The following is a 55,447-nucleotide window of genomic DNA, read 5'->3' as shown; positions in this document are numbered from 1 at the left end:
GCAAGGCCAGGCTCGCGGCCATCGCCGACGCGCTGTGGCAGGACCCGACGCACCGCGAAACGGTCGAGACGAAGCTCGCGGCGCCCTTGCGCGCGGCGCTCGATGCGGCGCGCGAGACAAAACGCGTCGAAACGGCGGCCACGGAAGTGGATTTCTTCACCATGGTGCGCGGAGAGGACTGATGGATATCGCCACGCAATCGATCGACGGCGGCTTTGCCGAGCCGGTCTTCAACGCCCAGACCGTGTTCCGCGCCATCATGGACGCGATGGCCCACCCTGGCACGGTCCAGCCGCTGCCGCAACTCGCCCGCCCGCCCGCGCCGCTGTCGGCGACGGCCGGCGCCGTGGCGCTCTCGCTCTGCGACAACGACACGCCGGTCTGGCTCGATCCGCCGCTGCAGGCGGAAACCTCGGTCAAGGCCTGGCTTGGCTTCCACACCGGCGCGCCCCTGGCCAACACCCCCGCCGACGCACATTTCGCCTTGATCGCCAATCCGAAGGAGGTGGCCGCACTCGACGGTTTTGCGCAAGGCACGCAGGAATATCCCGACCGCTCGACGACGCTGATCCTCCTGGTCGACGACCTTGCTTCTGGCCCGTCGCTGCTGCTCGAAGGTCCGGGGATCGAAACGACGGCGATGATCGCGCCTCCAGGGATGCCGCGCCATTTCGTCGAGCAGTGGAAGCAGAACAACCAGCGTTTCCCGCGCGGCGTCGACATCATCCTGGCGGCGCCAGGCCACCTCGCCTGCCTGCCGCGCACCACCCGCATCAAGACGATGGAGGCGTGACATGTATGTCGCGGTGAAAGGCGGCGAGGCCGCCATTGCCAATGCGCACCGCCTGCTTGCCGATCGCCGCCGCGGCGACCGCTCGGTGCCGGCGCTGCGCCTCGACCAGATCGTCGAGCAGCTGGCGCTCGGCGTCGACCGCGTGATGAGCGAGGGCTCGCTGTATGATCGCGAGCTTGCGGCTCTGGCCGTCGTCCAGGCGCGCGGCGACATGATCGAGGCGATCTTCCTGGTGCGCGCCTACCGCACAACGCTGCCGCGCTTCGGCTACACCAATCCGGTCGACACCGGCGCGATGCAGGTCGAGCGGCGCGTGTCGGCCACCTACAAGGACCTGCCCGGCGGGCAGGTGCTCGGCCCGACCTTCGACTACACGCACCGCCTGCTCGATCCGGAGCTTGCCGCCGGCGCCGAGGTCGAGACGCCGGCGCAGCGCCCGGTCGAGCCGGAGGCCATGCCGCGCGTTTCCGCGATCCTTGCCCATGAAGGTCTGATCGAGGCCGACGGCGACATGCCGCTTGACCATGTGCCTGGCGACATCACGCGCGAGCCGCTGCAGTTCCCGATGGCACGCGACATCCGCCTGCAGGCGCTGTCGCGTGGCGACGAAGGTTTCCTGCTGGCGCTCGGCTATTCCACGCAACGCGGCTACGCCCGCAATCACCCCTTTGTCGGCGAGGTGCGCATCGGCGAGGTCGAGCTGGAGCTGGACGTGCCGGAGCTGCCTTTTGCCGTGCCGCTCGGCTCGATCCGCGTCACCGAATGCCAGATGGTCAACCAGTTCAAGGGTTCGGCCAAGGCGCCGCCGCAATTCACCCGCGGCTATGGCCTGGTCTTCGGCCAGAGCGAGCGCAAGGCGATGGCCATGGCGCTGTGCGACCGGGCGCTGCGCGCGAGCGAGCTCGGCGAGGATGTCGTCGCCGCTGCGCAGGACGAGGAGTTCGTCATCTCGCATTCCGACAATGTGCAGGCGACCGGCTTCGTCGAGCATCTGAAGCTGCCGCATTATGTCGACTTCCAGGCCGAGCTCGGCCTCGTCCGCCGCATGCGCGCCGAATACGAAGCGCGGCAAAACGAGAACAAGGTCGCCGAGGAAAAGCGGGAGGCAGCGGAATGAACTTAGTGTCCGCTACCGGAATGTCCGCCGCCGATAAAGCCTCCACTTCCACCGTAGGTGGCGCCGCCAACTGTCTCGCCGCGAGGGGACTCTTTCGGCGTCGGAAGAACCATTTTGCGCAAAGCAAAAGCGGAGATGCCGACAAACACCAGCAACAGCACCCCAAGATGCATCCATCCGGTGAAAGTCATATGGCCGGGCTCCTGCGTTCTGAACATCGAATATGTAGCAAAGAGCGGACGTGATCACCATGACCGACATCGCCACCTACAACTTCGCCTATCTCGACGAGCAGACCAAGCGGATGATCCGCCGCGCCATCCTGAAGGGCATCGCCATCCCCGGCTACCAAGTGCCTTTCGCCTCGCGCGAGATGCCGATGCCCTATGGCTGGGGCACCGGCGGCGTGCAGGTCACCGCCTCGATCATCGGTCCGGACGATGTGCTGAAGGTCATCGACCAAGGCGCCGACGACACGACCAACGCCGTCTCGATCCGTGCCTTCTTCAAGAAGGTCGCCCAGGTCGCCGTCACCACGGAGACCGCGAAGGCGACGATCATCCAGACGCGCCACCGCATCCCGGAGCAGCCGCTGACCGCCGGCCAGGTGCTGGTCTTCCAGGTGCCGATCCCCGAGCCGCTGCGTTTCCTAGAGCCGCGCGAGACCGAAACGCGCAAGATGCATGCGCTGGAGGAATATGGCCTCATGCATGTGAAGCTCTACGAGGACATCGCCAGGCACGGCCGCATCGCCACCACCTATGCTTATCCGGTCAAGGTCGAGGGCCGCTATGTGATGGATCCTTCGCCGACGCCGAAATTCGACAATCCGAAGATGCACCGCTCGCCGGCCTTGCAATTGTTCGGCGCCGGCCGCGAGAAGCGCATCTATGCGGTGCCGCCTTTCACCGACGTCGTCAGCCTCGATTTCGAGGATCATCCCTTCGAGGTGCAGACATTCGACCAGCCTTGCGCGCTCTGCGGCGCCGAGAATGTCTACCTCGACGAGGTCATCCTCGACGACCATGGCGGCCACATGTTCGTCTGCTCGGATACCGACCATTGCGAGAAGCGGCGAGCCGATCCTACCTCCCCCTCGTGGGGAGGTCGCGCCGAAGGCGCGGGTGGGGGTCTTGACCAATCCACATCTCACTCAACCCCCACCCCGGCGCCGCGCGCCGACCCTCCCCACAATGGCGAGGAGTAAGGAGGCCGAATGACCGACGAACCGCTGCTGCGCGTTTCCGCGCTGTCCAAATTCTACGGCTCGCGCGTCGGCTGCGAGAACGTCACCTTCGACCTCTGGCCGGGCGAGGTCCTGGCGGTGGTCGGCGAGTCCGGTTCCGGCAAGACGACGCTGCTCAACTGCCTGTCGACCAGGCTGCTACCTTCCTCCGGCACCGCGAGCTACCGCATGCGTGACGGCCAATGGCGCGAGCTCTATCGCATGAGCGAGGCCGAGCGCCGCTTCCTGATGCGCACCGACTGGGGCTTCGTCCATCAGAACCCCGCGGACGGCTTGCGCATGACGGTGTCAGCCGGCGCCAATGTTGGCGAGCGGCTGATGGCGGTCGGCGACCGCCACTACGGCAAGATCCGCGCCACCGCCGTCGACTGGCTGTCGCGCGTCGAGATCGACGAGGACCGCATCGACGACGAGCCGCGCGCCTTTTCCGGCGGCATGCGCCAGCGCCTGCAGATCGCCCGCAACCTCGTGACCGGCCCGCGGCTCGTCTTTATGGACGAGCCCACCGGCGGCCTCGACGTCTCGGTGCAGGCCCGCCTGCTCGACCTGCTGCGCGGGCTGGTCACCGATCTCGGCCTGGCGGCGATCGTCGTCACCCACGACCTCGCCGTGGCGCGGCTTCTGTCGCAGCGCATGATGGTGATGAAGGACGGCCGCGTCGTCGAAAGCGGCCTGACCGACCGCGTGCTCGACGATCCGCGTGCGCCCTACACCCAGCTTCTCGTTTCTTCCATTTTGCAGGTCTAGCCGCATGGTCCCGAAAAGTGGAAACCGGTTTTCGGACCAGACCATGCGGCACAACAAAGGGCTCTGATGATGGCTACGCCGCTTGTCGTTTCCGATGTCGCCAAAAGCTTCACCATGCATCTGCGCGACGGCGTCACGCTGCCGGTGGTGACGGGTGTTTCCTTCTCGATCCGCGCCGGCGAATGCGCCGTGCTCGGCGGTCCGTCTGGCGCCGGAAAAAGCTCGATCCTCAAGATGCTCTACGGCAACTATGCCGTCGATGAAGGCCAGATCATCGTCCAGCATGGCGGCGGGTTGATTGACCTCGCTTCCGCCAGCCCGCGCACCGTGCTTGCCGTGCGCCGCCATACTATCGGCTATGTCAGCCAGTTCCTGCGCACCGTGCCGCGTGTTCCCGCGCTCGACGTCGTCGCCGAGCCGCTGGTCGAGCGCGGCGAGGATCGCGAGATTGCGCGGGCGAAGGCTCGCTCCTTGCTTGCGCAGCTCAACCTGCCGGAAAAACTCTGGGCCTTGCCGCCCGCGACCTTCTCGGGCGGCGAGCAGCAGCGCGTCAACATCGCGCGCGGCTTCATCACCGAGCATCCGATCCTTTTGCTCGACGAGCCGACCGCCTCGCTTGACGCGAAGAACCGCGATGTCGTGGTCGAGCTCATCGCCGCCAAGAAGGCGGCGGGGGTTGCCCTGCTCGGCATCTTCCACGATCTCGATGTACGTGAGGCTGTCGCCGATCGCGTCATCGACGTCACCGCCTTTGCCGCCGGAAAGATCGCCGCATGAAGAAGCTTTCGGAGACGCCGCTGATCCATCCGACGGCGCAGGTCGAAAACTCGACGCTCGGCCGCTGGACCGAGATCGCCGAGCGCAGCCGCGTCGCCGAATGCGAGCTGGGCGACTATTCCTACATGATGCAGGACTGCGTCGTCTGGTGCGCGACCATCGGCAAGTTCTCAAACATCGCCGCTGCGGTGCGCCTCAACGCCACCAACCACCCGACCTGGCGGCCGACACTGCACCACTTCACCTATCGCGCCTCCGACTATTGGGACGACGCCGAGCATGAAAGCGCGTTCTTCGCCGAGCGCCGCGCCAAGCGCGTCATCATCGGCCACGACACCTGGCTCGGCCACGGCTCGACCATCCTGCCCGGCGTGACCGTCGGCGACGGCGCGGCCGTCGGCGCCGGCGCAGTGGTGTCGAAGGATGTCGCGCCCTACACCATCGTCGGCGGCGTTCCGGCGAAACCGATCCGCGAGCGCTTCGACCGCCGCACCGCCGAGCGCTACCAGGCTTTGGCCTGGTGGGACTGGGATCATGCAAGGCTACGCGCCGCCCTCGACGATTTCCGCGAATTGGAGGCCGAGGCGTTCCTGGAAAAATATGGCGGCTAACGGTTGTGAATGCTGAATGGTCAATGGTGAATGGTGCTGACGAATAAGGATCAGGGGAGCCTTCTTCACCATTCACCATTCACATCCCTGACATAGGACTCGGACAGGAGACGATTTCCCGCAAGGAGATCGCCATGATCGAAACCGTCAGACCCTCGCTCACTGGATTTTCGAAGGCACCAACCCAGCGCCGCCCACGCATCTCGGCACTCGTTACGACGCGTCGGGCAACTTCCTCCTCGAACCGGGCAACACGGTCGTCTGCCATCTGGTCGAGGGCTCGGCTTCCCAAGCGGCGATCATCAGGGTACGCGAGCGCATGCTCGCCATGCCGGATGCCGATCGGCTCGCCTTCACGCCGATCTGCAGCCTGCATATGACGCTCTTCCAGGGCATCATCGAATACCGGCGCCGCCTCCCTACTGGCCCGCCCGCGTGCCGCTCGACGCCGGTATCGACGCCATGACCCGCCTCTATCTCGATCGCCTGCAAGGCTTCGAGGGACACAGCCCCTTCAAGGTCAAGACTGTCGAAGTTGTGCCGACCGGCCTCACCGTCGCCGGCGCCACCGAGGAAGACCGCCGGATCCTGAAAACGTGGCGCGATGCCCTTTCAGTGCCGTTCGGCTATCGCCACCCGGACCACGACACCTATGTCTTCCACATCACCTTCGCCTACCAGCTCCGTCGTCTCGCCGACGAGCGTGCCTTCGCCTGGCAGGATCTGTTCGACGAGAGCCTGTTCTTCCTCGAGCGGGAAGCCCCGGTGGTCGAGCTCAAGCCGCCGGCCTTCTGCAGCTTCAAGGACATGAAGCATTTCGAGGAATTGCTGGTGCTTGGTTGAATCTCCAAGCCTGTGACTCGTAACAAAACTGACATCAATCCGACACCCCAGCTTCATCGGCCTGCGCTAGCGAAGGTTAACAGACCTGCAAAACCGCGACGGACTGGAGCTTTGGTATGTCGGCATCATCGGCCACGCTGGAAATTCGCGGCGTAACCCGACGATTTGGCAAGAACGTCGCTGTCAGCGACATCAACATCTCGATCCCGCGCGGTCAGATGGTCGGCATCATCGGCCGCTCCGGCGCCGGCAAGTCGACGCTGCTGCGCATGATCAATCGCCTCATCGATCCCAGCCAGGGATCGATTTTTTTTGACGGCGCCGAGGTCTCCAGCCTGCAGGGCTCGCCGCTGCGGCGCTGGCAGCGCGACTGCGCCATGATCTTCCAGCAGTTCAACCTCGTGCCGCGCCTTGACGTGCTCACCAACGTGCTGCTCGGCCGCCTCAACCATCGTTCGACCGTTTCCAACCTGCTCGGCATGTTCACGCGCACCGAATGCGCGGAGGCGGTGGCCGCGCTGGAGCGCCTCGACATCGCCCGTACCGCGCTGCAGCCGGCCGGCACGCTGTCCGGCGGCCAGCAGCAGCGTGTGGCGATCGCCCGCGCCATGATGCAGCAGCCGAAAGTACTTCTGGCCGACGAGCCGATCGCCTCGCTCGATCCGCTCAACGCCAAGGTGGTGATGGATTCGCTGCGCGACATCAATCTGCGCGAAGGCATCACCGTCGTCACCAATCTGCACACGCTGGACACCGCGCGCGCCTATTGCAACCGCATCATCGGCATGGCCGCCGGCAAGGTCGTCTTCGACGGCGCCCCCGAAGACCTCGATCGCGAAGCCGTGCGCACCGTCTATGGCGCCGATGCCAGCGGCGCCGAGATCTCCGAGGCCATCACGTCGACCAGCGTGACCATCAGGCCGAAGATTATCGCATCCGCCGGACCGCTCGAACCAGCCTTCCCTGGCTACTGACTCCGCGCCCCGGCCCCAACAGGTCCGGGCAAATCGTGGATTTCAGCCGAGCAACCCGGATCGCCCGCCAGCGTCAACGGCAAGACTTGAAAAATCAGAACGCCGCCGGCGCGCAGCCGGAACAACAGGAGAGAGATCACAATGTTCAGAAAGATGGTTTTTGCGGGCGTTTCACTGCTCGCCATGGCGGCAAGCGCCGCGCACGCCGCCGACATCAAGGAATTCCGCGTCGGCATCCTCGGCGGCGAGAACGAGACCGACCGTCTGCGCAACTACCAGTGCCTCGCCGATCATCTGAAGGCCGAATTCGGCTTCGAGAAGGTGTCGCTGTTCCCGGCCGCCGACTATGACGGTGTCATCCAGGGCCTGCTCGGCGGCACGCTCGACTTCGCCGAGCTCGGCGCGTCCGGCTACGCCAGCGTCTATCTGAAGGACCCGAAGGCCGTCACCCCGATCCTCACCACCAAGCAGACCGACGGCTCGACCGGCTATTATTCGATCGGCCTGGCGCTGAAGTCCTCCGGCATCACCGACATCAAGTCGGCCAAGGGCAAGAAGCTCGGCTACGCCGATCCGGACTCGACCTCGGGCTATCTGATCCCGCTGACCCAGATTCCGAAGGACACCGGCGCTTCCAACGAAACCTACTTCGCCTCGACCCAGTTCAACGGCGGCCATGAGAACAACATCCTGGCCGTCCGCGACGGCAAGGTCGACGTGGCGGTGGACGATTCTTCCGGCATCGGCGACTTCAAGAACGGCTACACCTCCGGCACCTTCCACAAGGAAGTCGCCAAGGGCGCCGTCGACCCGAACGACTTCGTCGAAGTGTGGCGCTCGGGCCTGATCCCGAATGGCCCGCTGGTCGTGCGCACCGCGCTCGGCGACGACATGACCGCCAAGCTCGCCGCTTTCTTCACCGCCCTGCCGGCCAAGGACAAGGCCTGCTTCGAAGGCGTCGAGGGTGGCGACTTCACCGGCTACGTCCCGGTGAAGCCGGACTTCTACAACGTCATCATTGAAGCCCGCAAAGCCGCTATCGGCGGTTGAGGCATCAGGAAAAGGGCGGCGCTCACCAAAGCGACGTGCGTCCACTTGGACGCACAAAGTACGCTTTGGCACTTTGGATTGCCGCATCGGACTTTCCGAAAATCGGATTTCGATTTTCGGGCCGATGCGGCGGCGCCGCCCTTTTTGCATTCTCGATCATGACCCTTTCGACAACAATCCATTCCGACGCGACCCGCCAGCAGGCCGATGCCTGGCGGCGCCAGACCTCGCTGCGCCGCTTCTACACCGCGCTTGGCGTCGCCCTGCTGCTTGTCGCCATGGGCGCGACCATGTGGTTCGCCGACGAGGCCAATGCCGGCCACTTCTTCGACCGGCTGCCGCACATCCTCGATTTCCTGAGCTGGCTGGTTCCGAAGGACTGGAACGACGTCTGGCGGGCGCTGTTTGACATCGCTTCGCCCAACGACAAGGGCACGCAGGAGTTCAATTTCCCGCTCGGCCGCGTCTATATCTGGGGCGGCTTCTACATCCCCGAATATTTCGAGTTGATGCTGACCACGGTGAACGTGGCGCTGGTCTCGACCTTCATCGGCTTCGTCTTCGCCGTTCCTTCTCCTTCATCGCCGCGCGCAACCTGACGCCGAGCCCGATCCTGCGTCTCATCGTCAAGCGCTTCATGGAACTGCTGCGCGCCTTTCCAGAGATCGTGATTGCAGGCCTGTTCGCGGCCATCGTCTCGATCGGCCCCGTGGCAGCCATCATCGCCATCGGCCTGCATTCGATCGGCGCGCTGGGCAAGCTGTTCTACGAGATTAACGAGAATATCGACATGCGCCCCGAGGAGGGCCTGCGCGCCGTCGGCGCCAACTGGTTCGAGCGCGTGCGCTTCGCCGACCTGCCGCAGGTGTTGCCCAATTTCATGTCCTACACGCTGCTCCGGATCGAGATCAACGTGCGCATCTCGACCATCATGGGCGCAGTCGGCGGCGGCGGCATCGGCGAGGAACTGAAGCTCGCCATTTCGCGCGGCTTCGGCGCCAAGACGCTGGCGTTGGTGCTCCTGCTCTTCATCACCATCTTCCTCGTCGACCAGTTCTCCGCCTGGCTGCGCCGCAAGCTCGTAGGCGAGCAGGCTTTCCTGATGAGCGCGTGATATGGCTGCCATGACCGCCGACGAACTAAGCGCGATCGAGCACCGCCACCCGCAGATATTCCGGCGGCCGGCCTACAAGCGCTTCTGGCCGCTGCTGCTGATCGTAGGCACAGCGCTCTATCTTGCCTATGCCTTGTGGTTCTTCAGCCTGCCGCAGGTGCTGCGACAGTCGCATTGGGAGCGCCTGCCGCTCTTCCTATCGCAATGGATCAGCTACGACCTCCAGCCGGAATTCCGGCTCGACCAGCCCGAGATCACGCCGAAATATCCGCGCTTCTCGGCGCTTGGCGAAAACCCCGATCCCGATTGGGTGATCAAGAACCCCGACGGCACTTACACCGTCCAGATCGACGGTAGCGCCAAATCCGTCACCTTCGACAAGACCAGGGCGACGATCACGGCAAATGGCGAAACCGTGCCCATATCGCTGACCGGCGGCAAGCCGGTGGTCACGGGCCCAGTGCCCGACTGGGTGACCGTCCATGACGACGAGATCGTCGCCAAGATGGGCTTTGTCGGCGAGGTGCGGGTCACGGTCGACCGCGTCAAAGTGCGCAAGCGCTTCCTCGGCTGGGCGAATTTCGTCTTCGACACGCGCTCGCCCTTTTTCGGCAAACCGGCCGGCGAGGTCATCTCGCTGATCGTCTCCGGGCCTGAGCTCCGGCCCGGCACGTCCAACCTCGCTCTGGCGGCCGACAACATCTGGAACAATGCGCAGTGGCAGCATGGCGACGTCTGGACGAAGCTGCTGCAGACCATCGTCATGGCGTTCCTCGGCACGCTGCTCGGCGGCATCGTCGCCTTCCCGCTTGCCTTCTTCGCCGCCCGCAACATCACGCCGAGCGGCGTGCTGAGCCAGGTGCTGAAACGCTTCTTCGACTTCATGCGCTCGGTCGACATGCTGATCTGGGCGCTGTTCTTCACCCGCGCCTTCGGCCCCGGACCGCTGGCCGGCAGCGCCGCGATCTTCTTCACCGAAATCGGCACATTGGGCAAAACCTATTCCGAGGCGCTGGAGAACATCGACGATAAGCCACGCGAAGGCGTGCTGTCGACCGGCGCCAACGGCATTTTGGTGCAGCGCTACGGCGTGCTGCCGGAAGTGGTGCCGGTCTTCATCAGCCAGACGCTCTACCAGTGGGAATCCAACACCCGCGGCGCGACCATCATCGGCGCCGTCGGCGCCGGCGGCATCGGCCTGAAGCTTTGGGAAGCGATGCGCACCAATTCCAACTGGGCCAATGTCTTCTACATGGTGCTGTTGACGCTGGCCGTCGTGTTCATCTTCGACAACATCTCGAACTTCCTGCGCCGAAGGCTGAGCCGCACGCTGCATGATTACAATCGGCTGCAGGCTGAGCGGGGGTAGGCTTGTGACGCAAAAGCGTGGGCATCGTATAGTGCCGCGCCAAGGGTCGACCCCCACTCCGTCGAGCTTCGCTCGACACCTCTCCCCCGGTCGACGGGGTAGAGGAAATGCGCCAGACTGTCGGAGCTGCGCCTGTCCTCGAAGGCCTCTCCCGGCGCCGGGCTCCCTTCCTCTCCCTCCGGAGGGGGGAGAGGTGGCTCGGCGAAGCCGAGACGGAGTGGGGGAACCACCTGGCAACCACTATGAACGCAAATTATAAATGGACCGGGCACGGGGCGCCTAAGCGGCGCTCTGCCACCCATCCCTGATATGCCGATACCCCTCCCGATAAACCGCCTCCGGGCTCTCCGCGAAATCGCGCCAAACCTTCGTCGCCGCCGCCAGATCCTTCAGCGAGCGTCCGAACGACTCGATGGTCAGCCAGTCGTCATAGCCGCTCTTTCGGATGGCAGAAAAGGTTTCCTTCCACGGGATGTTGCCCCGCCCCGGCACGCCGCGGTCGTTCTCCGAAATATGGATATGAACGATGTTCCTCCGGTTGCGCGTGTAGGCGCCGATCGGATCTGCCTCCTCGATATTGGCATGGAAAGTATCGTACATCGCCCTGATGTGCGGCCGGCCGATCGCGTCGATATGCTCTGACAGGTCGGCCATGGTGTTGACCAGATAGCATTCGAAGCGGTTGAGCGCTTCCAGCCCGATGGTGACGCCCTTCTTGCCGGCATGGTCGCCAATGGCGCGCTGCGAGGCGACCGAGCGCTTCTTCTCCGCGGAAGTCGGCCCGCTGCCGGAAAAGACGCCGAGCGTCGAATGCAGCGGCCCGCTGAGTGTGTTGGCGCCAAGGGCGGCGCTGCAGTCGATCGCCCATTTCATGTAATCGATGCCGGCCTTGCGCGTGGCGCCATCCGGCGAGATCAGGTTCATCGCCGGATCGCCCATGGCCGAGACCGCGGTGCGCTCCAGACCGATGCGGTCGAGCATTTCGCCGAGTTTTTTGTAGTCGTCAGGCGTCCCGACAAAGACCGGTATCTCGACGCCATCGAAGCCGGTCGCCTTGATGTCTTTGAGCAGCGTCTCGTGCTTCATCGAGACGCTGGTGGTCCACAAGAACATGCACATGCCGATTTTCATCGACACCCCCTTCCCACTTGCGGCCAGCCATTTAGGCTGGCGGGCCACACCCCTCTCATCCGGCCGCTTCGCGGCCACCTTCTCCCCGGTGGGGAGAAGAGGTCGGCGCCGGCGTTGCTTGTCTCCTCTCCCCTCGGGAAGAGGTCGGATTGCCCCGAATTGCTCTTCGCAATTCGGCTGGCAATCCGGGTGAGGGGAACTCCCTTGGACGACGCAGCCGTCCCTAGAGCTTCGTCCACGCCCCATTCTTCTTCGACGACTTCACGCAGGCCTCGATGAAGGCCATGCCTTCGACTCCGTCCGCGATCGTCGGGAAGACCACATCCTTGCCCGGTTTGCCGCCCTTTCTGCGTGCTGCCCGGATCGCTCGCGCGGCCTCCTGGTAGATGTTGGCGAAGCCTTCGAGATAACCCTCCGGATGGCCGGACGGCACGCGGCTGACGCGCGCGGCTACCGGAATCGCGCCGGCGCCTGCCCGCGTCAGAAGCTGCTTCGGTTGGCCGAAGGGCGTGTACCAGAGATAGTTCGGATCGGCCTGGACCCATTCCAGCCCGCCCTTGGAGCCGTAGATGCGCAGCTTCAGCCCGTTCTCATGGCCTGGCGCCACCTGGCTCGCCCAGATCATGCCCTTGGCCGGATGCTTGTCGCCGACCGGCTTGAAGCGCAGCATGACGTTGACATTGTCGTCGAGCTGGCGTCCCGGCACGAACGCGTCGAGATCGGCCGACAAGGAATCCAGCTCCAGTCCCGACACGAAGCGGGCAAGATTATAGGCATGCGTGCCGATGTCGCCCAGCGCGCCCCCAGCGCCCGCCTGCTTGGGGTCGGAGCGCCATGATGCCTGCTTCTGGCCGGTGGCGGCGAGGTCCTCGGTCAGCCAGTCCTGCGGATATTCCGACTGCACGATGCGGATGTCGCCAAGCATGCCTTTGGCCACCATCTCGCGTGCCTGCCTGATCATCGGATAGGCCGTGTAATTGTGGGTGAGCACGAACACCTTGCCGGTCTTCTCGACAAGCGCCGCGAGCTTCTTGGCTTCCGCCAGCGAGGTTGCCAGCGGCTTGTCACAGATGACATGGATGCCCGCCTCGAGGAAGGCTTTCGCCGCCGGGACATGCACATTGTTGGGCGTGACGATCGCCACCGCCTCGATGCCGTCCGGACGCTTGGCTTCAGCCTTGGCCATCTCGGCATAGGAGCTGTAGCTGCGCTCCGGATCTAGCCCGAGTTCGGCGGCGGAAGCCTTTGCCCGCGCCGGGTCCGACGACAGCGCGCCGGCCACCAGCACGAAGTCATTGTCCATGCGCGCTGCGATGCGGTGCACTGCGCCGATGAAAGCGCCCTGCCCGCCGCCAACCATGCCATAGCGGATCGGGCCGCCTCCCGCTTCCGACTTCGATGCGCCGACCATTTTTGTCCCTCCATTGTCTGAGATACCCCTCCCCCTTGAGGCGAGGGTGTCCCGCAGGGCCGGGTGGGGTCGATAGGTGCCGAGGTCTACGCCCGGCGACCCTCCCCGATCCGCTGCGCGGATCGACCCTCCCCTCAAGGGGGAGGGAACGCAAGTGTCAAATCCCCATCATCGCCCGCAACAGCTTCTTGTCGGTTGTGCCGGCGGCGAAATCGTCGAAGGCCTTCTCCGTCACTCGGATGATGTGGTGCTGGATGAAAGGCGCGCCCTCGGCCGCGCCGTCCTCGGGATGCTTCAGGCAGCACTCCCATTCCAGCACCGCCCAGGAACCGTAATTGTACTGGGTGAGCTTGGAGAAGATGCCGCCGAAATCCACCTGCCCGTCGCCCAGCGAACGGAAACGGCCCGCCCGGTTCACCCAGCCCTGGTAGCCGGAATAGACGCCTTGCCGCCCGGTCGGGTTGAACTCGGCGTCCTTCACATGGAACGCCTTGATGCGCTCGTGATAGATGTCGATGAACTCGAGATAGTCGAGCTGCTGCAGCAGGAAATGCGACGGATCGTAGTTGATGTTGCAGCGCTTGTGCCCGCCAACCGCGTCTAAAAACATCTCGAAGGTCGCGCCGTCGAACACGTCTTCGGAAGGATGGATCTCGTAGCCGACGTCGACGCCATTGTCCTCATAGACATCGAGGATCGGCCTCCAGCGCTTGCCGAGTTCGTCGAAAGCTTCCTCGATCAGCCCGGCCGGCCGCTGCGGGAAGGGATAGAGGTAAGGGAAGGCCAACGAGCCGGTGAACGAGACTGAAGCGTTCAGCCCCAGATTGCGCGATGCCTTGGCGCCGAACTTCATCTGTTCGACGGCCCATTCCTGCCGTGCCTTGGGATTGTTGTGCACCGATGGCGGCGCGAAGCCATCCATCTGCGCGTCATAGGCGGGATGCACCGCCACCAGTTGGCCCTGCAGATGCGTCGACAATTCAGTGACCTCGACGCCGGCGTCAGCGCAGATGCCTTTCACCTCGTCGCAATAGGCCTTCGACGACGCAGCTTTCTTCAGATCAAAGAGGCGTCCGTCCCAGGTCGGGATCTGCACGCCCTTGTAGCCGAGCCCTGCCGCCCACTTGGTTATCGAAGCCAGCGAATTGAACGGCGCGGCGTCACCCGCGAACTGCGCCAGAAACAGGCCGGGACCCTTCATCGTCGTCGGCATCGGCATCCTCCCTCTTTGTTTTCGCGAACCAAGCATAGCGTCGATTGGAGCAAGGGCCAGCCTGTTTGGTCGGTCCTATCGGCATCTGAACGCCATGTCATTCTGGTATTACCAAATCCCGTAATTCGGTCAAGCGCCGGAAAACCTCGAAGGAGGAGGCGACCGCGAGTCAAAAAAGCAAAATTACCTCGTTAAATCATGAAATTGACCGAGATGCGGAGCTTCCAATGCCCACTTCTTGCCGCGCATGAAAATTTGCTGTAGAGGTCATGGCAGGCCCAATTGGTCGAACCAGTTTCGAGGAAAATGCTGGCAACGCCTTGGGGAGGAAACGTGCGGCGGCCTCTGTCGGAGGCGTCGCGGGTAAAATGTGACAGGCGAATTCTGGGAAGGATAGACCATGCATCTTTCGACGCACAATTGGATGCGGGCGGAGCCGCTCGAAGTGACGCTAAAGCGCATCAAGAAATTCGGCTACGAATCGATCGAGATTTCCGGCGAGCCCGAGCAATACAAGACCAAGGAGACGCGCGCGCTTCTGAAGGAGCACGGCATTCGCTGCTGGGGCTCGGTGACGCTGATGCTGGGCGAACGCAACCTCGCCGCCAAGGACCAGGGCCAGCGTGAGCGTTCGGTCCAATATGTCAAGGACGTGCTCACCATGGTGAGCGAGCTCGACGGCGAGATCATCACGCTCGTGCCCGCGACCGTCGGCAAGGTCGTGCCGGACGGCACCGAGGCGGAGGAATGGGGTTGGGTGGTCGACGCCACGCGCGAATGCTTCACCCATGCCAAGAAGGTCGGCGTCAGGATCGCCGTCGAGCCGCTCAATCGCTTCGAGACCTACCTCTTCAACCGCGGCGCCCAGGCGCTGGCGCTCGCCGATGCGGTGAGCCCTGAATGCGGCGTCTGCCTCGACGCCTACCACATCCACATGGAGGAATTTAACGTCTATGACGCGATCCGTCAGGTCGGGAAGCGCCTGTTCGACTTCCATGTCGCCGACAACAACCGCTTCGCCGCCGGCCTTGGCCAGATCGACTGGCCGAAGATCGTCGGCACGCTGAAGGAGATCGGCTATGACGGCGCGCTGACGAACGAATTCGTCGCACCCGTCGACCGCACGCCGGCCGCGCCCTATCCGGAGATGGTCGAGCGCAATCCGGTCGACATCTCGCCCGAGCAGCTCAAGTTCATCCAGGACCACGGCTCCAGCTTGCTCACGGAAAAGTTCTACACCGACCAGATGCGCATCACCGCTGAAACGCTGCTGCCACTGATCAAGTGACTTCCGACTGAAACCTGTCCCTTCCGCCCGGCGGGCGGAAAGGCCCGAAGGAAAAACATGCGCATCAAAAGCGTCCAGGCCTGGTGGGTTCGTATCCCGATCGAAGTCGCGAAGCAGCATCGCAGCGATTTCGGTCAGGTGACGACGTTCGACGCCGCCATTCTGCGCATAGAGACCGATGACGGCCTGGTCGGCTGGGGTGAGGGCAAGAACGCCGCCGGCAGCGCCGGCAGCTACGGTGCGCTGGTCCACATGCTGAACCACGAGATCGCGCCGCAACTCATCGGCCGCGACCCGGCCGACATCGGCATCATCTGGGAGATGCTCTATAACGGCGTTCGGCACGAGACGGCGGCGCATGCCGGCCATGCCATGCCGCAGCTGGCGCGGCGCGGCATGAGCGTGGCGGCGATCAGCGCCGTCGATATCGCGCTCTGGGACATCCTCGGCAAGGCGCTCGGAAAGCCGGTGTGGCGGCTGCTCGGCGGCCGCAAGGTCGAGCGCATGCAGGCCTATGCCTCGGGCGGCTGGGCCCCCGCCGACGCGATTGGCGAGCAGTTAAAATCCTACATCGCCAAGGGTGGCTTCAAGGCGCTGAAGATGCGCGTCGGCGCCATGGACGGCGCCCCGCATATTTCGGCCGCGCGCGTGCGCGCCGCGCGAAAGGCGATCGGCCCCGACGTCGATCTGATGGTCGATGCGCACGGCACCTATACCGTCGCCGAGGCCAAGCGCTTCATCAAGCTCACTGCCGATCTCGACCTTGCCTGGTTCGAGGAACCGGTGATCGCCGACGACAAGCCGGGCATGGCCGAGGTGCGCGCCTCCGGCTCGACCCCAATCGCCACCGGCGAGAGCGAGGCGACGCGCTATGCCTTCCGCGACCTGGCGATGCAGAAATCCGCCGACATCTTCCAGCCGGATCCGGCATTTTGCGGCGGCATCAGCGAGGCGATGAAGATCGGCACCATCGCCAGCGCCTTCAACCTGCGCTTCGCGCCGCATCTATGGGCCGGCGCGCCCTGCTTCTTTGCCGGGTTGCATGTGTGTGCCGCCTCGCCCGCTAGCTTCATCATCGAATATTCGCTCGGCGCCAATCCGATGATCCACGACCTGGTCGAGGAGACTGTCGAAGCGAAGGACGGTATGATAGCGATCCCTGAAAAGCCTGGTTTGGGATTCACCATCTCCGAGCGATTCCTGGAGGCGCACGCGCAACGTATTTGACGATGAAAGAAAAGAACCTTCTCGCGGAACTTGCCGCTTATCTCTTCTCCAACTCGGACAAGGAGTCCGGCCGCACGCCGTCGGAACGGGAGTTGGCGGAACATTTCGGCGTCAGCCGCGGCCAGATCCGCGAGGCGCTCGCCATCCTCGAAGCCATGCGCATCGTCGAGCGGCGCGCCAAATCCGGCATCTACATCGACACCAAGCAGGCGAGCGTGGAAGCGTTGGCGCTTTTCGCCCGCGCGGGTCTGCCGCTCGATCCGGTGCAGATCTACGAAACCGTCGAATTGCGCAAGATCCACGAGATCAAGGCGGCCGAGCTTGCCTGCTCGCGTGCCACAGAGGAGAACTTCGAGCGCCTGCGCGAGATCCTGAAAGCCTCGGAAGAACGCATCGCCGCCGGCGAAGGCCTCGCCAAGGAGGACCGCGAGTTCCACCTCGAGATCGTGCGCGCGACCAAGAACAGCGTCTTCCACAACATCTGCAGCGTCTATTACCTGATGGGCGAGCAGCGCCTGCCGATCTATTTCAACGACCCCGAACGCAGCGTGCGCTCGCATGCCGAGCACATCCAGATTTACGAAGCGCTGCTGCGCCGCGACGGCAATCTCGCCCAGGCCTTGATGAATGCCCATCTGCAGGGCGCCGAGAGCTACTGGAAGGGGATCATCGAAGGCCGCGGGACTGAGACGAGAAGCCCGGCGCTCGAGAAGGCTTGAGTTCGGTGCGCAAGATACTCTCGACGCACCCGCTGCATCCGCGCGCCACGGCCATGCTGGCCGGTGCCGGGCGGCTTGCGATCGCTTCCGCGCTCGATCCCAAGACGCTGACCGAGGAGGCCCGCGACGCCGACATTGTCATCGTGCGCGCGCCGCTGCCGCCGGAGCTGTTTGCGAGTGCTTCGAATTTGCGCGCCGCGATCCGCCATGGCGCCGGGCTGGATATGATCCCGGTCGAGTCCGCGACCGCCGCCGGCGTGCTGGTCGCGAACGTGCCTGCCGTCAACGCCCGCTCGGTCGCCGAGCATGTGATGTTCACCGCCCTTGCCCTGTTGCGCCGCTTCCGCGTGATGGACCGCGACCTGCGCGCCAAGGGTTGGCTTGCTGGGCGCGAGCATGCCAATTCGACCAGCGAGCTGGCCGGCAAGACCATCGGCATCGTCGGCCTCGGCGCCGTCGGCCAGGCTGTCGGCCATATCGCCGCGCACGGCTTCGACCTCAATGTCGTGGCGACGACGCGCAGCCTGCGCCCGGCGCCCGAGCGTGTCGGCTTCCTGTCGATCGACGCGCTGGTCGAGCAGAGCGACATCATCGTGCTCTGCTGCCCGCTGACGCAGGAAACGCGCGGCCTGATCAGCCGCGAGCACATCGCCCGCATGAAGCCCGACGCGCTGCTGATCAATGTCTCGCGCGGCCCGGTGGTGGACGACGAGGCGCTGATCGAAGCGCTGCAGCAGGGCCGTATCGGCGGCGCTGCGCTCGACGTCTTTTCCACGCAGCCGCTGCCGCCCAACCATCCTTATTTCGGCTTCGGCAATGTCATTATCACCCCGCATATGGCCGGCATCACCGAGGAATCGATGATGCGCATGGGCGTCGGCGCCGCCGGCGAGGCGCTGCTGGTGCTCGCCGGCAAGCTGCCGGTCAATCTGCGCAATCCGGAAGTCGTCGAGCACTACCGGCGGCGCTTTCCGGCCACCTGAAGTCCGCGCCTCAATTTTCGCCGATTTGGCGGCGACCTTCACCGTCATGGTCAAGCACCTCGCGGAAATCCTGGTTCCGATAGCCGGCATCTGCATCACCGCAACGGGCGCTCGAGCGGATCAAGGCAGCTATGTGCCCTGCGACAACGGCCTACGCTGCGTGATGGCACCGTGCCCTTCGAACAGCGTGCTCGACCTCGCCACAGGCAAGATCGTCAAAGGTGTGTGGATCGACGTTGACGGCCTGCCGCAGCAGGACAAGGCGCTCGATCTCCCGGATAAGCTCTATGCCGGCAAGGTCGTCGTCACAGGCACGATCGCAAACCGGCCGCATACCTTCAACGGCAAGCAGTACAGCCTGCCGACGCTGATCGCGACCGGTATCGAGCGCGCGGCAAAGGACAGCGAGCGCGCTCACTGCTCGGCGCGCTAAGGCTCGCGCCTCGCGGGCGCATTCAACCTGCAAGCAAAGCCTCAACGGCCGCCGCGATGGATAGAAGCCGGCGATCATCCCCATGCTTGCCCACCAGCATTAGCCCAGTCGGCAGTTTCGTGCCCGGCATCGGCAGCGAGATGGCGCAGAGATCGAACTGGTTGGCGACTTGGGTATTGCGCAAAAGCAGCCCTTCCGTCCTGTCGCGCAGCGCTTCGTCGCCGGCCATGGCGGCAATGGACGGCGCGACCATCGGCACGGTCGGCAGAGCCAGGAGATCGACCGCCTCCAGCCGTTCCGCCATGGCCGCCACGAGCTCGCCGCGGCGGCGGATCGTGCGGATATAGGTCGAGGCGGGAACGGTGAGCGCGCGCGACAATGGCCCGGTGACATGCGGATCGACCGGCATCGAGGCCCCGTTCGCCAGCCAATCGGCATGCACTTCGGCGCCTTCCATGGACGCGATCGTGCCGCGTTTGGTTGCAGCCCGCATCTCGGCGATGAGATCGTCGATGGACAAATCGTGAGCGCGGGCGCCGGCCTGCCCGATCCTGTCGATGCAGACCTCGAAAGCTCCGGTGACCTCCCCTTGCGTTTCGCCGAAAAGCACGCCCCGCGGAATGCCGATGCGCAAGCCGGCGAGCGGGACCGGCCTAAGGGCCGCCGGCTCTTCTCCGGCCATGATCGCGTCGGCAATGGCGCAATCGGCAACGCTGCGGGCAAGCGGGCCGATCGAATCCAGCGTCATCGACAGCGGAAAGGCGCCGGCCAAAGGCACACGCCGCGCCGTCGGCTTGAAGCCGACGACCCCGTTGAGCGAGGCGGGGATGCGCACCGAGCCGCCGGTGTCGGATCCGATCGAGATGTCGCTCGTGCCCTCGCCGACCGCAACGCCCGCTCCCGATGACGAGCCGCCCGGGATCAGGCCGGCGTCGGCGGCATTGCCCGGCGTGCCGTAATGCAGATTGTCGCCGATCGCGGTGAAGGCGAACTCGGTCATGTTGGTCTTGCCGAGGATGACGGCGCCGGCCTGGCGCAGCCTTTGCACGATCACCGCGTCTCGCGCGGCGGGTGCGGCGCCGGCGCGGATCAGCGACCCGGCCGTCGTCGGTTCGCCGGCGACATCGAAGAGGTCCTTGATCGAGACGATGCGTCCATCGAACGGGCCTAGGCTCACGCCGGCCTTGCGGCGGGCGTCGGACGCGTCGGCGGCTGCGCGCGCCGCCGCGGCATAGAGCTTGGTATAGACCTTCTCATCGGCCGCGCGATTGGCAAGACGTGACAGGATGTTTTCGAGGCGGTCGCGGATGGATTGCATTTTCGATGTCGGGCCTTGCAAAGTTGCAACGTCTTTAGGCACGGCCAGATGTTGGGCCGGCGCAAGAGATAAACCGGCAAGCGTGCCCTTGCACCCTGCCAGCGATGGGAAGATGCTGATGCTGTACAAAGGCAGCTGCCACTGCGGAAAAGTGGCGTTCGAGGTCAAGGGCGAGATCGGCGGCGTGGTGCGCTGCAACTGCTCGATCTGCCGGCGCAAGGGTGCCCTGTTATGGGCCGTGCCGCACGAAAAGCTCAATCTGGTCGCCTGGGGCGACGATCTCGGCCGCTACACCTTCGGCAAGGCTCAAATCGCGCATCGCTTCTGCCGGACCTGCGGCATTCATCCGTTTGCCGAGGATGTCAGCCAGGGCAATGAACGGTCCGCCTATATCAACATCAACTGCCTGAAAGATGTCGACATCGCGGGCATCGAAGTGTTCGAGTTCGACGGCCGCTCGGCCTGACGCTTTTGTCTTTACGCAGTTCGGACGGAAAAACGCTACGCACCTTTCCTGGAATTGCTCTATCGGTAACCGGTCGCATCGGCCGGCTTGCCGGCATCCTGAACTTCCGGGACGTAGCGCCAGGCCTCCGGGCGCGATCCGTCGAGATCGGTGAAGCCGTAGATCTGCGCCAGCCCACCGCTGGAAAGCGACTGGCCGTTCCAGCGCGAGCGCTGAGGATCCGAGGCGAGCGCCACGACCGCGCGGCCGACGAAGCGCGGCGTCTCGGATATGACGAAATGCGGCACATTGGCTGTTGCGTCGCGCCAGTTCTCTTCCCGCACGCCGAATGCCTCCAGCATCATCTCCGAGCGCAGCCAGCCCGGCGTCAGTGAGACGGATGTCGCGCCATGCCTTTCGAGGTCCTTGGCATGCGCCCACGCCATGCGGTTCACCGCCACCTTGGCGAGATCGTAGAAGGGCGACAGCCGGTAGTGCCCGGCATTGTATTCGGCCGTGCCGTCAGTGACTTCGACAAGCAACCCGCCCGGATGCTCGATCATCAGCGGCAACGCGTGATGCGCGGTGATCAGATGCGTATCGATTCCAAGCCGCAGCAGCCGCAGGCCGTTCTCCAGATTGTGTTCCCAGACCGACTTGTTCCATTCGAAGAGTTTTTCACCGCCCCAGACGTCATTGATTAGTATATCGAGACGGCCCTGCTCCTCGCGGATACGCGTCACAAGCTCCTGCACCTCTTCGGCGACCAGGTGATCGACCCGAACGGCAATGCCCTTGCCGCCCTGCGCGGTGACCAACTCCGCTGTCTCTTCAATGGTTTCGGGGCGCTGATAATCCGACTGCCGGGTGCGGGTCGTGCGGCCGGTAACATAGACGGTGGCGCCGGCCGCGCCCAGTTCGACCGCAATTCCGCGGCCCGCGCCGCGCGTTGCGCCGGCAACGAGCGCGACTTTCCCTTGAAGCGTCATTGGACCCTCCGAACTTGAACTGCGCACGAATGAGAGCTGGCATTTGGTGCGCCTCCCATTTATAAATGATCATTCGTTTATAAAAGAGAGTCAAGATGACCCGGCCAAAAACCCAGTCCGACGAGCAGGTGCTGGAAGCCGCCTACCGGCTGATGCATGCCGAGGGCCCGGAAGCGCTGACCTTCGAAAGGCTGGCGCGGGCCTGCGGCCTTTCAGGCTCGACGCTGGTGCAGCGTTTCAAGAACAAGGCGCTGCTGAAGCAGCGCACGCTGCTCTATGCCTGGGATGGTCTCGACCGAAAAACCGAGGAAGCGGCAGCATCGGTCCCCAAAACCCCCGCTGGCGCCGTCGAGCTACTAGTCGCTCTCTCGAGCGGCTATGGCAACATCGAATCCTATGCAGAAGGCCTGCTCGTCCTGCGCGAGGATCTGCGCGATCCAATGCTAAGGGCGCGCGGCGCCACTTGGAAGGCGGCGCTCGGCAGGATGCTTTCCGATTGCTTCGCCGGCGTCCGCGGCGTGCCGGACGATATCGGCCTGCTGATGGCAGCCCACTGGCAGGGTTCTCTGCTGTGGTGGAGCTTCGATTCCGACGACATGGAGCTCCCCGCCTATGTCGAGCATAGCCTGACGCGCTTCGTATCGGCGATCACGACAATATCGGCCCGGCGCTCATGAGAGCCGCCGGGCCGAAGCTTGAGAGAATGGCCGCGCTTGCCTACTCTGCGGCCTGCTTCGGCCCCATAAGGGAGGCCACAAGCGCTGCGAGCAACGTCGCCACGCCGCCATAGGCGAAGGCGCTCGCAACACCGGCATGGTCGACCAGCAGGCCGCCGACGATGGCGCCGAGCGCGATCGCCACTTGGAAGGTCGCGACCATCAGTCCGCCGGCGCTCTCGGCCTGGTCGGGCGCGGCGCGAACCAGCCAGGTCTGCAGGCCGACCGGCACGGCGCCGAAGGCCAAGCCCCAGGCGGTGACGGCGATCGCCGCCGTGATTGGCGAGGCACCGAACATGAGCAGCCCCGCCGCCGACAAGGCGATCAGCAGCGGCGCCAGGCCGACGGCCAGCTTCAGATTGCGTTCGGCCAGGAACGCGCCGGCGAAATTGCCGAAGAAGCCGCCAATGCCATAGGCGAGCAGCACCAGCGAGATGGTCTCGATCGGCATGACCGGGACCGTCTCCAGGAACGGCCGCACATAGGTGAAACCGGCGAACTGCCCGGACGCGACCAGCACCACCACCAGCAGGGCGATCCGGATCATCGGGCGCTTCAGCACCTCGACCAGTGTGCGGAAGCTCGCCACGGCCGTCGGCGCAGGCTGGGAAGCGTGGCAAGTTGCACCAGAAGCGCCAGCGCGCCGACGACCGCCGCGATCATGAAGGCCGTGCGCCAGCCCCAGATGTCGCCGACATAGGCGCCGACCGGAGCCGCCGTCACGGTGGCGACCGAGACACCGGTCAGGATGATCGACATGGCGCGCGGCATCAGCCGCATCGGCACCAGCCTGAGCGCCATGGCCGCCGACATCGACCAGAAGCCGCCGAGCGCGACGCCGAGCACGACGCGGGCAAGAAGCAGCATGGTGAGCGAGGAGGCGAAGGCGGCAACGAGATTGGAGACGATCAGAAGGACGGAGAGCGTCCACATCACAAGCCGGCGGTCGAGCCGCTTGGTGACGATCGCCATGGTCGGCGCGGCGATCGCGCCGACGACCGCCGTCGCCGTCACCGCCTGTCCGGCGGCACCTTCGCTGATGCCGAGGTCCTGCGCCAGTCGAGTCAACAGGCTGGCGGGCAGGAATTCGGCGGTCACGAGCCCGAAAACACCGAGCGCCAGCGAGACCACCGCGCCCCATGCAGGCTCACTTCGTTCTTCAGGTTCGGCTCTGTCGAGGACAGCGGCGTCGACGGCGCCTGTGGCGGGCTCGGACATGGCAAATCTCCGGTGAGTTGCAGCGCAACATTTGGACTGCGGTGCAACATAGGGAGTGACCATCTGGAGTTTCCATGCTACAAACCCCGAAATGAATTACAATTCGTCCAAATCCGCTTTAGAGACCTCGGGCGACCCGCTCACCGACATGCTGCGCGGATTGCGCCTGGACGGCGTCGACTATGGCCGCTGTGTGCTGGGCGAGCCCTGGGCTGTTTCCTTCCCGGCACAGAAGGCCGCGCGCTTCCATTTCATCGGGCAGCAGGGCTGCTGGCTTTTCACCCCGGCGAAGGAATGGACCCAGCTCTCGGTGGGCGACGCGCTGCTGATCCCGCGCGGCGACGCGCATGTGCTGGCGAGCGCGCCCGGCGTCCCGCCGGTGCCGATCGGCCGCTACACCATCGAGCCGGTGTGCGAGAACATCTACGACGTCTCGAACGGCTGCGACGGCTGCAAGACCTTGCTGTTCTGCGGCAGCATGCATTTCAACCTCGACGGCTCGCATCCGCTGCTCGAGATGATGCCTGGCCTCATGCAGGCGCATAAGCTGATGGCGAATGCGCCCGGCATCCAGCATCTGCTCGACGCGATGGCCGGCGAGGTGACGATGGACCGCGTCGGCTCCGGCGGCATTCTTGCCCGCCTGGCCGACGTGCTCGCCGCCACCATCATCCGCTCCTGGGTGGAGAATGGGTGCGGCGATGCCACCGGATGGATCGCCGCCGTGCGCAACCCGGATGTCGGCAAAGTGCTTGCCGCCATTCATCTGCAGCCGGAGCGCGACTGGACGGTCGAAGCACTGGCCAGGATGATGGGCGCCTCGCGCTCCGCCTTCGCGCAGCGCTTCGCCACCGTGGTCGGCGAGACGCCCGCTAAATATGTGCTGCGCGTGCGCATGCATCAGGCGCGGCAATGGCTTGCCCGCGACGGCATGCGGGTTTCGGTCACCGCCTCGCGACTGGGCTACGATTCGGAGGCCTCCTTCAGCCGCGCCTTCAAGCGGGTGATGGGCGTGGCGCCGAGCCATTTCCGCAATGCCGGCGCGGAGGAGCAATCCTGACATCCGGCAGGCGGCTGCTGGAGGAATTGCCAAATCTTTTGGACGACGCGCCATTCCCCGCCGACCGAGGCCGCCTAAGGTGGTTGGCGGAGGAAATCGCCGTGCCCAATCATCTCGCACCGCTTGCGCTTGCCGCGCTCGCCATTCTGCCGAGCCGGGCTTTCGCGCTCGAAGACAGCTATTTGCCGGCCGACAAGATCCCTTATGCCGTCGAGGCGCCGGGCCAGCCGCAGCGCCTTGGCCCGCTATGGGGAGAGCGGGCGAAAGGGCCCGCGGGCACGCTGCTGAAAGTCCCCGGCAATTGGCGCGCGCCCGTCCATGCCCATACCGCCGACTATCGCGCCGTGGTCATCAAAGGTCTCTGGGCGCACTGGCAGATGCAGGGCGGCGAAGCCACCAAGGTCGAGTTGCCGCCGGGCTCCTACTGGACCCAGAAGGCCGACGAGATGCATGACGATGCCTGTCTCTCGGACACCGAATGCGTGATCCTGCTGATCAACGACACGCCTTACGAGACCTATCTGCCGAAATAGGGCTGCGGCCAGCCGGCCGCTATCCGGCGTGCCGCAGGCTGACGCCGCTGCCCTTGTCGAACATCACCACCTTGTCCGGGTTCCAGGCAAAGCGCACCGGCTGCTCGATCGCAACATCGGTCCTGGCCGGCACGGTCGCCCGCAGCATCGTGTCGCCGACCCTGAGCGTCAGGATCTTCTCCACGCCGTGGTTCTCGACATCGTGGACGCGTGCCTCGACGGGCGCGTCGCTCTCCAGATAGACGTCCTCCGGACGGATGCCGAAGACGAGCGGGCGACCGTCGGCCGCGCCGCTCGTCCTGCCCCCGCCAAAAGTCTTGGCCCCAAGCGGCAGTTCGAAATTCACCGGCGCCATCACGGCGCGGTCGTTGACCAGCCTGCCGTCGATGAGGTTCATCGGCGGCGAGCCGACGAAGCTCGCGACATAGGTGTCGCGCGGATTGTTGTAGATCTCGTGCGGCGTGCCGGTCTGCACGATGCGGCCATGGTTGAGCACGCCGACCTTGTCGCCCATCGACATGGCCTCGATCTGGTCATGCGTGACGAACAGGAACGTGGCGCCGAGCTGCATCTGCAGGTTCTTCAATTCCGTGCGCAGCGCCTCGCGCAGCTTGGCGTCGAGCGCAGATAGCGGCTCGTCCATCAGGAACACGCGCGGCTTGCGCACGATCGCGCGGCCGATCGAGACGCGCTGCATCTCGCCGCCGGAAAGTCGGTCGGTCTTGCGATCCAGAAGATGCTCGATCCTGAGCGTGCGGGCGGCGCGCGCGACGCGGTCCTTGATCTCTGCATCCGGCAGCCGGCGGATTTTCGGCTTCAGCGGAAATTCGAGGTTCTGCCGCACCGTGTAGCGCGGATAGAGCGAATATTGCTGCAGCACCAGCGCCACGTCGCGCTCGGCCGCGCCCCAGTCGGCGACGTCGACGCCGTCGATGAAGACCTGGCCCTCGTTCGGCTTCTCCAGCCCCGCGATCAGGCGCAGCGTCGTTGTCTTGCCGGCGCCGGTCTCGCCAAGCAGCACGAAGAACTCGCCGTCGGCGATCTCCAGGTTGAGGCCGGTCAGCGCAGTATGACTGCCGAACTTTTTGGTGATGTTCTTCAGTTCGATATGGGCCATTACAGCCTTACTCCCAGCGACTTGCCGCTTGCCGTGTCGAAGAAATGCGCCTGCTCTGGATCGATGCGGGCATGGACCTTCTCGCCCGGACCGGAAACGTAGCCGGCCTTGGTGCGGGCCCGCAGCATCTTGGAGCCGACCTTGAGGTCGACAATGTCGAAGGATCCCAGCGGCTCGATGATCTGCGCCTCGACCGGCATGTAGCCGGGCGCGGCATCGTGCCGAACGAGAACTCCTTCCGGACGGATGCCGAGCGTCAGGCCGCCATTGGTGGCGTGGCCGTTGAGCTTGGACAGCAGCGCACGCGGAAATTCGAAACCTTTGGCCGCGCCGCCGAGCGTGACGCTCGCGGCGCCGGCCTCATCGGCGACGCTGGCCTCGGCGACGTTCATCACCGGGCTGCCGACGAATTGGGCCACGAACAGGTTGGCCGGATGCGAGTAGACCTCGTCAGGCGTGCCGACCTGCTGGATAAAGCCTTCATGCATGATGACGATGCGGTCGGCGAGGCTCATCGCCTCGATCTGGTCGTGAGTGACGTAGATCGTGGTCGAGCCCTGCTTGATGTGCAGCCGCTTTATCTCGGCCCGCATTTCCTCGCGCAGTTTGGCGTCCAGCGCACCGATCGGCTCGTCCATCAGCATCGCCTTCGGCCGTCGCACCAGCGCGCGGCCGATCGCCACCCGCTGCATGTCGCCGCCCGAGAGCGCCGACGGCTTCTTGTCGAGGAGGTCGGTGATACGCAGCACCCGCGCGATCTCGCGCACCGACGTGTCGACCTCGCCGCTGCTCATACGTGTGGCGCGCAGCGGAAAGGCGATGTTCTCGAAAACCGTCATGTGCGGATAGAGCGAGAAGGACTGGAACACCATCGCGATGTCTCGATCGGCCGCCTTGAGGTGCTGCACGGCCTTGCCGTCGATCAGTATGTCGCCTTGGTCGATCGTCTCCAGCCCGGCTATGGCGCGCAGGGTTGTCGTCTTGCCGCAGCCCGACTGTCCAAGCAGCACGATGAATTCGTTGTCGGCGATGGCGAGGTTGAGGTTGTGGATGACCTGGACGGCGCCGAAGAATTTCTCGATGCCGCGAAGTTCGATCTGCGTCACTGCCGGGCTCCCTCATGCATCGCGGCGCCGGTTTCCTCACCCTGCTCCGGCGCAATTTTGGACGTGATGTTGAAGCCGATCAGCCCGATCAGGATGATCGTTACGCCATAGGAATGCAGGCTAAGGCTCCACGGTTGGCAGAGCGCGACAATGCCGAGCACCATGAGGATCTGCGACGCCGGCAAAAGGTACTTCTCGTTGACCGCGCGAAAGCTCATTTGCGAATCGCTCCGAAAGTCACGCCGCGAAGCAGGTGGTTGCGCAGCAGGAAGGTGAAGATCGCGACCGGCAGCAGGAACAGGAAGGTACCTGCCGCGATCGTCGTCCAGTCCGGCAGGCCCGAGCCGATCTGGCTGGGGATGAACGGCGGTGCCGTCTGGGCCCGCCGGTTGGTCATGATCAGCGCGAAGGCGTACTCGTTCCAGGCGGTGATGAAGCAGAACACGGCAGTGGCGGCGATGCCGGTCGCGGCTTCCGGCAGCACGATCTTGAAGAAGGCCTGCATGCGCGTGTAGCCGTCGACGAGTGCCGCCTCCTCATACTCTTTCGGGATCTCGTCCATGAAGCCCTTCATCAACCAGACCGAGAAGGACAGGTTGAAGGCGACATAGAGGATGATCAGCCCGATATGCGAGTCATTGAGGCCGACCGCCCGGTACATCAGGAACATCGGGATCGCGACCACGACCGGCGGCAGCATGCGTGTCGACAGGATGAAGAAGAGAAGATCCGCCTCGCCGGCGATCTTGAAGCGCGAGAAGCCGTAGGCGGTGAAGGTCCCCATCCCGACGGCGAGCACCGTGCTGATGACCGCCACGATCAGGCTGTTCATGAACCGGTCGGGATATTGCGATAGCTGGACGTCCTTGCCGACCTTCAGCACCCGCTCGCCGCCGTCATAGATGCGCTTTTCCCACCAGGGCGCGGCTTCGTAGGCTTTCGGGTCGACTGTCTTTTGCATCTGCACGCGCTTGGTGAAGAGCCGGACGAATGGCGTCACCTCGGGTTCGAAGAGGACGGTGGGCGGCACGCTGACGGCGAGTTCCTTCGGCTTGAACGCCGTCGAGGCAATCCAATAGATCGGCGCCAGGAAAATCAGCGTGGCTATCAGCACCGCGGCGATGGCGATGCGGTTGAAGGCGACCTCGGAAGAAGTGCGGACGGCGGCCATCTGTCAGCGCTCCTTCACCTTGTTGAGATACTTCACGTAGAGATTGGTGATGGCCAGCACCATGATCAGCACGATGTAGGCCAGCGCGCAGGATTTGCCGGTGTCCCACTGCTGGAACGCCTGCTTGTAGAGCCGGATCGCAATGAGCTCGGCAGTCGGTTGGGTCGTCATCGTGTAGGCGATGTCGAACGTCTTGAAGGCTTCCATGGTGCGGAAGATCAGCGCGATAAGCAGGATCGGCGAGACCAGCGGCAGCGTGATGCGGGTGAAGGTGTACCACCAGCCGGCGCGGTCGATCGCGGCGGCTTCATAGAGATGCTGCGGCACGGCAGACAGGCCGGCAAGCGACAGCAGCATGACGAAGGGCGACCACATCCAGATATCGGTGATCGCGACCGCGTAGAGGGCGCTGTCGGGATTGGAGAGCCAGGCGAAGTCGCCGAGGCCGAAGACGTAGTTGATGGGTCCCCAGGAGGGGCTGTAGAGCAGTTGCCAGAACAGGCCGACGACCGCCGCCGACATCATCATTGGCAACAGCAGCAAGGTCGTGATGAGACCCTTCATCGGAAAGCTGCGATTGAGCAGAAGCGCGAGGCCGAAGCCCACGATCATCTGTCCGGCTACCGAAACGATCACGTATTTCGCCGTGATGACGAAGTTCGACCAGATGTGGTCGTCGCTGAGCAGCTCGCGATAATTCTGCAAGCCGACGAACTGCCAGGGCTCGCTGCGGTTGGCGGCGAAGTTGGTGAAGGAATAGCCAAGCGAATAGATCAGCGGAAAAATGTTGAAGACGATCAGAAAAGCCAGCGTCGGGATGATGAACATGTTGCGGATGGTCAGATCCGACCAGCCGCGCGCGGCGGCCCTGGACGCAGGATCAAGATGTGTGAGGGCTACCGAAGCCAACGGTCGTTCTCCCTGAAAACAGAAATGCCGGAGGGGAAACCCTCCTCCGGCATTCTGACTGCGATGCTTACTTGTAGCGATTGTATTTGGTGAAAGTCGCCTTCCAGTCGGCGGCGGTCTTGTCGAGCGCTTCCTGGGCGGTGCCCTTGCCGCCGACCACGAACGGATAGATGTTCTGGTTCAGCTGATCGAGCACTTCGGCATATTCAGGCGTCGCCCAGAAGTCCTTGACCATGAACATCGTGTCGTAGAACGCCTTGTTGTAGGGCGTGGCATTCTGGAACGCTTCCGACTTCAGCACGGCCTGGCTGCAGGTATAGCCGCCGAGCTCGGCCCACTTCTTCTGCGTCTCGTCCTTGATGAACCACTCCAGGAACTTCATCGCCTCGTCCTTGTTCTTCGAGTACGAGATGACGGAGATGCCCTGGCCGCCGAGAGCGGCGAAGCGCTTGCCGTCGGGGCCGGCTGGATTTGCGAAGAAGCCGGTCACGTCGGCATAGGGATTGGTGGCCTTGTTCACCAGCGGCGGGAAGAAGGCGAAGAAGTTCATGCTCATCGCGGCAAGGCCGCCGGTGATGGCCTGGTTGTCTTCGACGAAGAAGGTCTTGCCCCAGCCGGGAGGCGTGAACTTGTAGAGCTCCTTGTACATTTCGAGGCCGGCTACGGCCTCCTTCGAATTGGTAATGCCGTCGACCTTGTAGGTCGCGTAGTCGCCGAGATCGCCGCCATAGCTGAAGATCGCGCTTTCGACGCCCATCGCCATCGCATCATAGGAATTGTCGGTATAGATGGCGACGCCGTAGCGCTTCTGGTCGGGACGGTGGAAGAACTCGGCGATGTCGCGCAGTTGCGCATAGGTCTTGGGCACGTCGAGATCGTAGCCGTATTTTGCCTTGAAGGCTTCCTTCTCCTTCGGGTCCTCGAACCAGTCCTTGCGGTAGGACCAGCCAATCGCGTCGCCTTCCAGCGGAATCGCCCAGTACTTGCCGGAACCGCCGGGATATTCGGCATAATATTTGATGGTCGCGGGAGCCATCACATCGCCGAGCTTGTGCTGGTTGAAGAAGTCGGTCAGGTCGACATAGTGGCCCTGCGTCGAGCCGGCGCCGAGCCATTGCGAGTCGCCGACCACCATGTCGTAAGCGTCGCCATGTGCGTTGAATTCGGTGAAGGCCTTGGTCTGGAAATCCGGCCACGGCGTGGTCTGTACCGTTACCTTGACGCCGGTCTCGGCCGTGTAGTCATTGACGAGTTCCTGCAGATAGTTCGCCGGATCCCATTCCGCCCAGAAGATGGTGAGTTCCTTGTCCTGCGCGCGGACGGATGTCCCGCAGGCAAGCGCCAGCCCGATACCAGCAATCACGCTGGTCACTATCTTGCGCATAGTTTTCCTCCCTTGTGCGCCTTCTACCGTAACATGCGGGCCGGCAGCGTGGTCGGCCCTGGCAGTTCCTCCCGTGATGGCACTTTCCGGTTTTGGGCCTCCTCGCCCTGCCGGAAAAATGGATCGCAGCCTGCGCTTTCAATCCACTTTATGCGTCCTGATCTGGTATTACCAATTCAAGAGGGACGTCAAGCTCTTTCTTGTAGCGTCGAAAGCCGTCCGACAAGTCGTTCGTAGCGATATCTCTCTGTTTTATCTTATTTTCCCTACTCCTTGATAGCTGAAGGCCTTGTCTTCCGCGATGCATCACCGCTATCATTGGCAGACGGCTTCTCAATCTGGTCGAACCAGATTTAGGATTTCCCCATCTCAGGCGAAACTGAAACGCCAGGCGCTTTCGCTCCCGATTCGGCCACTGCTGCCCGCACCAGCGCCCCTGCCGCCCAATCGGCGACCGACATCATGTCACGGCTGTCCAACCCCCATATGTCCTTCAGCACGATCAGCACTTCGACGCCGAATATCAACGACAGCGCCTGGGCGAGACGCGTGAACTGGCGCGGCTTCAGTTTGCCCTTGAGTGGCGAGATCGCGTCCTTCAGCAAATCGACGCGATGGCCGCGCGTGAAGGCCGGCTCGGTGCCCAGCGTGCCGGCCTGCCGCTGCGCCCACTGGTCGAGCGAAAGCTTGAGCGCTGCCTTGAACGTCGCTTCGAAGGCTTCGATGCGCGGCATGGCGCTGGCGAACAGCTCCGCGACGCGCCGCTCCGGGTCCTTCGATTTCGACTTCCAGGTGAGGATCGGTCCGAGCCCCTCGTCGACGACCGCCGCCACCAGTGCGGCCTGGCTCGGGAAATAGCGGTAGGCGGTGGCGCGCGACACTTCCGCCGCCTCGGCGACCTCGCTGACGGACGGCGTCACACCGGACTGCATCAGGCGCGTCGCAGTCTCCAGCATCAGCCGCCTGGTCCGTGCGCGAGGCCCCTTCTCGGCTGTCGGCGCCTGCTCGGCATCATCAGAAGCGGCTTGTTGACGTGAGACATCCATATCAATACGATACGCGCGTCTCAAAAAATTGCAATGGTCCGCCGGGAGGGCCAGGCAGAAGCGGCGGGCGGCGATCCGACCATGCCGGACGACGGGGACCGCGGATGAAGCGCATCTATGTGGTCGGCACCGCCGACACCAAAGGTGAGGAACTCGCCTTCCTGGCCGATGCCGTCACTGCTGCCGGCGGCACGGTCGTCCGCGTCGATATCGGCACGCGCGGCGCGACCGTCCCGGTCGATATCTCCGCCAGCGAGGTCGCGGCGCATCATGCCAAGGGAGCCGGCGCTGTTCTCGGCACCGACGATCGCGGCGCCGCCGTTGCCGGCATGGCCGCCGCCTTCGCCAGTTTCATCCAGTCGCGCAATGATATCGCCGGCGTCATCGGCATCGGCGGTGGCGGCGGCACCTCGATCGTCACCGCCGGCATGCGCGCCCTGCCGCTCGGCCTGCCGAAGCTCATGGTCTCGACACTGGCCTCCGGCGACACCGCGCCTTACGTCGACGTTTCCGACATCATCATGATGCCGTCGGTCACCGATATGGCGGGACTGAACAGGCTCTCCCGTACGGTGCTGCACAATGCCGCCCAGGCCATCGCCGGCATGGCGGCGAAGCCGGCCGCAGCCGACGCCGGCAAGCCGGCGCTGGGGCTCACCATGTTCGGCGTCACCACGCCCTGCGTGACCGCGATCGTCGAGCGCTTACGCGCCGACTATGACTGCATGGTTTTCCACGCCACCGGCACCGGCGGCCGCTCGATGGAGAAGCTCGCCGACAGCGGTCTGCTGGCCGGCGTTCTCGACATCACCACGACCGAGATCTGCGATTTCCTGTTCGGCGGCGTGCTGCCGGCGACCGAGGATCGCTTCGGCGCGATCGTCCGCACGAAATTGCCCTATGTCGGCTCGGTCGGCGCACTCGACATGGTGAACTTCTGGGCGCCGCCGACCATCCCCGAACGCTATCGCGGACGATTGTTCTACGAGCACAATCCCAATGTCACGCTGATGCGCACCACCGCCGAGGAATGCCGCCGGATCGGCGAAAGGATCGGCGGCCGCCTCGCCCGATGCGACGGCCCGGTCCGTTTCCTGATCCCGGAAAAGGGCGTTTCGGCGCTCGATATCGAAGGCGGGCCCTTCTTCGACAAGGAGGCCGATGCGGCGCTGTTCGACGCCATCGAGCGCACGATAAAGCCGACGAAAGACCGCACCGTCACGCGCCTGCCGCTGCACATCAACGATCCCGCCTTCGCCAAGGTCGCGGCCGAGGCTTTTCTCGACATCGCCAGAAAGTGAGACACGACAAGCATGGCTGCTATCCCGCGCAAAACGATACTGGAAAGGTTCCGCAAGATGATCGCCGACGGCGTGCCGATCGTCGGCGGCGGCGCCGGCACCGGCCTGTCGGCCAAGGCCGAGGAAGCCGGCGGCATCGACCTGATCATCATCTACAATTCCGGCCGCTACCGCATGGCCGGGCGCGGCTCGGCCGCCGGTCTGCTGGCCTATGGCAACGCCAATGAGATCGTCAAGGAAATGGCCTGTGAAGTGCTGCCGGTGGTGAAGACGACCCCGGTGCTGGCCGGCGTCAACGGCACCGACCCCTTCGTCATCATGCCGCTGCTGTTGTCCGAGCTGAAGACCATGGGCTTTTCCGGCGTACAGAATTTTCCGACCGTCGGCCTGTTCGACGGCACCATGCGCCAGAGTTTCGAGGAGACCGGCATGGGCTTCGGCCTCGAGGTCGACATGATCGCCGAGGCGCACAAGCTCGACCTGCTGACCACGCCCTATGTCTTCAACCCTGACGAGGCGCGCGCAATGACGCAAGCCGGCGCCGATATCGTCGTCGCCCATATGGGGGTGACGACCGGCGGCTCGATCGGCGCCACCTCGGCCAAGACGCTCGACGCCTGCGTGAAGGAGATCGACGCCATAGCCGATGCCGCGCGCTCGGTGCGCAAGGACGTGATCCTGCTTTGCCATGGCGGGCCGATCTCGATGCCCGACGACGCGCGCTACATCCTCGAGCGCTGCGAGGGGCTGCACGGCTTCTATGGCGCGAGCTCGATGGAACGGCTGCCGGCGGAAGCGGCGATCGCCAGGCAGACGGCGGATTTCAAGGCGATCACGCTGGAGCATCGGACCCAAAGGTGGAAGCCGGTTTTGGGAAAATCCGATGCTCCGGTAAAAACGAAAAGGAAGGGATGAGGCAATGGCCGACAGGAGCAAGGTTTTCGTCTACCCGAAGGATGTCAGCGCGTTCGGCTTCGACTGGGGCAAGCTGTCACTCACCGTCGCGCCGGAAGTGAACGGCGCTGAGCGCTTTTCGGGCGGCGTCGTCGACCTGCCGCCGGGCAAGGGTCACACCCGCCACAACCACCCGGGCGCCGAGGAGATCATCTTCGTCATCTCCGGCAATGGCGAGCAGATGGTCGAGGACGAGAACGGCAATCCGGTCGTCGCCAAGGTCGGCCCCGGCTGCACCATCTACGTGCCGGAAAGCCGCTTTCACTCGACGCTCAACACCGGCGAGCAGCCGATGCAGCTTTTCGTCGTCTATTCGCCGGCCGGCCCGGAGCTCGCGTTGCGGGAGCTACCGGATTTCAGGTTGCTGCCGGCGGGCAAATAATCTTCAGCTTGCAGCCCCCTCATCCGGCCGCTTCGCGGCCACCTTCTCCCCGTCGGGGAGAAGAGGTTGGCGCTGGCGGTGGCAGGCTCCTCTCCCCTTGGGGAGAGGTCGGACTGCCCGAATTGCCATTCGCAATTCGGCTGGCAATCCGGGTGAGGGGGCGCGCCGTCGAGCCTAAGCTGCCGTCCCACCCCGGTTCCACCCGCGCCCGCGATCGCCGAACATCACATAGCCGGTGTCGGTCACCGCGACCGTGTCCTCCAGCTTGATGAAGCCGCGGGTCGGGTGGAGCATCGTCGTCTCGACCGAAAGCACCATGTTCCTTTCCAGCGGCTTTGCCGCATAGGTGCCTTCATAGGCGACCGGATGGTTGGTCATCAGGAACGGCGCCTCATGCGTGATCAGCCCCATGCCGTGGGCGAAGAAATCCGTATAGGCCGCGACCTTCGAAGCCTTCAGCACGCTTTCCGCATGCGCGATCATGTCGCCGCCCAGCGTGCCGGCCTTGACCTTGGAGAAGGCCGCCTGCTGCACCGCCTCCACCTCAGCCAGCAGATCCTCCAACTCGGCATCCGGCTCGCCGAGCACGCCCATGCGGCAGAGGTCGCCGATATAGCCGTGATAGTTGCCGCCGGAATCGATCGACATCACCTCGCCCTTCTTCCACGCCTGGCTGGACGCCGCGCGGTTGTGGCTGGAGCCCAGCGTCAGCAGGCAATATTCGAAATGCGCGCCACGATTGGTTTCCTCGCGCCTTAGCTGCTCGATAATGTCGGTCTTGCTCGTGCCCTCGCGCGCCCAGGCGATCGTCGCCAGCATGGAATCGGTGATCAGCTCGGAAGCGACGCGCAACTTCTCGAGCTCGGCCTCGGTCTTGATAGCGCGCATATTCTCCAGCATGCCGGTCGCATCGATGAGCTTCGCGTCCGGCAGCGCCTTGCGGACCAACATATAGGCGTCGGACGGCAGGAACGCCGGCTCGATGCCGATGCGGGCGCCTGCTTTGCCGATCTTCTGCAAATGCTCCACCGCGAGATTCGCGGCGTCGAGCGTGCCCCAGCAGGCGGCATGCAAGGTCGGTGTCCAGAACGGATGGTTCTGATGCTCGCCGCCTTCCATCTTGTTGCCGATATAGGCGGCGTGTTCCGGCCCGCTTTTTTCGTAGAGCACGATCGGCAAATAGCGGCTGTGGCCGATCGCATCCATCGCCGCGAAGAAGATGAATTTATAGCCGCCGAGCAGATATTGGGTGTTGTGCTTGGAGGTGGCGAAGAGCACGTCGATGCCGGCCTCTTCCATCAGCCGGTCCACCCGCGCCTGGTCGAACGGTACGCTGCTGACCTCGGTTTTGCCCGAAGCGATGTTCATCTGCCTCTCCCTGTTTTTAACGGCCGCAAGGGCGCCGAACGTCATGATTTATGGCTGTCAGCCAAATCTGCATCAATTTGGCCACTCTGGTCCAGCCAGAATCGATCACTTTCAAGCTAAAGTCGGCTGCCGTCAGAAGCACGATCCAGCTTCGCCGGCAATCTGGTCCTACCAGATCAGGAGATCGACGCTCCTTTTGGCTGGTCCAGCGGACGGAAATTTCAAAGCCAAGCCATGATGCGCCAAAACCGTCTCTGGCGAAACCTTTGCCAAGAGCCATAATCGCGTTCATTCGAGTGTTGCCCTTGCTGGCGCGAGGCGAAGAGGGGAGTTTGAGCGATGTCCGAATTGACGATTTCACGCCGCGGCCTGCTGGCCGGTTCGGCGCTGCTGCTGGCCTCGACCGCGCTGCCGGCCATCGGCTTTGCGCAGACGCCGAAGAAGGGTGGCAGGCTGATCGTCGCCGCCGACTCCGAGCCGCGCAACCTCAACCCGGCGATCGTCGCCTCCAACGGCGTTTTCTTCATCTCCAACAAGATCGTCGAGACGCTGGCCGAAGCCTCCTTCGACGGGAAGGACGGGCTTCAGCCGCGCCTGGCGCTGTCGTGGGAGGGTGCTGCCGACGGCCTGTCGGTGACATTCAAATTGCGCGACGGCGTCAAATGGCATGACGGCAAGCCCTTCACCTCGGCCGACGTCGCCTTCTCCGCGCTGCAGATCTGGAAGCCGCTGCAGAATCTCGGCCGCACCGTGTTCAAGGATCTCGCCGCGGTCGACACGCCCGACGATCTGACTGCCGTCTTCAAATTCGCCAAGCCGACGCCGTTCCAGCTGATCCGCAACGCGCTGCCGGCGCTGTCGAGCGTCGTGCCGAAGCACCTTTATGAAGTGGGCAAGATCGAAGACAATCCGGCCAACAACGCGCCGGTCGGCACCGGTCCGTTCAAATTCGCCGAATACAAGGCCGGCCAGTACTACCGGCTGACCAGGAACGACGCCTATTGGGGCAAGGACGAGCCTTATCTCGACGAGATCGTCTATCAGGTGCTCCCCGACCGCACGTCGGCCGCAGCCGCGCTCGAGGCGGAAGAGATCCAGCTTGCCGCCTTCTCCGCCGTGCCGCTCGCCGATCTCGACCGCATTTCCAAGGTGCCCGGACTGAAGGTCATCACCAAGGGTTACGAGGGGCTGACCTACCAGCTCGTCGTCGAGATCAACCATCGCCGCAAGGAACTCGCCGATCTGAAAGTGCGGCAGGCGATCGCCCATGCCATCGACAAGGATTTCGTCGTCAAGACGATCTTCCTCGGTTACGCCGCGACCGCCACCGGCCCGGTGCCGAAGAACGATCCGCAATTCTACACCGCCGACGTGCCGACCTATTCTTTCGATGTCGCCAAAGCCAATGCGCTTCTCGACGAAGCCGGCTACAAGCGCGCCGACGACGGCAAGCGCTTTGCGCTGAAGCTGCTGCCGGCGCCCTACTTCAACGAGACGAAGCAGTTCGGGGACTACCTTCGTCAGGCGCTAGCCGCAATCGGCATCGACGCCCAAATCGTCAACAACGACTCGGCCGCCCATATCAGGGCCGTCTACACCGATCATGCCTTCGACCTCGCCGTCGGCCCGCCCGTGTTCCGCGGCGATCCGGCCATCTCGACCACCATCCTGGTGCAGAGCGGCATTCCCGACGGCGTGCCCTTCTCCAACCAGGGCGGCTACAAGAATGCGGAGCTGGACGCGCTTATCGCCAAGGCGTCCGAGACGCTCGACACCGCCACCCGCACGGAGCTCTACAAGGATTTCCAGAAGAAGGTTGCGGCCGATTTGCCGCTCATCAACGTCGCCGAATGGAGCTTCATCTCCGTCGCGCGCGACACGGTCGGCAACATCGCCAACAACCCGCGCTGGGCGGTGTCGAACTGGGCGGACACTTATTTGGAATCGTGACACACTCGCGCGATGAGAGTTCGCGGCGAAATGGGAACTTGGGCAAAGGCCGAGTTCCTTCACACCCCCCTCTGGCCTGCCGGCCATCTCCCCCGCAAGGGGGAGATGAGCAGCTTCTCCGTCCCGCCAGTTCCGCAACGTCGAAAATTGGCGAAGCCGTTGGCGACAGCCAATCTCCCCCTTGCGGGGGAGATGTCCGGCAGGACAGAGGGGGGGTGCCTGGACGCATTCCCAGCCAAGGTACTGCCAACCCACCGAGGCGCGCATGACCCGCGCCCTCCGCCTCTTGCGCCGCCGCCTCGTCGGCAGCGTCTTCGTCCTCCTCATCGTCATCATCGGCAGCTTCCTCCTCCTCGAAGCCGCGCCCGGCGACGCGGTCGACGCCTATATCGTCTCGACCGGCGGCGACGCCGGCATGATCGAATTGCTGCGTCACCGCTGGGGCCTCGACCAGTCCGAGCTGACGCGCCTTGCCAACTATCTCTGGGCGCTGCTCCATCTCGACCTCGGCCAGTCCGTCACCTTCTCGCGGGCGATCCGCGACGTCATCCTCGAACGCCTGCCGACCACACTCATCCTGATGGGCAGCGCCACCGCGCTCTCCTTCGGCCTCGGCTCGACGCTCGGCGTCTATGCCGGCGCCAGACCCGGAAGCTTCCGCGACCGCTTCCTGTCGATCGGCTCGCTGGCGCTCTATGCGGTGCCCGGCTTCTGGCTCGGCCTTGTGTTGATCGTTATCTTTGCCGTCGACCTGCGCTGGCTGCCGGTCGGCGGCATCGAGACCATCGCCTCCGGAAAAACCGGACTGGCGCGGGCCGCCGACATCGCCACCCATCTCGTGCTGCCGGTATCCGCGCTCGGCTTCATCTATCTCGCGCTCTATCTGCGCATGATGCGTGCCGGCATGGCGGAAGCCTGGCGGCAGGATTTCGTGCTCGCCGCCCGCGCCAGGGGCCTGCGGCAACGCCGCATCGTGCTCGCCCATGTCGCCCGCAACGCGCTTCTGCCTCTGGTCACCATGCTCGGCCTGCAATCGGCGCAGATGCTGGGCGGCAGCGTCGTCATCGAAAGCGTTTTCGCCGTCCCGGGCCTTGGCCGGCTGGCGCAGGAGGCCGTCGCCGGACGCGACACGCCGCTGCTGCTCGGTATCATCCTGGTCAGCGCCGTCGTCGTCGTCGTCATCAACCTTCTGGTCGATCTCGCCTACGCTGTCCTCGATCCGCGCGTCGGCGCCAGCGAGGGGAGCGCATGAGCCGCCTCTGCCATTTCTTCCGCACGCCGGAAGCGATCGCAGGCGCCTCGATCCTCGCCCTGCTCGTCGTCGTGGCGTTGGCGGCGCCGCTGCTCTTTTCCGGCGACCCGCAGGCCATCGCCGGACCGGCGCTGCTGCCGCCGTTCCAGGACTGGTCGCTGCCGCTCGGCACCGACCGGCTCGGCCGCGACGTGCTGGCCGAGCTGTTCCATGGCGCCCGCACCTCGCTGGCGGTCGGCCTGGCGGCGGCTGCAGCGGCTCTCCTCATCGGCTCGATCATCGGCACTTTGGCCGGTTTCGCCGGTGGTCTGGTCGACGAAGTGCTGATGCGCATCACCGACGCCTTCCAGACCGTGCCGAGCTTCCTGCTCGCGCTCGCCTTCGTCAGCATCGTCGGGCCATCGCTCGGCGTCGTCGTCGCCGCGATCGCGCTCGGCGCCTGGACAGGACCCGCGCGGGTGGCGCGCGCGGAGGTGCTTTCGATCCGCGAACGCGACTATGTCGCCGGCGCGCGCGTCCTCGGCATGCACCCTCTCGAAATCGCCTTTCGCGAGGTGCTGCCCAACGTCTTGCCGTCGGTGCTGGCGCTGTCCTCGGTGATCGTGGCGGCCGCGATCCTTACCGAGGCAGCGCTGTCCTTCCTTGGCCTTGGCGATCCCAATCGCGTCACCTGGGGCGGCATGATCGCCGAGGGTCGCACGGTGCTGCGCACCGCGCCTTTCCTGTCGGTGGTGCCCGGCATCGCGCTGGTACTCACCGTACTCGGCGTCTACCTCGCCGGCGAAGGCGTGGTGGAAAGCGCAGCCGCGCGCAGGAGCCTGTCGTGACCGCGCTGCTCTCGATCCGGGATTTAGGGGTGGTCTATCGCCGCGACGGTTCCGAGGTGCCGGCGCTGAAGAGTGTCAGCCTGGATGTTCTCGCGGGAGAGCGCCTGGCGATTATCGGCGAAAGCGGTTCGGGCAAGAGCACGCTGGCGCTGGCGGTCGCGGGGTTGTTGCCGACGGGTGCCCTTGTGGATGGAACGATCGAATGGTCAGCAGGCCAATTACAAAAGCCTCGTTCTGTCACACCGCTCTCTGTCCTGCCGTACATGGCCGGCAGGCCAGAGGGGGGTGTGAAGGACCGCCAGCCCCTGCATTTTCGACTTATTGGCGGCCGCGACATCGGCTTCGTCTTCCAGGACCCCTCGTCCAGCCTCGATCCGGTCATGCCGATCGGCAAGCAGATCGCCGAAGTCGCCCGCACCCATCTCCACCTCACTTGGCGCGAAGCCTTCACTAGAGCCAAGATTCTCCTCGAACGCGTCCGCCTCCCCGATCCGGACTCGGCTCTCCACGCCGATCCGCACCAGCTCTCCGGCGGTCAAAAGCAACGCGTAGCCATCGCCGCCGCCATCGCCGCCGAACCGATGCTGTTGATCGCCGACGAAGCGACCAGCGCGCTCGACACCATCGTGCAGGCCGAGATCGTCGCCCTGATCCGCAGGCTGGTGGCCGAGGACGGCATGACGCTCATCTTCATCAGCCACGATATCGCGCTTGCGGCCGCGCTTGCCGATCGCATCGCGGTGCTGCGCCACGGCGAACTGATCGAACTCGGCGAGACCCGCCAGATCGTCAATGCGCCGCGCCACGCCTATACGCGCGCCCTGCTCGATGGCCATCTCGGCCTCGACGCCGAGCCGTTGCTTGACCGCCAAGGCGCCTCGGCATGAGCGTGCTTGCCGTCTCCAGCCTTGCCAAGCGCTACCATCGTGGCGGCAAGCCTTTCGCCGCGGTCGACGACGTATCCTTTGACATCGGGCCGGCGGAGACGCTGGCGCTCGCCGGGCCGTCCGGCAGCGGCAAATCCACCATCGCCAGGCTGGTGCTGCGGCTGATCGAGCCCGATGCCGGCCGCATCGACTTCGAAGGCGCGGACTTCCTTGCGCTGTCGGGCGCCGCGCTGCGCGCACGCCGCGCTCGCATCCAGATGGTGTTCCAGGATCCGCTCGCCGCTTTCAATCCGCGCGCCACCGTGGGGCGCGTGCTGGACGACCCCTTGCGCATTCACAACATCGCCTCGCGCGCCGAGCGCCCGCGCCGCATCGCGGCGCTGCTGGAGCGCGTCGGCCTTGATGCCGGCCTTGCCGCGCGCGCCATCCACGAGATTTCCGGCGGCCAGCGCCAGCGCGTGGCGATCGCCCGCGCCATCGCCACGCACCCGTCGCTTATCGTGCTCGACGAAGCCGTGTCGGCGCTCGATGTCTCGGTGCGCGGCCAAATCCTGGAATTGCTGCTCGACCTGCAACGTCAGGAACGGATCGCCTATCTGTTCATTTCGCATGACCTCGGCGTCATCCGCGCCGTGGCGCATCGCATCGTCATCCTGGATAGCGGCCGGATCGCCGAAAGCGGCGATGCCCGCGCCGTCATCGCCAACCCGCAATCGGCGATCGGCAAGGCGCTGGTGGCGGCGACGCCGAAGCTCATCAGAAACCGACCATGATCCCGCAAAGTGGCAACCGGTTTGCGGACAAGATCATGGTCAAACAACAAAATCAGGAAGCACCATGATCGATCCTGAAGCAGCCAGAGCCGAAAAACTGTCGCGCGAGCTCGACTCCGCCTTCCGCAACCGCGCCGACCTCTATCGTCTCTTCCTCGACGAGCTGACCGCCGAGCTCGGTGCCGAGAAAGCCGAGGCGGTGATGATCCGGACCATCGAAAAGCGCGGCCGGGAAGTCGCCGCGGTGGCCTTCGCCGATTTCGGCCCCAACGATGCGCCGGCGATCGGCGAAGCGTTCCTCGCCGTCAGCCCCGATGGCGGCCGCATGTATCCGACCGATGTCGAGCGCGGGCCTGGTCACATCGCCTTCAAGGTCAAGCGCTGCCCGCTGAAGGACGCCTGGGTCGAGGCCGGCGTCGGCGAGGAGAAACTCGCCACGCTCTGCCGCATCGCCGGTGCCTTCGACCGCGGCCTGTTCGAGGCGACCGGCGTGCGCTTCGCCAATGTCACTTGGACGCCCGGCCACGGCTCCGGCTGCTGCCACATCGCGTTGACCAATCGCGACGCATAAAGCAATTCCAGGAAAAGTGCGTAGCGGTTTCCGTCCGGAATTGCGCGAAACAAAGAGATAGAGCCGGAGAATTATTCGGAAAAGACGTGCAGCTCGCCGCCCGCCTCGTCGATCGCGGCGCGCAGCTCGGCTGCCGGCTCGCGATCGGTGACGACATCGGAAATCTCGCTCAGCGCGCAGACGCGTTCGAGCCCGCTGCGGCCGACCTTGTCATTGGTAACGACCAGCATCGTCGATAGCGACCGCGCCATCATCGCCCGCTTCACCGCCGCCGCGCCCGAGATCATGTCGCTTGGCCCCTCGGCGTTCAGCGCCGAGGCGCCGATGATGGCGACGTCGGCATTGTAGCGGCGCACGAATTCGACCGTGTCCTCGCCGAGCACTGCCGCCTCGCGGCTGTCATAGGTGCCGGGGCAAAGGATGACGCGGAAGCCGGGGTTGGCGCCGGCCACCGAGGCGACGCAGACGGAGTTGGTGATGATCGTCAGGTCCCGGCCGAGCTGCGACAGGCTACGCGCGACCTCGTAGGTGGTCGACCCGCCGTCGATCATCACGATGCGGCCTTTCTCGATCAGCCCGGCGGCTCCGCGCCCGATGCGCGCCCGCTCCTCGACCAGGGTGAGGCCGCGTTCGGCGATTACCGGTTCCGATGTCACCAGCGAAATGGTGGCGCCGCCATAGGTACGGTTGAGGAGCCCGGCCTCGCCGAGCTCGATCAGATCGCGGCGGATGGTCTCGCCGGCGACGCCGATCCGGCGCGCCAGCTTCGAGATGCGGATCGAGGCCGAGCGCCGAACCTCCGACAGGATCAGCTCATGTCGCTCCTTCTTCGTCAGTCGGCCCGGCTCGATATTCATCGGTCTTCCTTCCCGGGATTTCGTTCCCGGCGCAGCGACATTAGCCACGGCAGAGGCAGGAAAGCCAGCCCGGGGTCTGCTGAGATTCAGGTCACGCCGAGCCGAAAATGGTGGTCTCAGAGAACCGGAGCGGAACGTACTTGAAAGTACGTGAGCACCGGAAGCGCAGGAGACCGCCATTTGCAGGCCGGCCTCACCTGAATATCAGCAGACCCCTAGTGACGCAGCCGATCTCGCATCGCGTACCACAACATGCCGAGCACATAGAGCGGGCCGCGCAGCGCCGTGCCGCCGGGGAACGGCAGCGGCGTCAACGTCGAGAACAGATCGAGCCGCGAGGCATCGCCCGTGATCGCTTCCGCGAGCAGCTTGCCCGACAGCGTCGACAGGATGACGCCCTTGCCCGAATAGCCATGCGCGAAATAGACCTCGCCATAGTGCCCGACATGCGGCAGGCGCGAGGTGGTGATCGACACCAGGCCGCCCCAGGCATGGTCGATGCGGCAGCCCTTGAGTTGCGGAAAGGTCTTTTCCATATGCGGCCGCACGAAGCCGGCAATGTCGGCCGGCGGTGACGGCGTGTAGCGCTCACCGCCGCCGAACAGCAGGCGTCCGTCCGCCGACATGCGGTAGTAGTTGACCACGAACAGCGTGTCCGACACAGCGGCGTTGGATGGTATGACGTTGCGCTCGCCCAAAGGCTCGGTGGCGACGATATAGTTGCCGACCGGCATGATGCGGCTGTTGACGCGGGGCTCCAATCCCTTGAGCAGCGCATCGCCGGCCAGCACCACATGCCTGGCCCGGACCGAGCCCTTGTCGGTGAACACCCGGATGGACGGTTCGCGCTCCAGCCGGACGGCGACCGAGTTCTCATGGATGACGACGCCGGCTCCAACCGCCGCGCGCGCGAGCCCCAGCGTGTAGTTGAGCGGGTGCATGTGGCCGCCGAGCCTCTCGAACACCGCGCCCTGATAGGGCGTGTCGACCATCTGCCGCGCCTCGGCCGCCGACAAGATGTCGACATCGGTGAAGTTCATCACCTTGGCGAGGCATTCGGCTTCGTCCTCGAAGTCGCGCACGTCCGAAGCGGTGACCGCGCCGACCAGATGGCCGGTCTGACGCAAATCGCATTCGATACCGTGGCGCTCGATGATGTCGAGCACCAGCCCGCGCGCCTCGAAAGTCAGGTCGAACAGCGCCTTCGCCCGTTCCGGCCCGAAGGCTTTGACCAGGCCCCTGGCGCCCTTGCGCAGGCCGGGGATCATCTGGCCGCCATTGCGGCCCGAGGCGCCCCAGCCGATCTTGCCTCCTTCGAGCAGCACCACTTTCAGACCGCGCTCGGCCGCATGCAGCGCCGCCGAGAGGCCGGTGCAGCCGCCGCCCACCACCACCAGATCGGCCTCGACATCGCCGGCAAGCGCGGGATGGTCGGGCGCCGGATTGGCGGTGGCGACATAATAGGATTTGCCGATGTCGAGACCGGAATTGAAACCCGTCGAACGCGAGGCCATGGTCACACCTTGAGCAGCAGGTGGTCGCGTTCCCAGGACGTCACGACGCTCTGGAACAGGTCGAGCTCGACGCTCTTCACGCGCAGATAGGTCTGGAAGAAATCCTCGCCGAGCAGTGCTCGGACCGGCTCGCAGGCAGCGAAACGGTCGAGCGCTTCCTCCATCGTCTTCGGCAGTGTGCTCTTGCTTTTGTAGGCATTGCCGAAGGCCTCTTCCGAGCGCGCGAGCTTCTCCTCGATGCCGAGATAGCCGGCGATCAGCGAACCGGCCATGGCAAGGTAGGGATTGGCGTCCGCCCCCGGCAGCCGGTTCTCGATGCGCCGCGCGGCGCGACCGCCCAGCGGCACGCGCAGGCCGCAAGAGCGGTTGTCGTGCGACCATTCGATATTGGCCGGGGCACTGTGACCCGGCCGGATGCGCCGGTAGGAATTCGCATGCGGCGCGAACAGCGGCATGATTTCGGGGATGTATTTCTGCAGGCCGCCGATGAAGTGCGAGAACATCTCACTGTCCTCGCCATCCTCGCCGGCAAACAAGGGCTCGCCCTTCCTGTCCACGATCGACATGTGCAGATGCATCGCGCTGCCGGCCTGCGCCGCGATCGGCTTGGCCATGAAGGTGGCGTGCATGCCGTGCGCTTGCGCGATCTGTCGCGCCAGGCGCTTGAACAAAAGCACCTGGTCGGCCAGCGTCAGCGGATCGCCATGCAGCAGATTGATCTCGAGCTGCGCCGTGCCGGATTCATGGATCAGCGTCTCCACTGGCAGTCCGGCGATAGCGGCATGTTCGTAAAGGCGCCGCGTCACTGCTTCGAACTCCTCCATCGCCTGCATGTCGTAAGGATGCTGCACGTTTTCCGGCCGGCCGTTGCGCCCGACCGGCGCCGTGATCGGACGATCCGGATCGGGATTTGGCGCCGTCAGGTAGAATTCGAGCTCCGGCGCCATCACCGCACGCCAGCCTCGCCTCTCATAAAGGTCGAGCACGGCTTTCAGCACATGGCGCGGCGAAGCCATCCACGGCCGGTCGTCCATGTGGAGCGTGTCGGCGAAAACATAGGCTCGGCCCGCGCTGCCGGGTGCAAGGCAGAGGCTCGAAACGTCCGGCACCATGCGCATGTCCGGATCCTGGTAGGCGAAGCCTTCATCGATGGAGCCGGAATAGCGGCCGTCGATGGCGACCAGGAAGGCGCTGCTCGGCAGGTAGAGCGCGCGGTCGTCGAGCGACTTCAGGAATTTGGCGACCGGCAGGGTCTTGCCGCGCAGCACGCCGTTGACATCGGGCACGAAGCATTCGACGTCGTTGATCGCATGCGTCTTCAGCCAGCTTTGCGTGTCCGCGCCGGGAAATGTAGTGTTCAGATTGTCAGGCATTGGTCATGTCCGTACGAAGGAGAGATCGCTTCGGCGGGCATGTCCGTTCCGGTAGGGCGTTATCTAAGCTGCGTTATCCGAGGACGGACGCCCGCCTGATGACCGGCCCAAAGGCCGGGTATGGAGCGCCTGTACCCCTTCGGTCCAGCCGTCGCGAACGACATGCGAGCCGACTTTGGTCTCCTCCGCGCGCTGCAGGTTCTCGTGGCGGCAGCAGCGCATGACTATCGGCGCTCCGCCAAAGCGCGCGCCGATGCGGCCGTGACTGAAAACGGCCGGGTGGGGGAAAGCCTTTCTACCGCTCGCATGACAAGCCTTGTCGAGAACCTGGCCTATGGTTTGGCCGATCGTTGCTCGCAGCGCAAGCCCGCCCATGGAACCGCTGCACATTGCTGGCCCAAACGGGCGGAGGGAACCGGATACCTGCTTGTACTGTTCCGCGTATGCGCCGCAGGCCGACAGGACCATTTCCGAAACAACCAGGAGTGATCAGATGGAAAGCAGAGTCGATACGGGCGCATGTTTTTGCGGAGCGGTTGCCGCCGAGATGCAGGGCGATCCGTTCTGGATCTGCTTCGATCATGACGACGACTGCCGCCGTGCGATTGGCAGCCCGCTGACCATCTGGGTCGGCTACCGGCCGGACCAGTTCCGCTTCACGCGCGGCCAACCCCGGAACTTCTCGAGAACGAAGGGGGTCGTTCGCACCTTCTGCGGGAAATGCGGCACCTCGATCACCTATCGCGACGAAGGGCTGAGCGACGAACTCTATGTCACCATCGGCTTCTTCGATCATCCGGAGCGGTTCAAGCCGCACGCCCACGCCTATTGGCGCCTTCGGCTGCCTTGGCTGGAATTCGCCGACGATCTGCCGCGCATCGACGCCTACTCGCGGCGCCGCGATCCGACATTCGGAAATCCCAACGACCGGTAGCCGATTTGCCAAGAGAGCCTCAGCCGATGCTCTCGCCGCCATCCACCACCAGCGCCTGTCCCGTCATGAAGGACGAGCGATCGGAGACGAGGAACAGGATCGCCTCCGCGATCTCCTCCGCGCTCGCCCAGCGCCCCATCGGGATCCTGGTGCGGACATAATTCTCGATCGCTTCGCGCCCGCCCATCTGGGCGATGAACGGCGCGTTGAACGGCGTGTCGACCCAACCCGGGCAGAGCGCGTTGATGCGCACATTGTGCTTGGCGTAGTCGAGCGACATCTGCCGGGTCATCGCCACCACGGCGTGCTTGGACGTGGCGTAGGCGATCATCTCGCGGTCGTAGAACACGCCGGAATTGGACGCCGTGTTGAGGATGACGCCGCCGCCTTGCGCGATCATCGCCGGCATGACGGTCTTCGCCGCCAGGAACTGAGCCCGCACATTGATTCGCCACGAGGCGTCCATCCCGTCGGTGCCCACTTCCGTCAGCGTGCCGCCGACCTGGATGCCGGCATGGCTGTGCAGGATATCGATCCGGCCGTGCCGATCGAGCGTTCCCTCGATGAGGCCCTCCACGGCCGCATCATTGCCGACATCGGTGGCGATGGCCTCGGCGCGGCCGCCGGCTTTGCGGATGTCGGTGGCCGTGGCTTCGCCGGCTGCCGGATCGCGGTCCGCGATCACCACATGCGCCCCTTCCCTGGCCATGATCATCGCGCCGGCGCGTCCGATGCCCGATCCGGCGCCCGTCACCACGGCGATACGGTCTTTTAGGATCATGGATTGGTCTCTCAAGGCGATGGTTTTCGGCGCCCGAGCTGCCATTGCGCGAGCAGCACGAGCACGACCGACGCGCAGAGCACGATCGTCGCGATGGCGTTGATCTCTGGCGTCACGCCTCGCCGGATCGAGGCGAAGACATAGATCGGCAAGGTCGTCTGCGCGCCGGCGACGAAGAAGGCGATGATGAAGTCGTCGAAGGAGAAGGTGAAGGCGAGCAGGAAGCCGGCAATCACCGCCGGCATGATCTGCGGCAGCACGATCGAGCGGAACGTCGTCAGCGGCGTGGCGTAGAGATCGCTCGAGGCCTCGACCAGGTTGCGGTCGAGGCTGCTGAGCCGGGTGCCGACGATCATCGTCACCAACGCCATCGAGAACAGGCCGTGCGCGGCGATGATCGAGCCGTAGCCGAGCGCAAGGCGCGGCGGCTGGTCGGTCGGCCAGAGCGAGGCGAGGAACGGATTGACGACGGCAAAGAGCTGCACCAGCGCCACCAGCGTCGAGATGCCGATGACCACGCCCGGAACGACGATGGCCGCGCCCAGCAACGCGTCGAACAGAGCCCGCGTCCGCGTGCCGACCCGCTGCAGCCCGAGCGCCGCGGCCGTGCCGCAAAAGGCTGCGAGCAGCGCGCTCGTCGTGGCGATGAGCAGGCTGTTTTTCAGCGCCTCGACCAGGAAAGGATTGGACAGCGCCTTGCCGTACCATTGCATGGAAAAGCCGGTGAATTCGCTGGCATGATGACCGGCGTTGAAGGAGAACAGCACGACCAGCGCGATCGGCAGATAGAGGAAGGCAAAGACAGCGATGACGAAGGCACGCATCAGATCAGGTCCACCCGGCGTGCTCCCGATAACCGGGTCGAGATGCGGTTGGCGACGATCAGCACCACGACTGAGACCAGCACCAGCGTGATGGCGATGGCCGAGCCGAACGGCCAGTTGCGCGACTGCAGGAAGAGATCGACCAGCGCGTTGCCGATGAAGAACACCTTGCCGCCGCCGAGCAGCGTCGGGATCAGATATTCGCCGAGCAGCAGGATCATCACCAGCGAGAACCCGGTCATCACGCCGGGCAGCGACAGTCGGAGCGTCACGCCAAGGAAGGTCGACAGCGGCGTCGCGCCGAGATCAGCGGAGGCTTCCAGCAGGCGGCGGTCGAGCCGTTCCAGGCTGACATAGATCGGCAGGATCATTAGCGGCAGGTAGCCGTAGACGATGCCGAGCAGCACCGCGCCCGGCGTGTTGATCAGCCTGAGATCCTCGATGCCGACATAGGCGAGCAGAGCCGGGATGCCGCGCCCGCCAAGGATATACATCCAGGCATAGGTGCGCATCAGCAGGCTGGTCCAGAACGGAATGACGATCAGCGCGAGCAGGATCAGCCGCCAGCGCTGCGGCGCGCGCAACGCCAGGTAATACGCGACCGGATATGCGACGAGCAGGCAGGCCAAAGCGCCGATCGGCGCGAGTACCATCGTGTTCCAGAAGGCGGTCGCCCGCGCCGGCAGATTGGCGTATTGCGCAAACGTCAGCGCGGCCTGATAGCCGCCCTCCGGCGCCCGCTCGCCGACGCTGAAGATGGCGATGGCGACGAAGGGCAGCACCAGGAAGACGACCAGCCACAGCGTTGCCGGAGCAAGCAGCAGCGCCGTCACGAGATTTTTGCGAAAGAGACTGCGGCGCATCGGGAAAGCCGGTTGGGAGCCGGCGGGCATTTGCCCGCCGGTCGCATTGTCTGGATCGGGTTTGTGACCGGTCTCGCTCAAGCCGACTTGAAGCGCGCCATCAGCTCGGCGCGGCCCGGATCGGTGAGCGTCGCGGCAGCGCCGAATTCCAGCGGCTTCAACAGGTCGGCCGCCGGATAGAGGATCGGATTGTCGAGCACTTCCTTAGGCAGCAGCGCGTTGACCCGTGCATCCGTGCAGGGCGCGCCATTGGCCAGATGCTCCTTCACAGCGACCTTCGGGTTCATCAGGTAGTTGAGCAGCGCATAACCGGCCGGCTTGTTCGGCGCATCCTTCGGGATCGCGTAGAAGTCGGTCCAGATCTCGCCGCCCTCCTTGCCGAGCACATAGGCGATCTCGGGGATATCGCGATGGAGCTGCGCGCCGTCATTGGTCCAGCACATCGTCATCCAGGCATCGCCCGAGCGCATCGACGGCTGATAGTCGCTCGACACCGCGAACAGATGCGGCTTCACCTTGAGCAGCAGCTCCTCCGCCTTGGCGAGCTCGTCCTGCTTCAGCGAGTTGAAGGAGTAGCCGTAATATTTCAGCGCGTTGCCGATCGTGGTCAGCTGATAGTCGTGCACCATGGTGCGGCCGTCGCCTTCAGCCATGGCCGTATCCCAGAACTCCTTCCAGCTCGACATCGGCTTGGTGAGCTTCTTGGTGTTGACCGCAAAGCCGGTCGTGCCCCAGTTCTTCGGCACGGCATAGATCGTCCCGTCGATCGTGCCTTCCGCGGTGAAGCGCGCATCTTCCGACTTGCCGTCGAAATTGCCGAGTTTGGCCATGTCCAGTGGCTCGATGATGCCGAGCTTCTTATAGGTCGAGATCGTGTAGTTGGTCGGCACGAACAGGCTCCAGCCCGAACCGCCGGCCTGCAGCTTGGCCAGCATCTCCTCGTTCGAGCCGAAGACGTTGACCTCGACGGCCACACCGGTCTCGGCCTTGAAGTTCTCGAAGGTCTGCGGGTCGTGATAGTTCGGCCAAGTAGCGATCGACATGCGGTCGCCGAGGTTCTCGGCCGCATATGCCGGCGTCGGCATGATGCCGAGTTCGCGCGCCATCACCGCGGTCGCGACGCCGAGGCCGGTGAGGCCGAGGAAGTCGCGCCGGCTGATCGAGCCCCGCTTCAGGCGCATTAACTGGTCGACGAATTTATCGGGGGTTATCGGCAGTCCGTCACGATAGGATTTCGACATGTTGGTCTTCCCTCTGGTTGGTCCCGTTATTGTTGGCGTGCGGAAACGCCAGCGGCGCTCCGGCGGCAAAGCCGATGGCGACGGGTTCGCCCGGCTTGAAGAGATTGCCCTGGCCGATCACATGGTCGGCCTTGGCGAGCAATGATCCGATGCCTTGGATCTCGATCGCGTATTCCGCCGTCGAGCCCAGGAAAATCCGGTTGCGGACAACGCCTTTCAGGACGCCGCCTCCGGGCGCCGAAAGACTGAGCGATTCCGGCCGCAGGCTGACGGATACCGCCTCGCCCCGGCTGAGCGGCACCCGCTTGCGCGCGGAAATCACCGTGCCGTCGGCCAGGGCGACCTCGACGAGGTCGCCGGAAAGGCCTGCCACCTTGCCGCTGACGAGATTGGTCTTGCCGACGAAATCCGCCACGAACAGGTCGGCCGGCTCGTCATAAATTTCGCTCGGCTGTCCGAGCTGGACGACTCGGCCGCCATTCATGACGCAGACGAAATCGCTCATCGACAATGCCTCTTCCTGATCGTGGGTGACCAGCACGAAGGTGATGCCGATCTCGCGCTGCAGGTTCTGCAGCTCAATCTGCATGTCGGTGCGCAGCTTCTTGTCGAGCGCCGCCAGCGGCTCGTCGAGCAACAGCACCGCCGGCTTGTTGACCAGCGCCCGTGCGAGCGCGACGCGCTGCTGCTGGCCGCCGGAAAGCTCGTGGATCTTGCGACGGCCATAGCCGGCGAGTTGCACCATCGAAAGCGCCTCGCCGGCCCTTGTGGCGATCTCGCGCGACGACAGCCTGGGCCTCGCCTGCCGCAGCCCGTAGGAGATGTTCTCCTCGACATCGAGATGCGGGAACAGCGCGTATTGCTGGAACACCATGTTGACTGGCCGCCGGTAGGGCGGGGTGCCGGCCATGTCGCGGCCGCGGATCAGCACCTGGCCCTCGCTCGGCTGCTCGAAGCCGCCGATCATGCGCAGGCACGTCGTCTTGCCGCAGCCGGAGGGACCCAGCAGCGCGACGAAAGCGGAAGGCGGGATGGCAAGGTCGATGCCGCTGACCGCGGTGACGGCGCCATAGCGCTTGGTGACCGCGCGAAATTCGATATCGGGCACTGCAGTCAAGCCACGGGCTCCAGCGACAGCGTGAGGCAATATCATGACGCTAGCAGAGCCAATGGCACCTAGTATATACCTCGCAGGTGGTATATTCAGCCGATTTTATCATTTTGAGGGGTATGGATTGGCTGCCTCCCGCAGTGACGACTACAACGCTTTGGCCGTCGTGATCGCCGCGTCGCGTGAGACCGGGGGCGATCATTTCGGCAAGGCGATCGTCCGCTGGCTCAGCGGACATGTTCGCTTCGATCACTGCGTGATCTTCGGCTATCGCGGTGCCGCGCGGCCGCCGCTGCTGTTCGAGACCTTCTCGCCGCCGGAGAGCCGGATCTTCGTCGCGCTCTACCAGGAAGGGCCGTATCTGCTCGACCCGTTCCATCACGCCGCAGTCGAGCGCAAGGAGGGTTTCTGGCGCATGCGCGAGCTCGCCCCGGACCGCTTCTACGCCAGCGAATATTACCGCTCCTATTACAGCCAGACCAAACTTGCCGAGGAGGTCGGCTTCTTCGTGCCTTTAGCCGGCAAGGATGCGCTCGTGCTGTCGCTGATGCGGCTGCGCGCCACCGGCCCGTTCGGAACGGCGGATGCCAGGCTGCTGCGCGACATGGCGCCGGCGGTGATCGGCTTCTGTAAGCAGCGCTGGCCCGCTTTGCCCGCCGAAGAGAGTATCGCCCAGCCTTCAGGCGAAACCGTCGCAACGGCCAACGAGCTCGACCGCGCGCATATCTGGAAGAGCCTTTCCCTGACCTCGCGCGAGAAGCAGGTCGTCGATCTGGTGCTCCAGGGCCATTCCACGGAATCGATCGCCAGGGCGCTGCGCATCGTGCCGGGGACGGTCAAGGTCCATCGCCGCAACATCTATCGCAAGCTGAAGATCAAGTCGCAGGCCGGCCTGTTCGCACGCTTCGTCGAAATCATCGACGCCCGGACCGGATAGCAATGCCGGCCGCCCTTGCGGCGGCTCGCGTTGAGCGTCTATCGTGCGGCCGAAACGACCGGCCAGCTATCCCCGCGTCGTCGAGTGACGAACAGATTTCAGGACCGATCAAGCAGCGCATAGCCAATGGCCGACAAAACACGCTTCGGACTGACCGCTGTCGATACAGTACCCCTGCATGAAAAAGTCTATCTGGAACTGGTGCGGGCGCTGATGTCAGGCCAGCTCCAGCCTGGCCAGAAGCTGACCTCGCGCAAGCTCGCCAAGGAGCTCGGCACCAGCGATATGCCGGTGCGCAGCGCCTTCATGCGGTTGCAGGCGCTGAGGGCGCTGAGCCCGATGCCGAACGGCAGCGTCGAGGTGCCGCTGATTTCGGCCGACCGCTTCCAGCAACTGACCGACGTGCGCACGGTCCTGGAGGGCACGGCCACCGAGCTCGCGACAAAACGCATCAACGGCAACAACCTGCGCGCCATCCGCCGTCTCTGCGCCGAGCTCACACAGGCCGCCCGCAGCGGCGACATAGACGACTATCTGCGCAAGAACCACGACTTCAAATTCTCGATCTACCGCCATTGCGGCAACGAGCAGATGATCTTCCTGATCGAGACGGTGTGGATGCAGGTCGGCCCTTTCCTGCGCAATCTGCGCATCGGTTTCGAGGACGACCTCGCCGGCATTCTCGGCATCGACTATCACGAGGAGGTGGTGGCGGCGATCGAGGCCGGCGACGGCGAGCGGGCGCGGGCCGCGATCGTGCGCGACATCGCCGAGGGCGCGACGCACATCCTGGGCCAGATAAGGTTTCCGGAACTGCGCCACTGACAAGGCGGAACAAGCGGGTATCGTATACGGCTTGGCTTTCGCTCACTCGCCAGCTATGTTGCGATCGCAGATCGCACAAATGGAACCCGAAATGCCGCCCGATATCCCGGCTAGTGATTTGAAAAAATGAAGGAAACCTACTCGGCGCCAGCCGTGTTGGCCTTCATGAACTCACAAGCTGAAAATTGGATATCGTAGCCGGCGAGGCTACAGCACCTAGAGAAACGGGGCTGGAAATTGAGCGATGCGATTGCGGACGTTTTGAAGTGGCTGGACAGCAGGAAGGACATCCAGAGCCTGCGGGCGGCGGTGTGCGACTTGAACGGCATCATGCGCGGCAAGCGCATTCCGGTCGAGCAGGCGCGCAAGGCGCTTGAAGGCAAGCTGCGCATGCCCTACTCGGCCATCGGCCTCGACATCTGGGGCGAGGACATCGAAGGCAACGCCCAGGTGTTCTCGACCGGCGATGCCGACGGGCTCTGTCATTGGACGGGACGAGGCATACTGCCCGTCAACTGGACGGCGCACCCGACGGCGCTGTTGCCGGTCTGGCTGGCAGACGACAGCGGCGCCCCCTATCTCGGCGATCCGCGCCGCGCGCTCGCCCGCATCCTCGACCGCTATGCCGCGCTCGGCCTGACTCCCGTCACTGCGACCGAACTCGAATTCTACCTTGTCGACCCGACATCGCAGCGGCCTGTCGGGCCGGTCTCGCCGGTGACCGGGCGGCGTCTCGATTCCGATGCGGCGCTTTCGATCGACGAGGTCGACGATTTCGAAGCCTTCATCCACGACATCTACGAAGCCTGCCGCATGCAGGACATTCCTGTCGACACCGCCATTGCCGAGAACGGCGTCGGCCAGTTCGAGATCAATCTCAACCATGTGCCCGACGCCTTGCGCGCCGCGGACGACGCCGTGCTCTTCAAGCGCACCGTGAAAGGCATCGCCCGCAAGCACGGCTTTGCCGCCTGTTTCATGGCAAAGCCCTATGGCGAGCGCGCCGGCAATGGTTTCCACGTTCATTTCAGCGTCCTCGACAGGCACGGCCGCAACATCTTCGATGACGGCTCGGACCAGGGCTCCGACACCATGCGTCATGCGGTCGGCGGCCTGCTTGCCGCAATGGCGCAAAGCACGCTGGTGTTCGCGCCGCATTTCAACTCCTACCGCCGGCTGCGGCCGCGATCCTACGCGCCGACTGCCGTCGCCTGGGGTTATGAAAACCGCATGGTGGCGATCCGCATTCCCGGCGGCCCGTCGGCCGCGCGGCGCATCGAGCATCGCGTCTCCGGCGCCGACGCCAATCCCTATCTGGTGCTGGCGGCGATTCTCGGCGCGGCGTTGATCGGCATCGAGCGCCAGCTCTCGCCCGGCGAGCCGACAGGCGGCGAGGGTCAGGGGCTGGCGCTCGCCAAGCTGCCGCCCGACTGGGCGTCCGCAATCGCTGCCTTCGAGGCCGGCCCGCGCGTCGCCGAAATCTTCCCGGACGTGCTGCGCGACGCCTTCGTCGCCTGCAAACGACAGGAGCTGAACACGTTCGCGCTCAACGTCAGCGACTTCGAGATCGAGACCTATCTGGAGAGCGTTTGAGGTCGGCTGATCAGAGACCGCATGCCATTCACGGTCACGCGGAACCGAACAGCGACCGCAGCGCCCCGATGCAAAGCGGCCCGCCTGGAGCGTGCCGTCAGCCGGCGACAGAGCCGGCTAAAAGACGCCGGAGTGAGGCGGCTGTTTTTATATTTGGTTGGGGGGGGGTGGGGCAGGATTTGGCTTTTTGTCCCGCGGCGTCGGCTTTGCCTGTTTGCGGGTCCCTGATGCAGGTTAAAATCGCCGGCTCTCGCAGCAAATACAAAAGAGC

The 55,447-nt window shown here is 64.5% G+C and carries 54 protein-coding genes and 4 pseudogenes (1 of these 58 cut by a window edge); 35 read left to right on the top strand and 23 right to left on the bottom strand.

The window, feature by feature from the left end:
* The 3 genes in view from phnG to P9273_RS28425 are tightly spaced (at most 1 nt apart) and all read left to right on the top strand, a layout consistent with a single transcriptional unit that may run on beyond the window.
* Window positions 1-182 carry the 3' portion of a phosphonate C-P lyase system protein PhnG gene (gene phnG / locus P9273_RS28435; RefSeq protein WP_278051775.1) on the top strand. 280 nt of this gene lie to the left of the window's left edge, so the window shows 182 of its 462 coding nt (coding positions 281-462); the start codon falls outside the window, past its left edge; its stop codon occupies window positions 180-182.
* Window positions 182-793 carry a phosphonate C-P lyase system protein PhnH gene (phnH, locus tag P9273_RS28430; RefSeq protein WP_278051772.1) on the top strand — a complete coding sequence of 204 codons (612 nt, stop codon included), beginning with the start codon at window positions 182-184 and terminating at the stop codon, window positions 791-793. Before phnG ends, phnH begins: the two co-directional genes overlap by 1 nt.
* A 1-nt stretch (window position 794) precedes the next feature.
* Window positions 795-1,910: a carbon-phosphorus lyase complex subunit PhnI gene (locus tag P9273_RS28425; protein ID WP_278051770.1), complete on the top strand. Its 1,116-nt coding sequence runs from the start codon at window positions 795-797 to the stop codon at window positions 1,908-1,910.
* Between the two features lie 2 nt (window positions 1,911-1,912).
* Here the strand turns inward: P9273_RS28425 and P9273_RS28420 are convergent, their stop codons facing one another.
* Window positions 1,913-2,101, bottom strand: a complete 189-nt coding sequence (locus P9273_RS28420) for a hypothetical protein (RefSeq protein WP_278051769.1) — start codon at window positions 2,099-2,101, stop codon at window positions 1,913-1,915.
* A 59-nt stretch (window positions 2,102-2,160) separates the two neighbouring features.
* On the opposite strand from P9273_RS28420, the pseudogene P9273_RS28415 reads away from it, so the two are divergent.
* The 9 genes and pseudogenes from P9273_RS28415 to phnE (P9273_RS28375) form a co-directional block, all read left to right on the top strand.
* Window positions 2,161-2,994, top strand: a pseudogene (locus P9273_RS28415) (alpha-D-ribose 1-methylphosphonate 5-phosphate C-P-lyase PhnJ); the annotation flags it as partial.
* Window positions 2,995-3,126: 132 nt separating this feature from the next.
* Entirely contained in the window at window positions 3,127-3,903 is a 777-nt protein-coding gene (gene phnK, locus P9273_RS28410) for a phosphonate C-P lyase system protein PhnK (protein WP_140544515.1), read from the top strand.
* A 69-nt stretch (window positions 3,904-3,972) separates the two neighbouring features.
* On the top strand, window positions 3,973-4,680 hold the full coding sequence (gene phnL / locus P9273_RS28405; RefSeq protein ID WP_041003761.1) for a phosphonate C-P lyase system protein PhnL: 708 nt from the start codon (window positions 3,973-3,975) through the stop codon (window positions 4,678-4,680).
* Window positions 4,677-5,291, top strand: coding sequence for a DapH/DapD/GlmU-related protein (locus tag P9273_RS28400; protein WP_278051766.1), 615 nt, complete (start codon window positions 4,677-4,679; stop codon window positions 5,289-5,291). The genes phnL and P9273_RS28400 overlap by 4 nt, the downstream gene beginning before the upstream one ends.
* A gap of 134 nt (window positions 5,292-5,425) precedes the next feature.
* Window positions 5,426-6,134: pseudogene (locus tag P9273_RS28395) on the top strand (DUF1868 domain-containing protein).
* 116 nt (window positions 6,135-6,250) lie between these two features.
* Complete coding sequence (gene phnC, locus P9273_RS28390) at window positions 6,251-7,108, top strand: phosphonate ABC transporter ATP-binding protein (protein ID WP_278051764.1); 858 nt, start codon at window positions 6,251-6,253, stop codon at window positions 7,106-7,108.
* A 141-nt stretch (window positions 7,109-7,249) separates the two neighbouring features.
* Window positions 7,250-8,158 carry a phosphonate ABC transporter substrate-binding protein gene (gene phnD / locus P9273_RS28385; protein WP_278051762.1) on the top strand — a complete coding sequence of 303 codons (909 nt, stop codon included), beginning with the start codon at window positions 7,250-7,252 and terminating at the stop codon, window positions 8,156-8,158.
* A 158-nt stretch (window positions 8,159-8,316) separates the two neighbouring features.
* Window positions 8,317-9,272 (top strand): annotated as a pseudogene (gene phnE / locus P9273_RS28380) (phosphonate ABC transporter, permease protein PhnE).
* A gap of 1 nt (window position 9,273) precedes the next feature.
* Complete coding sequence (gene phnE / locus P9273_RS28375) at window positions 9,274-10,641, top strand: phosphonate ABC transporter, permease protein PhnE (RefSeq protein WP_278051761.1); 1,368 nt, start codon at window positions 9,274-9,276, stop codon at window positions 10,639-10,641.
* A gap of 279 nt (window positions 10,642-10,920) precedes the next feature.
* Here the strand turns inward: phnE (P9273_RS28375) and P9273_RS28370 are convergent, their stop codons facing one another.
* The 3 genes from P9273_RS28370 to P9273_RS28360 all read right to left on the bottom strand — a co-directional run bounded on the left by P9273_RS28370 (window position 10,921) and on the right by P9273_RS28360 (window position 14,396).
* Window positions 10,921-11,772, bottom strand: a complete 852-nt coding sequence (locus tag P9273_RS28370) for a sugar phosphate isomerase/epimerase family protein (protein WP_278051760.1) — start codon at window positions 11,770-11,772, stop codon at window positions 10,921-10,923.
* Between the two features lie 223 nt (window positions 11,773-11,995).
* Window positions 11,996-13,183, bottom strand: a complete 1,188-nt coding sequence (locus P9273_RS28365) for a Gfo/Idh/MocA family protein (RefSeq protein ID WP_278051758.1) — start codon at window positions 13,181-13,183, stop codon at window positions 11,996-11,998.
* A 157-nt stretch (window positions 13,184-13,340) separates the two neighbouring features.
* A complete protein-coding gene (locus P9273_RS28360) occupies window positions 13,341-14,396 on the bottom strand; it encodes a sugar phosphate isomerase/epimerase family protein (protein WP_278051757.1) in 1,056 nt (351 codons plus the stop codon).
* Between the two features lie 400 nt (window positions 14,397-14,796).
* On the opposite strand from P9273_RS28360, the gene P9273_RS28355 reads away from it, so the two are divergent.
* The 5 genes from P9273_RS28355 to P9273_RS28335 are packed head-to-tail and all read left to right on the top strand — an operon-like array spanning window position 14,797 to window position 19,046.
* Window positions 14,797-15,684 (top strand): sugar phosphate isomerase/epimerase family protein, encoded by an 888-nt coding sequence (locus P9273_RS28355; protein WP_278051756.1) that lies wholly within the window; start codon window positions 14,797-14,799, stop codon window positions 15,682-15,684.
* 57 nt (window positions 15,685-15,741) lie between these two features.
* Window positions 15,742-16,911, top strand: coding sequence for a mandelate racemase/muconate lactonizing enzyme family protein (locus P9273_RS28350; RefSeq protein WP_041003687.1), 1,170 nt, complete (start codon window positions 15,742-15,744; stop codon window positions 16,909-16,911).
* Window positions 16,912-16,913: 2 nt separating this feature from the next.
* The gene (locus P9273_RS28345) at window positions 16,914-17,630 is read left to right on the top strand and encodes a FadR/GntR family transcriptional regulator (RefSeq protein WP_278051754.1); all 717 of its coding nucleotides are present in this window, start codon (window positions 16,914-16,916) and stop codon (window positions 17,628-17,630) included.
* Window positions 17,631-17,635: 5 nt separating this feature from the next.
* Window positions 17,636-18,613 (top strand): hydroxyacid dehydrogenase, encoded by a 978-nt coding sequence (locus P9273_RS28340; protein ID WP_278051753.1) that lies wholly within the window; start codon window positions 17,636-17,638, stop codon window positions 18,611-18,613.
* Window positions 18,614-18,659: 46 nt separating this feature from the next.
* Window positions 18,660-19,046: a hypothetical protein gene (locus P9273_RS28335; RefSeq protein WP_278051752.1), complete on the top strand. Its 387-nt coding sequence runs from the start codon at window positions 18,660-18,662 to the stop codon at window positions 19,044-19,046.
* Window positions 19,047-19,068: 22 nt separating this feature from the next.
* Here the strand turns inward: P9273_RS28335 and P9273_RS28330 are convergent, their stop codons facing one another.
* Complete coding sequence (locus P9273_RS28330; protein ID WP_278051751.1) at window positions 19,069-20,364, bottom strand: amidase; 1,296 nt, start codon at window positions 20,362-20,364, stop codon at window positions 19,069-19,071.
* Window positions 20,365-20,482: 118 nt separating this feature from the next.
* Here P9273_RS28330 and P9273_RS28325 point away from each other — a divergent pair, with 118 nt between their 5' ends.
* Entirely contained in the window at window positions 20,483-20,830 is a 348-nt protein-coding gene (locus P9273_RS28325; RefSeq protein WP_278051750.1) for a GFA family protein, read from the top strand.
* 59 nt (window positions 20,831-20,889) lie between these two features.
* Here the strand turns inward: P9273_RS28325 and P9273_RS28320 are convergent, their stop codons facing one another.
* Window positions 20,890-21,798, bottom strand: a complete 909-nt coding sequence (locus P9273_RS28320) for an SDR family oxidoreductase (protein WP_278051749.1) — start codon at window positions 21,796-21,798, stop codon at window positions 20,890-20,892.
* A gap of 95 nt (window positions 21,799-21,893) precedes the next feature.
* On the opposite strand from P9273_RS28320, the gene P9273_RS28315 reads away from it, so the two are divergent.
* The gene (locus tag P9273_RS28315) at window positions 21,894-22,475 is read left to right on the top strand and encodes a TetR/AcrR family transcriptional regulator (protein WP_278051748.1); all 582 of its coding nucleotides are present in this window, start codon (window positions 21,894-21,896) and stop codon (window positions 22,473-22,475) included.
* Window positions 22,476-22,515: 40 nt separating this feature from the next.
* Here the strand turns inward: P9273_RS28315 and P9273_RS28310 are convergent.
* Window positions 22,516-23,732, bottom strand: a pseudogene (locus tag P9273_RS28310) (MFS transporter).
* A 91-nt stretch (window positions 23,733-23,823) separates the two neighbouring features.
* Here P9273_RS28310 and P9273_RS28305 point away from each other — a divergent pair.
* Window positions 23,824-24,792, top strand: coding sequence for an AraC family transcriptional regulator (locus P9273_RS28305; protein ID WP_278051747.1), 969 nt, complete (start codon window positions 23,824-23,826; stop codon window positions 24,790-24,792).
* Between the two features lie 101 nt (window positions 24,793-24,893).
* Complete coding sequence (locus tag P9273_RS28300; RefSeq protein ID WP_041003773.1) at window positions 24,894-25,325, top strand: DUF4437 domain-containing protein; 432 nt, start codon at window positions 24,894-24,896, stop codon at window positions 25,323-25,325.
* A gap of 19 nt (window positions 25,326-25,344) precedes the next feature.
* On the opposite strand, the gene P9273_RS28295 is transcribed toward P9273_RS28300, so the two are convergent.
* The 7 genes from P9273_RS28295 to P9273_RS28265 all read right to left on the bottom strand — a co-directional run bounded on the left by P9273_RS28295 (window position 25,345) and on the right by P9273_RS28265 (window position 32,058).
* Window positions 25,345-26,442, bottom strand: a complete 1,098-nt coding sequence (locus P9273_RS28295) for an ABC transporter ATP-binding protein (protein ID WP_278051746.1) — start codon at window positions 26,440-26,442, stop codon at window positions 25,345-25,347.
* Window positions 26,442-27,548 carry an ABC transporter ATP-binding protein gene (locus P9273_RS28290; protein WP_278051745.1) on the bottom strand — a complete coding sequence of 369 codons (1,107 nt, stop codon included), beginning with the start codon at window positions 27,546-27,548 and terminating at the stop codon, window positions 26,442-26,444. Before P9273_RS28290 ends, P9273_RS28295 begins: the two co-directional genes overlap by 1 nt.
* Complete coding sequence (locus P9273_RS28285) at window positions 27,545-27,766, bottom strand: hypothetical protein (protein WP_278051744.1); 222 nt, start codon at window positions 27,764-27,766, stop codon at window positions 27,545-27,547. The genes P9273_RS28290 and P9273_RS28285 overlap by 4 nt, the downstream gene beginning before the upstream one ends.
* Complete coding sequence (locus P9273_RS28280) at window positions 27,763-28,719, bottom strand: carbohydrate ABC transporter permease (protein WP_278051743.1); 957 nt, start codon at window positions 28,717-28,719, stop codon at window positions 27,763-27,765. The genes P9273_RS28285 and P9273_RS28280 overlap by 4 nt, the downstream gene beginning before the upstream one ends.
* A gap of 3 nt (window positions 28,720-28,722) precedes the next feature.
* On the bottom strand, window positions 28,723-29,628 hold the full coding sequence (locus P9273_RS28275; RefSeq protein ID WP_041003710.1) for a carbohydrate ABC transporter permease: 906 nt from the start codon (window positions 29,626-29,628) through the stop codon (window positions 28,723-28,725).
* Between the two features lie 67 nt (window positions 29,629-29,695).
* Window positions 29,696-31,012, bottom strand: coding sequence for an ABC transporter substrate-binding protein (locus tag P9273_RS28270; RefSeq protein WP_041003712.1), 1,317 nt, complete (start codon window positions 31,010-31,012; stop codon window positions 29,696-29,698).
* Window positions 31,013-31,365: 353 nt separating this feature from the next.
* Window positions 31,366-32,058 carry a TetR/AcrR family transcriptional regulator gene (locus P9273_RS28265; protein WP_278051741.1) on the bottom strand — a complete coding sequence of 231 codons (693 nt, stop codon included), beginning with the start codon at window positions 32,056-32,058 and terminating at the stop codon, window positions 31,366-31,368.
* A 104-nt stretch (window positions 32,059-32,162) separates the two neighbouring features.
* Here P9273_RS28265 and P9273_RS28260 point away from each other — a divergent pair, with 104 nt between their 5' ends.
* From P9273_RS28260 to P9273_RS28250, 3 genes are read left to right on the top strand one after another with little or no spacing between them, the layout of a single operon-like run.
* Window positions 32,163-33,359, top strand: coding sequence for a Tm-1-like ATP-binding domain-containing protein (locus P9273_RS28260; protein WP_278051740.1), 1,197 nt, complete (start codon window positions 32,163-32,165; stop codon window positions 33,357-33,359).
* Window positions 33,360-33,371: 12 nt separating this feature from the next.
* The gene (locus P9273_RS28255) at window positions 33,372-34,274 is read left to right on the top strand and encodes a phosphoenolpyruvate hydrolase family protein (RefSeq protein WP_278051739.1); all 903 of its coding nucleotides are present in this window, start codon (window positions 33,372-33,374) and stop codon (window positions 34,272-34,274) included.
* 4 nt (window positions 34,275-34,278) lie between these two features.
* On the top strand, window positions 34,279-34,695 hold the full coding sequence (locus P9273_RS28250) for a cupin domain-containing protein (RefSeq protein WP_278051738.1): 417 nt from the start codon (window positions 34,279-34,281) through the stop codon (window positions 34,693-34,695).
* Between the two features lie 174 nt (window positions 34,696-34,869).
* Here the strand turns inward: P9273_RS28250 and P9273_RS28245 are convergent, their stop codons facing one another.
* Window positions 34,870-36,063: a M24 family metallopeptidase gene (locus P9273_RS28245; RefSeq protein ID WP_278051736.1), complete on the bottom strand. Its 1,194-nt coding sequence runs from the start codon at window positions 36,061-36,063 to the stop codon at window positions 34,870-34,872.
* 339 nt (window positions 36,064-36,402) lie between these two features.
* On the opposite strand from P9273_RS28245, the gene P9273_RS28240 reads away from it, so the two are divergent.
* From P9273_RS28240 to P9273_RS28215, 6 genes are all read left to right on the top strand, one after another.
* Window positions 36,403-38,013, top strand: coding sequence for an ABC transporter substrate-binding protein (locus P9273_RS28240; RefSeq protein WP_278051735.1), 1,611 nt, complete (start codon window positions 36,403-36,405; stop codon window positions 38,011-38,013).
* A 265-nt stretch (window positions 38,014-38,278) separates the two neighbouring features.
* Complete coding sequence (locus P9273_RS28235; protein ID WP_041003719.1) at window positions 38,279-39,265, top strand: ABC transporter permease; 987 nt, start codon at window positions 38,279-38,281, stop codon at window positions 39,263-39,265.
* On the top strand, window positions 39,262-40,092 hold the full coding sequence (locus P9273_RS28230) for an ABC transporter permease (RefSeq protein WP_278051734.1): 831 nt from the start codon (window positions 39,262-39,264) through the stop codon (window positions 40,090-40,092). The genes P9273_RS28235 and P9273_RS28230 overlap by 4 nt, the downstream gene beginning before the upstream one ends.
* Window positions 40,089-40,979 carry an ATP-binding cassette domain-containing protein gene (locus tag P9273_RS28225; RefSeq protein ID WP_278051732.1) on the top strand — a complete coding sequence of 297 codons (891 nt, stop codon included), beginning with the start codon at window positions 40,089-40,091 and terminating at the stop codon, window positions 40,977-40,979. Before P9273_RS28230 ends, P9273_RS28225 begins: the two co-directional genes overlap by 4 nt.
* Window positions 40,976-41,752, top strand: a complete 777-nt coding sequence (locus P9273_RS28220) for an ABC transporter ATP-binding protein (protein WP_278051731.1) — start codon at window positions 40,976-40,978, stop codon at window positions 41,750-41,752. Before P9273_RS28225 ends, P9273_RS28220 begins: the two co-directional genes overlap by 4 nt.
* A gap of 64 nt (window positions 41,753-41,816) precedes the next feature.
* Window positions 41,817-42,323, top strand: a complete 507-nt coding sequence (locus P9273_RS28215; protein ID WP_278051730.1) for an L-2-amino-thiazoline-4-carboxylic acid hydrolase — start codon at window positions 41,817-41,819, stop codon at window positions 42,321-42,323.
* Window positions 42,324-42,394: 71 nt separating this feature from the next.
* Here P9273_RS28215 and P9273_RS28210 read toward each other — a convergent pair whose 3' ends face one another.
* From P9273_RS28210 to P9273_RS28200, 3 genes are all read right to left on the bottom strand, one after another.
* Window positions 42,395-43,180: a DeoR/GlpR family DNA-binding transcription regulator gene (locus tag P9273_RS28210; RefSeq protein ID WP_278051729.1), complete on the bottom strand. Its 786-nt coding sequence runs from the start codon at window positions 43,178-43,180 to the stop codon at window positions 42,395-42,397.
* A 215-nt stretch (window positions 43,181-43,395) separates the two neighbouring features.
* Complete coding sequence (locus P9273_RS28205; protein ID WP_278051728.1) at window positions 43,396-44,694, bottom strand: NAD(P)/FAD-dependent oxidoreductase; 1,299 nt, start codon at window positions 44,692-44,694, stop codon at window positions 43,396-43,398.
* A gap of 2 nt (window positions 44,695-44,696) precedes the next feature.
* A complete protein-coding gene (locus P9273_RS28200; RefSeq protein ID WP_278051727.1) occupies window positions 44,697-46,067 on the bottom strand; it encodes a glutamine synthetase family protein in 1,371 nt (456 codons plus the stop codon).
* Between the two features lie 120 nt (window positions 46,068-46,187).
* Between P9273_RS28200 and P9273_RS28195 the strand changes: the two genes are divergently transcribed.
* A complete protein-coding gene (locus tag P9273_RS28195) occupies window positions 46,188-46,556 on the top strand; it encodes a hypothetical protein (protein ID WP_278051726.1) in 369 nt (122 codons plus the stop codon).
* Window positions 46,557-46,560: 4 nt separating this feature from the next.
* Window positions 46,561-47,001, top strand: coding sequence for a GFA family protein (locus P9273_RS28190; protein WP_041003733.1), 441 nt, complete (start codon window positions 46,561-46,563; stop codon window positions 46,999-47,001).
* Between the two features lie 19 nt (window positions 47,002-47,020).
* Here the strand turns inward: P9273_RS28190 and P9273_RS28185 are convergent, their stop codons facing one another.
* From P9273_RS28185 to P9273_RS28165, 5 genes are read right to left on the bottom strand one after another with little or no spacing between them, the layout of a single operon-like run.
* Complete coding sequence (locus P9273_RS28185) at window positions 47,021-47,782, bottom strand: SDR family NAD(P)-dependent oxidoreductase (RefSeq protein WP_278051724.1); 762 nt, start codon at window positions 47,780-47,782, stop codon at window positions 47,021-47,023.
* Between the two features lie 11 nt (window positions 47,783-47,793).
* On the bottom strand, window positions 47,794-48,606 hold the full coding sequence (locus tag P9273_RS28180; protein WP_278051722.1) for an ABC transporter permease: 813 nt from the start codon (window positions 48,604-48,606) through the stop codon (window positions 47,794-47,796).
* A complete protein-coding gene (locus tag P9273_RS28175) occupies window positions 48,606-49,499 on the bottom strand; it encodes an ABC transporter permease (protein ID WP_278051720.1) in 894 nt (297 codons plus the stop codon). The genes P9273_RS28180 and P9273_RS28175 overlap by 1 nt, the downstream gene beginning before the upstream one ends.
* 47 nt (window positions 49,500-49,546) lie before the next feature.
* On the bottom strand, window positions 49,547-50,710 hold the full coding sequence (locus tag P9273_RS28170) for an ABC transporter substrate-binding protein (RefSeq protein ID WP_278051719.1): 1,164 nt from the start codon (window positions 50,708-50,710) through the stop codon (window positions 49,547-49,549).
* Window positions 50,691-51,863, bottom strand: coding sequence for an ABC transporter ATP-binding protein (locus P9273_RS28165; RefSeq protein ID WP_278051718.1), 1,173 nt, complete (start codon window positions 51,861-51,863; stop codon window positions 50,691-50,693). Before P9273_RS28165 ends, P9273_RS28170 begins: the two co-directional genes overlap by 20 nt.
* An 82-nt stretch (window positions 51,864-51,945) precedes the next feature.
* On the opposite strand from P9273_RS28165, the gene P9273_RS28160 reads away from it, so the two are divergent.
* The 3 genes from P9273_RS28160 (at window position 51,946) to P9273_RS28150 (ending at window position 55,176) form a co-directional block, all read left to right on the top strand.
* On the top strand, window positions 51,946-52,758 hold the full coding sequence (locus P9273_RS28160; RefSeq protein WP_278051717.1) for a helix-turn-helix transcriptional regulator: 813 nt from the start codon (window positions 51,946-51,948) through the stop codon (window positions 52,756-52,758).
* 126 nt (window positions 52,759-52,884) lie between these two features.
* The gene (locus tag P9273_RS28155; protein ID WP_278051716.1) at window positions 52,885-53,583 is read left to right on the top strand and encodes a GntR family transcriptional regulator; all 699 of its coding nucleotides are present in this window, start codon (window positions 52,885-52,887) and stop codon (window positions 53,581-53,583) included.
* 237 nt (window positions 53,584-53,820) lie between these two features.
* Window positions 53,821-55,176: a glutamine synthetase family protein gene (locus P9273_RS28150; RefSeq protein ID WP_278051714.1), complete on the top strand. Its 1,356-nt coding sequence runs from the start codon at window positions 53,821-53,823 to the stop codon at window positions 55,174-55,176.
* Window positions 55,177-55,447: the final 271 nt, after the last annotated feature.

This window comes from Mesorhizobium sp. WSM4935, from assembly GCF_029625735.1.
GTDB lineage: Bacteria > Pseudomonadota > Alphaproteobacteria > Rhizobiales > Rhizobiaceae > Mesorhizobium.
This window is presented reverse-complemented; position numbering and strand designations above follow the sequence as displayed.

Excerpts from the sequence above, each read along its gene's own strand:
- P9273_RS28400 (WP_278051766.1), top strand. The coding sequence starts at position 4,677 with ATGAAGAAGCTTTCGGAGACGCCGCTGATCCATCCGACGGCGCAGGTC.
- P9273_RS28325 (WP_278051750.1), top strand. The coding sequence starts at position 20,483 with ATGCTGTACAAAGGCAGCTGCCACTGCGGAAAAGTGGCGTTCGAGGTC.
- P9273_RS28180 (WP_278051722.1), bottom strand. The coding sequence starts at position 48,606 with ATGCGTGCCTTCGTCATCGCTGTCTTTGCCTTCCTCTATCTGCCGATC.
- P9273_RS28320 (WP_278051749.1), bottom strand. The coding sequence starts at position 21,798 with ATGACGCTTCAAGGGAAAGTCGCGCTCGTTGCCGGCGCAACGCGCGGC.
- phnH (WP_278051772.1), top strand. The coding sequence starts at position 182 with ATGGATATCGCCACGCAATCGATCGACGGCGGCTTTGCCGAGCCGGTC.
- phnE (WP_278051761.1), top strand. The coding sequence starts at position 9,274 with ATGGCTGCCATGACCGCCGACGAACTAAGCGCGATCGAGCACCGCCAC.
- P9273_RS28295 (WP_278051746.1), bottom strand. The coding sequence starts at position 26,442 with ATGGCCCATATCGAACTGAAGAACATCACCAAAAAGTTCGGCAGTCAT.
- P9273_RS28315 (WP_278051748.1), top strand. The coding sequence starts at position 21,894 with ATGACCCGGCCAAAAACCCAGTCCGACGAGCAGGTGCTGGAAGCCGCC.
- phnK (WP_140544515.1), top strand. The coding sequence starts at position 3,127 with ATGACCGACGAACCGCTGCTGCGCGTTTCCGCGCTGTCCAAATTCTAC.
- P9273_RS28205 (WP_278051728.1), bottom strand. The coding sequence starts at position 44,694 with ATGGCCTCGCGTTCGACGGGTTTCAATTCCGGTCTCGACATCGGCAAA.
- P9273_RS28185 (WP_278051724.1), bottom strand. The coding sequence starts at position 47,782 with ATGATCCTAAAAGACCGTATCGCCGTGGTGACGGGCGCCGGATCGGGC.
- P9273_RS28370 (WP_278051760.1), bottom strand. The coding sequence starts at position 11,772 with ATGAAAATCGGCATGTGCATGTTCTTGTGGACCACCAGCGTCTCGATG.
- P9273_RS28165 (WP_278051718.1), bottom strand. The coding sequence starts at position 51,863 with ATGATATTGCCTCACGCTGTCGCTGGAGCCCGTGGCTTGACTGCAGTG.
- phnD (WP_278051762.1), top strand. The coding sequence starts at position 7,250 with ATGTTCAGAAAGATGGTTTTTGCGGGCGTTTCACTGCTCGCCATGGCG.
- P9273_RS28330 (WP_278051751.1), bottom strand. The coding sequence starts at position 20,364 with ATGCAATCCATCCGCGACCGCCTCGAAAACATCCTGTCACGTCTTGCC.
- P9273_RS28195 (WP_278051726.1), top strand. The coding sequence starts at position 46,188 with ATGGAGCGCCTGTACCCCTTCGGTCCAGCCGTCGCGAACGACATGCGA.
- P9273_RS28355 (WP_278051756.1), top strand. The coding sequence starts at position 14,797 with ATGCATCTTTCGACGCACAATTGGATGCGGGCGGAGCCGCTCGAAGTG.
- P9273_RS28285 (WP_278051744.1), bottom strand. The coding sequence starts at position 27,766 with ATGAGCTTTCGCGCGGTCAACGAGAAGTACCTTTTGCCGGCGTCGCAG.
- P9273_RS28305 (WP_278051747.1), top strand. The coding sequence starts at position 23,824 with ATGAATTACAATTCGTCCAAATCCGCTTTAGAGACCTCGGGCGACCCG.
- P9273_RS28210 (WP_278051729.1), bottom strand. The coding sequence starts at position 43,180 with ATGAATATCGAGCCGGGCCGACTGACGAAGAAGGAGCGACATGAGCTG.
- P9273_RS28245 (WP_278051736.1), bottom strand. The coding sequence starts at position 36,063 with ATGAACATCGCTTCGGGCAAAACCGAGGTCAGCAGCGTACCGTTCGAC.
- P9273_RS28215 (WP_278051730.1), top strand. The coding sequence starts at position 41,817 with ATGATCGATCCTGAAGCAGCCAGAGCCGAAAAACTGTCGCGCGAGCTC.
- P9273_RS28200 (WP_278051727.1), bottom strand. The coding sequence starts at position 46,067 with ATGCCTGACAATCTGAACACTACATTTCCCGGCGCGGACACGCAAAGC.
- P9273_RS28170 (WP_278051719.1), bottom strand. The coding sequence starts at position 50,710 with ATGTCGAAATCCTATCGTGACGGACTGCCGATAACCCCCGATAAATTC.
- P9273_RS28265 (WP_278051741.1), bottom strand. The coding sequence starts at position 32,058 with ATGGATGTCTCACGTCAACAAGCCGCTTCTGATGATGCCGAGCAGGCG.
- P9273_RS28420 (WP_278051769.1), bottom strand. The coding sequence starts at position 2,101 with ATGACTTTCACCGGATGGATGCATCTTGGGGTGCTGTTGCTGGTGTTT.
- P9273_RS28280 (WP_278051743.1), bottom strand. The coding sequence starts at position 28,719 with ATGGCCGCCGTCCGCACTTCTTCCGAGGTCGCCTTCAACCGCATCGCC.
- P9273_RS28220 (WP_278051731.1), top strand. The coding sequence starts at position 40,976 with ATGAGCGTGCTTGCCGTCTCCAGCCTTGCCAAGCGCTACCATCGTGGC.
- P9273_RS28240 (WP_278051735.1), top strand. The coding sequence starts at position 36,403 with ATGTCCGAATTGACGATTTCACGCCGCGGCCTGCTGGCCGGTTCGGCG.
- P9273_RS28350 (WP_041003687.1), top strand. The coding sequence starts at position 15,742 with ATGCGCATCAAAAGCGTCCAGGCCTGGTGGGTTCGTATCCCGATCGAA.
- P9273_RS28360 (WP_278051757.1), bottom strand. The coding sequence starts at position 14,396 with ATGCCGACGACGATGAAGGGTCCCGGCCTGTTTCTGGCGCAGTTCGCG.
- P9273_RS28345 (WP_278051754.1), top strand. The coding sequence starts at position 16,914 with ATGAAAGAAAAGAACCTTCTCGCGGAACTTGCCGCTTATCTCTTCTCC.
- phnC (WP_278051764.1), top strand. The coding sequence starts at position 6,251 with ATGTCGGCATCATCGGCCACGCTGGAAATTCGCGGCGTAACCCGACGA.
- P9273_RS28235 (WP_041003719.1), top strand. The coding sequence starts at position 38,279 with ATGACCCGCGCCCTCCGCCTCTTGCGCCGCCGCCTCGTCGGCAGCGTC.
- P9273_RS28230 (WP_278051734.1), top strand. The coding sequence starts at position 39,262 with ATGAGCCGCCTCTGCCATTTCTTCCGCACGCCGGAAGCGATCGCAGGC.
- P9273_RS28175 (WP_278051720.1), bottom strand. The coding sequence starts at position 49,499 with ATGCCCGCCGGCTCCCAACCGGCTTTCCCGATGCGCCGCAGTCTCTTT.
- phnL (WP_041003761.1), top strand. The coding sequence starts at position 3,973 with ATGGCTACGCCGCTTGTCGTTTCCGATGTCGCCAAAAGCTTCACCATG.
- P9273_RS28190 (WP_041003733.1), top strand. The coding sequence starts at position 46,561 with ATGGAAAGCAGAGTCGATACGGGCGCATGTTTTTGCGGAGCGGTTGCC.
- P9273_RS28260 (WP_278051740.1), top strand. The coding sequence starts at position 32,163 with ATGAAGCGCATCTATGTGGTCGGCACCGCCGACACCAAAGGTGAGGAA.
- P9273_RS28425 (WP_278051770.1), top strand. The coding sequence starts at position 795 with ATGTATGTCGCGGTGAAAGGCGGCGAGGCCGCCATTGCCAATGCGCAC.
- P9273_RS28255 (WP_278051739.1), top strand. The coding sequence starts at position 33,372 with ATGGCTGCTATCCCGCGCAAAACGATACTGGAAAGGTTCCGCAAGATG.
- P9273_RS28335 (WP_278051752.1), top strand. The coding sequence starts at position 18,660 with ATGGTCAAGCACCTCGCGGAAATCCTGGTTCCGATAGCCGGCATCTGC.
- P9273_RS28270 (WP_041003712.1), bottom strand. The coding sequence starts at position 31,012 with ATGCGCAAGATAGTGACCAGCGTGATTGCTGGTATCGGGCTGGCGCTT.
- P9273_RS28155 (WP_278051716.1), top strand. The coding sequence starts at position 52,885 with ATGGCCGACAAAACACGCTTCGGACTGACCGCTGTCGATACAGTACCC.
- P9273_RS28365 (WP_278051758.1), bottom strand. The coding sequence starts at position 13,183 with ATGGTCGGCGCATCGAAGTCGGAAGCGGGAGGCGGCCCGATCCGCTAT.
- P9273_RS28250 (WP_278051738.1), top strand. The coding sequence starts at position 34,279 with ATGGCCGACAGGAGCAAGGTTTTCGTCTACCCGAAGGATGTCAGCGCG.